Source organism: Yersinia massiliensis CCUG 53443, assembly GCF_000312485.1.
In the GTDB taxonomy this organism is placed as follows: domain Bacteria; phylum Pseudomonadota; class Gammaproteobacteria; order Enterobacterales; family Enterobacteriaceae; genus Yersinia; species Yersinia massiliensis.
On record NZ_HE997646.1, the window covers coordinates 218567 to 276237 of the forward strand.

A 57671-nucleotide genomic window follows, 5' to 3' on the forward strand; every position below is an offset into this window, starting at 1 on the left:
GGGGCGGAATTGCGCCAGCCATTAGGGATCACCATTGTCGGTGGTTTGGTCATGAGTCAATTGCTGACCCTGTATACCACGCCGGTGGTTTATCTCTATTTTGATCGGCTGCGCAGTCGCTTTAGCAAACAGCCACTCGCCAGGTTGGAGTAACCGTCATGGCAAGCAATATCCGCTGGCAGCTCTGGATAGTCGCCTTCGGCTTCTTCATGCAAACACTCGACACCACCATCGTCAACACCGCCTTACCTTCAATGGCGGCCAGTTTGGGCGAAAACCCGCTGCGGATGCAGTCGGTGATTGTCTCTTACGTGTTGACGGTAGCAGTGATGTTGCCTGCCAGTGGCTGGTTAGCGGATCGTGTCGGGGTTAAATGGGTGTTTTTCTCGGCGATTATTCTGTTCACGCTCGGATCCTTGATGTGCGCGCAAGCCGACACGCTGAACCAACTGATCGCCTCTCGCGTCGTTCAAGGGGTGGGCGGCGCAATGATGGTGCCTGTTGGTCGCCTGACCGTGATGAAAATCGTGCCGCGCGAGCAATATATGTCGGCGATGGCCTTTGTGACACTGCCCGGCCAAATTGGGCCACTGGTCGGCCCCGCATTAGGGGGTTTTTTGGTGGAATACGCCAGTTGGCACTGGATTTTCCTGATTAATCTGCCGGTCGGTGTGGTGGGTGCCATCGCGACTTTGGTGCTGATGCCAAATTACACGATGCGCACTCGGCGTTTTGATATCAGCGGATTTATCATGCTGGCTATCGGTATGGCCACGCTGACACTCGCCCTCGATGGGCATAAAGGGCTCGGTTTACCGCCACTGGCCATTGTGGGCTTGGTACTGTGCGGAATACTGGCGCTGCTGGGTTACTGGTGGCACGCGCAGGGCAATTCTTCCGCGCTATTTTCGCTGCGATTGTTCAACAATAAATCTTACGCCCTTGGCCTGATGGCCAGTATGAGCGCCCGTATCGGCAGCGGCATGTTGCCGTTTATGACGCCGATCTTCTTGCAAATCGGGTTAGGCTTTAGCCCGTTCCACGCGGGACTAATGATGATCCCGATGATTATTGGCAGCATGGGCATGAAGCGGATTATCGTACAGGTGGTTAACCGCTTTGGTTATCGGAAAGTCTTGGTCAGCGCCACGCTGCTATTGGCGATGGTGACCTTTAGTTTCCCCGTGGTGGCATTGATGGGGTGGACATTGCTGCTGCCGGTGGTGCTCTTTTTCCAAGGTATGCTGAATGCACTGCGTTTCTCCACCATGAATACGTTAACCCTGAAAGATTTACCCAACCGCCTAGCCAGCAGCGGCAATAGCTTGTTATCGATGGTGATGCAGCTTTCCATGAGCTTAGGGGTCAGCACGGCGGGGATCTTATTGGGCGTATTTGCCCATAATCAGGTCGTCACGAACACGCCGGCAACACACAGTGCGTTCTTATACAGCTATCTGTGCATGGCAATCATTATTGCCCTGCCAGCGTTGATATTTAATCGCGTACCACCGGATACGGAAACCAATCGTCATCTGGCCCGTTCCGCGAAAAATCAGTAAACCGATAGAGACAGGTGAAAAAATGAGGATCGGCATTACCGGAAAACTGTTTATGGCAATATTTGCCACCTGCATGTTGGTGCTGATTACCATGCATTGGGGGGTGAGAGCCAGCTTTGAGCGTGGTTTTATTGATTACATCAAGCAGAGTAACGAGCAGCGTATCAATATGCTGGGCGATGCGCTTGAGGTGCAATATCAACGCTACGGTAACTGGGAGTTCCTGCGCAATAATGATCAAGTGGTCTATCAGATCATGCGCTCTTTCGAACAAAGTGGTGATAGCAGTCGCAGCATGCCTCCAAGGGGCTGGCGCGCGCAATTCTGGGTGGTCGATAATCAAAATAATTTGCTGGTTGGGCATACCGGTCAGGTGCCGAAAGAGGCCAGCCGCAGGGCTATCACGGTACATAAAGAAGTCGTCGGCTGGGTGATGTCTACCCCACCGGAAAAACTGACCCGCAATGCCGATATCAACTTTGATCTGCAACAGCGCCGCACCAGTTGGATCATTGTTGCTCTCTCGACGCTGCTCGCCGCCGCCGTCACTTGGGTGTTATCTCGCGGTATGCTGGCCCCCGTGAAACGCTTGGTGGAAGGTACCCATCGGCTGGCTGCTGGGGACTTCAGCACTCGCGTGGCGGTCAGTAGCCGTGATGAATTAGGCCGTCTGGCACAGGACTTTAACCAGCTTGCCAGTTCGCTAGAGAAAAATGAGCAAATGCGGCGTGATTTTATGGCCGATGTCTCCCACGAATTACGCACCCCGCTGGCGGTATTACGCGGTGAGTTGGAGGCATTGCAAGATGGCGTGCGACAACCGACGCCGGAATCGTTGATTTCACTGCAAGCGGAAGTGGGTATCCTCACCAAGCTGGTCAATGACTTACATCAGTTGTCACTGTCAGATCATGGCGCATTGGCCTATCGTAAAACGCAGTTGGATGCCATTCGGTTACTGCAAATCGCCATTGCCAGCTTCCACGGGCGCTTTCAAAGTAAAAATATCACTGTGGTGGCCACCTTGCCGGAGCAAGCGATTATTTTTGGCGATCCCGACCGTTTGAATCAGCTATTTCACAATTTGCTAGAAAACAGTCTGCGGTATACCAACGAGGGTGGGCGATTAGAAATCCAAGCGCAGCTAGATGATGATGCCTTGACGCTGCGCTGGCAGGACACGAAACCCGGCCTGAGTGATGAACAGCTACAGCGTATTTTTGAGCGTTTTTATCGCACCGAAAGCTCACGCAACCGCGCCAGTGGCGGCTCGGGGTTAGGGTTGGCGATCTGCCATAATATTGTCGAGGCCCACGGCGGTAAAATCAGTGCATCACATTCAACTTTGGGTGGACTGCGGATTACGGTAGTATTTCCCCTCTTCCATTCCATAGGGTAATTCATTGTGACGCACGAGCCACTTCAGTCTGCCAGCCAGTCTGGCTCTGTAATGATTGTTGAAGATGAGCCCAAACTCGGCCAATTATTGGTCGACTATCTGCAAGCTGCGGGCTATAGCACCCAGTGGATCACCAACGGCGCAGAGGTGGTATCCGCCGTGCGCCAAGCCCCACCGGCCATTATCTTGCTGGACTTAATGCTGCCGGGCAGTGATGGCATCACCATTTGCCGAGAGATTCGCCGTTTCTCCGATGTACCCATCATGATGGTGACCGCGAAAACCGAAGAAATAGACCGTCTGTTGGGGCTAGAGATCGGTGCCGATGACTATATTTGTAAGCCCTACAGCCCACGGGAAGTGGTCGCGCGGGTCAAAACCATTCTGCGCCGCTGCCATCCGCAACACGAACAACCCAGTGAGACCGCACCACTACTGATCGACGAATCTCGCTTTCAAGCCAGTTATCAGGGTCACTTATTGGAGCTGACCCCTGCGGAGTTCCGCCTGCTAAAAATACTGGCAACGCAACCGGGCCACGTATTTAGCCGTGAACAACTGCTGAATAACCTGTATGACGATTACCGTGTGGTGACAGACCGGACCATCGACAGCCATATCAAAAATCTGCGGCGCAAGCTGGAATCCCTCGATGGCGAGAAGCCTTTCATCCGTGCGGTGTATGGTATGGGGTATCGCTGGGAAGCAGAGATCTGTCGTTTACTGTAATTTCGTCTTTAGCCAATCTGCTTTATGTTGGGCGTGCTGGACGTATTGACCTGACTTTCGGTCAACGTTGACTACACTCATTAGAGTCATCACAACCAACAGGAGTAGCGACTATGGCCATTGGTCATTATGAGATTAAAAAAGCAAAGAACGGGCAATACCATTTCAATCTGAAAGCCAGTAATGGCGAAATTATTCTCACCAGTGAGATGTATGCCAGTAAAGCCTCAGCGGAAAACGGCATTGCATCAGTGCAGAGTAACTCCCCATTAGAAAGCCAATACGAGTTTAAGCATAACGCCAAAAACGAGCCTTATTTCGTTTTGAAAGCAAAGAACCATCAGGTTATTGGTGTTAGCGAATCCTACAGTTCCGATACGGCCGCCAAAAATGGCATGGCCTCTGTGATGAAAAACGGCCCGACCACCACCATTAAAGATCTGACACTGTAATTTTTATTTTCGATAGTTTTTTCCGATACTTGTCCCTAAATCTGTTGCTTAAATCTTTTACGCAACACAATGCGCGGGGCGAATGACCGCGCATTTTATTTCAAGCTCTGATCCTCTGACGAAAGTGCTGAAAACTCATTCTCCAGCATTTTCTTTAATACCTGCTGATTACGCGGTAACAAACCTATTTTCAAACCAAATGGCCGGAAGACTTTCCCAAGAACAGACAACGTCTGGCTCCCTTTATCTGTTTCAATATCAGATAAAGTACGCCGGCTAATCTTAACGAGAGTTGAGAACTCATCCTGAGTCATATTCAGCATATCTTTTCTCAACCGGCGCAGTAACTCACCTGCTGATATTTGCTCACCAAAGAATTGACCTAGCAATTCCAGCAACAAGGCTTCACGTTCTAAAGGCGAAAGTTTTACTTTCATAGCTGTGCCCACCGCTGTAATTTTTCATCCAAATAGTCAAATGCCATTCCGGGCATATTGAGAATGCTATCCGGCACACCTCGCATTTTTAAACGTGATTTTAAGCCCATTAGCTTTTGGGCTGTTTGTTGGAATTCATAAAAAACATGATTGGGATCTGCCAGATCAGATAATTCGGTAATAATCGCTTTCCAGTTAAAGTTCCCACCTTCTTCATAGGGTGAACCCCACTGAGTCACTCTAGCAATACCCTCAGGATCAGCTTTCATGGGGGCGAAATCATAAATGGGTGACAGCCACATACCTTCAGGCCGCTTAATTAATGCCGTATTGCGCCCGTGATTATCAGGGTTCCCAAAAGCAACATTCAATAAATCTCGTTGGACCATTTCAGTCACGAGCGCTTCTGTATTTAAAGGGTGACCTAATTCTTTAACTCGATATTGGGACGCTAATTTCCGAACCAAAGCTCGGATAACGTCGAAATGATTTAAGTGACTGCCTGGAGCAGCATTCATGACTGAGTAAATTGACTCAAGCCCATACTGCACCCGATTATTTTCAATAAAATCAATATCAAACCGAGGTAGCCATAAAGAAGGATATCGTTCTCCTTCAAGTAATCTCATCTTTTCAGTATCGATTGTATTAATACCGACACTGGCTAATTCCTGATAAAAATAATATTCGGCTCGTAAAATATCGCAATCAATAGAGGTCCGTTTTCCTCTCGGAAATTTAACCAAATAATGAGTATCTTGGTTATCGATGTCATTTTGAAACGTATCTATCCATATTTCATCCGATCTTGAACAGCATAACAGCAGTTTCGGTGCCTCTCCCCCCGCACCTGTCGCGCCACCAGCCGCAGCCCCCATTTGTTGCGCGTATTCTAGAAACGATGAGTCACGCTCTATCACATCTTGCAGCGTAAAACGGATATTTTTTAATTGGCTATTAGGGGGCAATTCAGGCAATGCTTCTTTTATTCGCATATTGCCTACAGGTGCAATAGTTCCATTTTTAAGCAAAATATAGTCTTGCTCACTGGCAGACATTGATTGCAACCCTAACTGATTAACCCAATAGCGGCGGCTTGCGCCAGCAGGCATAATGTCATCAATAAAGGTAAACCAATGCTTAGACGAATAAGTGTGAGCGAGTTCAATGGGTAAATTTATGCTGCAACTGAACTCATCATCACGATACATCCACTCAATAGCATAGTCACCGTCATAACCTAGTACCGCTGGCCCTTGTCTTCCACGCGCAAGGTCGGTAAAAATCAGTTCGGCGGCATCATGCCAGATGCCGTTATTAAAAATCTGTATCGTTAATTTCGCCACAAACACCTCATGAGCAAAATTTCGCTCAAATAAAAGGAAAAGGCACTACTATGTGCAAAATAATACTCATAAAAAGAGATTCAGTCAAAATATGAGCAATATTCTGCTCACAATGAAGATGGTACTCACACTTAATGCCGCTAAAATTTTGCCAAATTGATCTAAATCATTTAAACCTGACAAAAGTTGTGCGATGACTGATTTTCAGGGGCGGCAAGGTTACAATCCTCGGCTTTTAGCCACCCCTATGGGCGTGGTTCTGACTTGAACTCAGACTGAGAGCCAACTATGTCGTCATCTGCACCATTATCAAATAAGCCTTTTACACCCGAATTATTGTCCCCTGCCGGTACGCTCAAAAACATGCGCTATGCCTTTGCTTACGGGGCGGATGCTGTTTATGCCGGCCAGCCGCGTTATAGCCTGCGGGTACGCAATAATGAATTCAATCACGAAAATCTGGCATTAGGGATCCAAGAAGCACATGCGCTAGGCAAACGCTTCTACGTGGTGGTGAATATTGCCCCCCACAATTCCAAACTGAAAACTTTTTTACGTGATTTGAAACCCGTGATTGATATGGGACCAGATGCGCTGATTATGTCGGATCCCGGCTTGATTATGCTGGTGCGCGAAGCCTTCCCTGAGATGGACATTCATTTGTCCGTGCAGGCTAACGCCGTCAACTGGGCGACCGTCAAGTTCTGGCAACAGATGGGCCTGACTCGCGTGATCCTCTCCCGTGAGTTATCGCTGGAAGAGATCGCTGAAATCCGCGCGCAAGTCCCCGAAATGGAACTGGAAATCTTTGTCCACGGTGCGTTATGCATGGCCTATTCTGGCCGTTGCCTGCTATCGGGTTATATCAATAAGCGCGATCCGAATCAGGGAACATGCACCAATGCTTGCCGTTGGGAATATAACGTTCAAGAAGGCAAAGAAGACGAAATCGGTAACATCGTGCACATCCACCAGCCCATTGCGGTGAAGAATGTCGAACCTACATTGGGTATCGGCGCACCGACCGATAAAGTCTTTATGATAGAAGAGGCCCAGCGTCCCGGCGAGTATATGACGGCCTCAGAAGATGAGCACGGCACGTACATCATGAACTCAAAAGATTTGCGGGCGATTCAACATGTGGAACGCCTAACGCAATTAGGTGTGCATTCGCTGAAAATTGAGGGCCGGACTAAATCGTTCTACTATTGCGCCCGTACCGCGCAAGTTTACCGCCGCGCGATTGATGATGCTGTTGCGGGCAAACCTTTCGATCCAACATTATTGACCACGCTGGAAGGTCTGGCTCATCGAGGCTACACCGAAGGTTTCTTACGCCGCCACGTGCATGAAGATCAACAAACCTATGACTACGGCTATTCTGTTTCTGAAAGCCAACAGTTTGTCGGCGAGTTTACCGGTGTACGCCGTGATGGCTTGGCTGAAGTCGCCGTCAAAAACAAATTTTCGGTCGGTGACAGCGTTGAACTGATGACACCAAGCGGCAATATCCAGTTTATCCTCGACAGCATGCAGGATAAAAAAGGCCAGTCTGCGGAGATCGCGCCAGGTAATGGGCATATCATGTATTTGCCGATCCCCGCCGATATTAATGTGGAATATGGCTTGTTGATCCGGAATCTGAACGGAACAAATAGCCGTAATCCCCATGAAAAAGCGTAACGTAGACTAATAAAAAATAATGCCATCGCTAAGATGGCATTTTTAGCAAATATTAGAATCAGATCACATCAATTATAATATCATCGAGGTAGTATAGCTCGAGTACAATCAAGAACTAAAAAAGATTTAAAACAAGACTAGGAACCACCTCCTTGGCTAGCCCAATCTCCCTTGGGCTGGCCTTTTCTTTTTGTTTTCCATCCCGCTGATTCCAAACGACTTTATCGCTAACCTCATTATTAATCATCTGCGTTAAGCGATTAACTAATAATAAAAAATGGCGTTTACAAGAATAGTCTGACTTCAAATAATAATTATTCCAGTTAGCTAAATATTCTAGAAAGAATAAAACCCATTCATTTTAATCCTAACAATCATTAATATTTTCAATTATTCTTGAAATAATCGGATATAGCCATAGCGGTCAAAAGTAGACCGCTTGTACACGAGTCAGAGAAAAGTGATCACGGCTAACAAGCCCGAGACTTCATAGATGAAGGGTATATACTTTAGTGCGATAACAGAATTTAACGCGATAACAGAAATGATATGGAGCAAGTTATGACCTCAACACCCTGCGCCCTTCTCATCTTAAACGGTAAAGAATCAGGTAATCTTGATGTTCGGCAGGCAGTTAAAAACCTGCGTGAGGAAGGCGTAACGCTTCATGTGCGGGTCACTTGGGAGCAAGGTGATGCGAAACGTTATGTCAAAGAGGCCATAACACTGGAGGTTGATACCCTGATTGCCGGTGGTGGCGATGGGACGATTAATGAAGTCGCCACTGCATTGATGGCAATCCCCATCACCGATCGGCCTAATTTGGGGATTGTGCCGCTGGGCACCGCCAACGATTTTGCCACTAGCTGCAATATTCCGCTGCAAATCGACAACGCAATGCAATTGGCCGTCAAAGGCCGCGCCGTTGCTATTGATATCGCGCAAGTCAATGACGAACACTATTTCATCAATATGGCGACGGGAGGTTTTGGCACTCGTATCACCACGGAAACACCCGAGAAACTCAAAGCCGTGCTAGGCGGGGCTTCGTATTTTATCCATGGTCTGATGCGTATGGACGCCATAAAAGCCGATAGCTGCGAAATTCATGGGCCTGACTTCGATTGGGCGGGTGATGCATTGGTGATAGGGATAGGCAATGGTAGACAAGCGGGGGGTGGGCAGCCTCTTTGCCCCACAGCACTGATTAATGATGGCCAACTGCAATTACGCCTGCTGACGGCCGAAGAGTTACTGCCTGCTTTACTGACGAGTGTCTTTAGTGGTGAGAAAAACAAAAACATTGTTGAAGCCACCCTGCCGTGGTTAGAAATCACTGCACCTCACGACATTATCTTTAATTTGGATGGTGAACCCTTGTCAGGTAAGCATTTCCGCATCGAAATCCTTCCCAATGCTATTCAGTGCCGCCTTCCGCCAAATTGCGAACTGCTCGGCTAGTGATATCTTTGTGGGTTAACGCCGGTTAGCCCATGATTTATTTCAATTTTGCCTCCCCACACCGCCAACAAAACCTCACAATAACCTGATTTCATTTAGGTACATTTCGCGCATCCCTATCCAATACCTTTCATTTCAAATCAATTTTCTTTTATTTTTAATATTCACTTTGAAAGATTTATCTTTCAAAGTGTGATCTATATGCAATAAATAGATCTAAAAAATGATTAAGGTAGTTGCATGGCGATAGACAAGATTCTGAGGTTCGCTTTAATACTTCAGTATTTTGAAAACCATTCTAGCATGTGGTCTCTAAAATTTCTTTTCATAACAAAACCTTATAACAAAGGTTTATAAAAAACAGCCATAACCTCGATTACAGGAGAAATAGAATGATTGAACTTATAACCCATGGAGCCGAGTGGTTTATCGGACTCTTTCAGAAAGGGGGAGAAGTTTTTGTTGGTATGGTCACCGGGATTTTACCTTTACTGATCAGTTTGTTAGTCATCATGAATGCCCTGATCAAATTTGTTGGTCAGGATAGGATCGAACGTTTGGCACAGCGCTGCGCGGGGAATCCTATTTCTCGTTACCTGCTGTTGCCATTAATCGGGACTTTCGTTTTTTGTAACCCGATGACCTTAAGTCTCGGGCGCTTTATGCCAGAGAAATACAAACCAAGTTATTACGCAGCCGCTTCGTACAGTTGCCACTCTATGAATGGTCTGTTCCCACACATCAACCCAGGTGAGTTATTCGTCTTCTTAGGTATTGCCAGTGGCTTAACCACATTGGGCTTACCGCTGGGTCCACTAGCCGTGAGTTACTTCTTGGTCGGGTTGTTCACCAACTTCTTCCGTGGCTGGGTAACTGACCTGACGACCACCATTTTCGAACGCAAAATGGGCATCAGTCTGGACCGTAACGTACAACTTTAATATGTAAATTAAATACATACTGTGTGGAGCAGATCATGAGTGAATTTATCCGGATTGAAAAAGGCGAAGGCGGTTGGGGTGGCCCATTAGAGTTGGCCATCGTCCCCGGTAAAAAAATTGTTTATATCACCGCAGGGACTCGCCCAGCGATTATCGACCGTATTAGTGAACTGACCGGCTGGGAAGCGGTGGATGGATTCAAAGAAGGTGAACCGCCAGCGGAAGAAATTGCGGTTGCGATCATTGACTGTGGCGGCACTCTACGCTGCGGTTTGTATCCAAAACGCCGTATTCCAACAGTCAACATCCATTCAACCGGCCAATCCGGACCGATGGCGCAGTACATACTGGAAGATATTTATGTTTCCGGTGTCCGTGAAAAGAATATCCAGAAAATCAGTGGACAAGGCCAAGCATCACCCACTGTTGCGCCAGCAGAAACCATCACTGCACCAGCACCAAAAGCTGTAGATAACGCGGCAGCCAAAGCAGGACGTGATTACGACACCAGCAAAAAAATCACTGAACAAAGTGATGGTTTGTTGGCAAAAGTTGGGATGGGGATGGGGTCTGTTGTGGCGGTGTTCTTCCAGTCAGGTCGCGACACCATTGACACCGTATTGAAAACTATCCTGCCATTTATGGCCTTCGTATCGGCATTAATCGGCATCATTATGGCATCTGGTTTGGGTGATTTTATTGCCCACGGCCTCACGCCATTGGCCAGTAGTCCAATAGGGCTCGTGCTCTTGGCACTGATTTGTTCCTTCCCACTGTTGTCACCGTTCTTAGGCCCAGGGGCCGTTATTGCACAAGTTATCGGCGTATTGGTTGGGGTACAAATTGGTTTGGGGAATATCCCACCACAATTAGCCCTACCCGCGTTGTTTGCGATAAATGCTCAAGCGGCATGTGACTTCATCCCTGTGGGTCTGTCATTGGCTGAAGCGAAGCAAGATACGGTGCGGGTTGGTGTGCCATCCGTATTAGTTGGCCGCTTCCTGACCGGTGCACCAACAGTGTTAATTGCTTGGGCTGTGTCCGCCTTTATCTATCAGTAACAGGTGCTATGTCAGCCAGATTTATCGAATCGGTAAAACCGTAACGTAAAGATTTCTGTAAAAAATTCAACGGTTAAGGATGTACGTATGAATACTATTTATCAGACAACCATTACCAATATCGGCGACAGCGCCCGCGAGGCGCTGCTTGATGACATGCTCATCACCTTCCGCGAAGGGGCACCTAAAGATATTGAAGAGTTCTGTTTTATCCACCAGCACAGCACCACTGATGGGGAATTACAGGCAGGCAACATTATGGAACTGGCACAACAGCGCTATGTCATCACGGCGGTTGGCGAGGTTGCGACCCAAAATTTACGCGAATTGGGTCATGTCACCATCCGTTTCAACGGAGATGAACAACCTGAGTTTCCCGGTTCCATTCATGTGAACGGCCCGACACCCAGTGATATTCCTATCGGCAGCTCACTGAAATTTATTCGTTAATTGATTTATTAATTTATACCCAACGCCATTGACGCTGCGGCTAACACTGCTGCAGCGTCAAGAACCGCGGGTAAATGTGGAGGTGTATATGTCACAACAAGTAGCAGTAGTGATTGGTGGTGGACAAACTCTGGGCGCTTTTTTGTGCCACGGTCTTGCCGAAGCGGGTTATAAAGTCGCGGTGGCAGATTTAAATTCTGATAACGCTCAGTTGGTCGCCGAACAGATTAATGCAGAGTATGGTGCTGATAGCGCCCGTGGTTTTCAGGTTGATGCAACCAATGAAAGCAGCGTAGAGATGCTGGCAAAAGCGGTGGATCAAAGTTTCCATCGGAGCGATTTGTTAGTCTACAGTGCAGGTATCGCGAAAGCCGCGCCGATCACTGATTTCCCGCTGGGTGATTTCGACCGTTCATTGCAGGTGAATTTAGTGGGCTATTTCTTATGCGCTCGTGAATTCTCTCGGTTAATGATTCGTGATGGTCATGGAGGACGTATTATCCAAATCAATTCCAAATCAGGTAAAGTGGGCAGCAAACACAACTCCGGTTACAGTGCTGCGAAGTTCGGCGGTGTGGGTCTGACGCAATCTTTAGCATTAGATTTGGCTGATTACGGTATTACCGTGCATTCACTGATGTTAGGTAATTTGCTGAAATCGCCGATGTTCCAGTCACTTTTACCTCAGTACGCAGCCAAATTGGGCATTAAGCCAGAAGAAGTTGAGAAGTACTATACCGATAAAGTGCCACTAAAACGGGGTTGTGATTATCAAGATGTGTTGAATACCCTGCTGTTTTACGCCAGTGATAAGGCCAGCTATTGCACCGGTCAATCCATCAATATTACCGGTGGGCAGGTGATGTTTTAAGGTAGCAAAAGAGAAACCCGAATCACTGACTCGCACCGGTGATTCGGGAATTTCAAAATGTGATTCAGGTCAACAAGCGCAGCTAACACCGCTGCGGCGTCAAGGCAAAGGATTACTCAAAGCCATTGGCGTTGCAGCAAGGCAGCAAACGAATGAATCCCGATGAGCTGACATCAGTCAGTGATTCGGGTGAATGAGAGCAGCTAACACCGCTGCGGCGTCAAGGGCGAAGAGTAAAGAGAATATGACACCTACTTCAGCACTAATCAGCGTTGTCATCATCGCTTGGGTTCTACAAATTTTACTCGGTTGGTGGCAAATCACTCAGTTCAACCGCGCATTTGATCGCTTGTGCCAAAACAATCGCTCCGTTGGGGTAGGCCGCTCAGGTGGACGCTTTAAGCCGAGAGTGGTGATGGCTTTAGCTTTTGATGAAGATATGCGAGTGCGTGACAGCATGATCATGCGGGGTATCAGTGTTTTTGCTCGACCACGCCCACTAACGCATCTTCACGGATTGCATCAACAGGATTTAATCCCAAATGTGATCTTCCCTACGGATACCGCATGCCAAACTGCACTATCGTTAGCGATTAAACCGAAATCATGATATTTTCATAATGAAAGTTATTCTTTTTCATGTGAAAGTTGTGCCTGAAAAAGAGGCAATGGAAATACTTGAGCAGGAATCGCTATGAAACCAAAGCAGCGGCAAGTTGCAATACTGGAATATCTCCAGCAACACGGCAAGACGGCAGTCGATGAACTCGCCTCCCACTTTTCAACCACCGGCACGACCATCCGTAAGGATTTAACCAGCCTTGAAAAAGAAGGGGCGGTTATCCGTACCTATGGCGGGGTAGTGCTAAACCGCGATGATGTCGAACAACCGATTGATCGTAAAACCCATATTAATACCGACAAGAAAAAGCAAATCGCTCAAGCGGCCAGTAAGCTCATCAAAGATGGTGACAGTTTAGTTTTTGATGCGGGGAGCACCGTGTTACAAATGGTCCCGCACCTGACCAAATTCAACAATATTACGGTGATGACGAACAGCCTGCATATCGTCAATGAGTTGGTCGAGTTGAATAACGATCAAACTATTCTGATGCCCGGTGGCACGTATCGTAAAGGATCGGCGTCTTTTCATGGTAGTTTGGCCGAGTCTGCATTTGATAATTTTAGTTTCGATAAGCTCTTTATCGGTGCCGATGGCGTTGATTTAAAAGGCGGTGTGACCACCTTTAACGAGGTTTATCATGTCAGCACCGCAATGTGCCGCGCCGCCAGCCACATCATTCTACTGGTCGATTCCTCTAAATTTGGCCGTAAAAGCCCCAATGTCGTTTGCCCGCTCAGTGCCGTTGATACCCTGATTACCGATAAAGGGATCAGTGCTGAATATCTGCAGGCGCTGCAAGATATGGGCATCAATATCATTTTGGTGGATAAAAATGACTAACCCATTACTGACCTATGCCCGTGAAACACTGGAAATAGAGCTCACCGAAGCACAACGCCTGTTATCTCGCTTAGATGATAATTTTGTCCGTGCCTGTGAGCTATTACTGGCGTGTAGCGGTAAAGCCATCGTCTCGGGTATCGGTAAATCCGGTCATATTGGCAAAAAAATTGCCGCTTCATTGGCCAGTACCGGCACCCCCTCATTTTTCGTTCACCCCGCCGAAGCATTACACGGCGATTTAGGCATGATTGGCCCGCAAGATGTGCTGATTTTCATCTCCTATTCTGGCCGAGCTAAAGAGTTAGATTTGATTCTGCCGCTGCTGGCTGACAGCCACATTCCGGTGATCGCCATCACCGGCGGTAAAGCCTCGCCATTAGCGTTAAATGCTGCCTGTGTATTGGATATTAGTGTTGAGCACGAAGCCTGCCCGATGGGATTAGCGCCAACGTCCAGTGCGGTCAATACCCTGATGATGGGGGATGCGCTGGCGATGGCATTAATGCGTTATCGTGGCTTTAACGCAGAAGATTTTGCTCGCTCGCATCCTGGGGGCAGCTTGGGTGCGCGCTTACTCAACCGCGTCCATCATTTGATGCGGACGGGTGATCGCCTGCCGAGTGTTAATGAAACCGACAGCGTGATGGAGGCCATGTTAGAACTGAGCCGGACTGGGCTGGGGCTTGTGGCAGTTTGCGATGATAACCAACGGGTTGTCGGGGTGTTCACCGATGGTGACTTACGCCGCTGGCTAGTAAAAGGTGGCACCTTGCAACAACCGTTAGCCGGTGCCATTACTCGGCCCGGTTTCCGATTACCCGAGCAATGGCGTGCCGGTGAGGCTCTGGAAGCACTACATCAGCATCACATCAGTGCTGCGCCAGTGGTTAATCTGGAAGGAAAACTGGTCGGCGCGATTAATCTGCATGATTTACATCAGGCAGGCATTAGCTGATACCGACCCTTTTCAAGGTGCAGAGGGATAGCATTTACTTGCTATTCATCTGCAGTTAGTTTTTTTTCTGCGATTTGCTATTCACCTGCATCTTGTAATCTATTCTCGCCAACATCAGCGCCAATTAGGATCTTGCTGTAACTGATTCTTCAGCATGGCCTGAATCCCCTCATCAGGGTGTCCCAACCATTGATAAGTCGCGAACTGGCTGGGGTTGTCCATGGCTTGTGGTTTATTGTCCACCGTGATTCGCATCCCCCAAGCTTGCCAGACTTGCTTCTTATTCTGGCTAAATGCCACCCACATAAAATTGTTGCTACAGTCATGAGGTTTACAAATTCTGCCGACCTTATACTGCTTCCCTTCCCAATGGATGACCTCATAGGGCCCTGATGTTCCTACCCCTTTGCGCGCCCATGCTGGGAGATTTTTCTGGCTCTTGGTCATTTTCTGCCAGCTATTCTTATAAACAGGTTGCTGCAACAGATCTGCCGTCGTCGGCAGCGGTTTAGCTGGGGCTGGCGTAGTTGAATTAATCGCCGGTGGCACGGAAACATCAGGCTGAGTGGAAACAACAGGTGTTGCACTGACTGGCTGCGCGAAGGCCCAGGAATGGACACTGAGTATCGCCGCAGCAACAAGACAATGGCGGGTTTTACGACCTTTCATTATCGAAATCCTTATGATCTGATTATCTACTCGTCAGGGTATTGAATGCTCGCCCTGTGTTACTGATTTGCAGGTGTAGAGTGTGTTTGCCTGTCTATGACCACCAATGGAGGGAAAAGTTGATCCATAGCACGAATTTTCATCCTAATTCCAGTTATACCATAATCTGTATGACAGCTTGAGTTAAGCTATGAACCAGATGATTATTAGAAGGCCGCACCATGTTAACCTATGAGTTACCCGAAGCACCCAAGAAGCTCTATTACTCTGCTGCGGATGCCCATCCATTAAGCAAACTTGAGAGCGATAAAATCATCCAGATGGTCCTCGATCTGGATATCGCCAACTCGGACAATGAGCATTATATCTCTGGTTGGATGGGGCTAAACAACGTAGTGGTGGTGCGAAATTATCAGAATAAGCGCGGTACCTCCAACGGTTTTCTGGTGAATAAAAGCGATCGCTACCGGTTGAGTATTCAGTCGATTGAGTTTCGCATTCCTAAAGTGGTGTTGTGGATGAGTTTTCGTCGCAAACCACGCACCATGGAACTGATTACCTACGAAACATTGGGCGATGAGCCCAGCGGTATGCAGCAATACCGTAATATCCTCGATGAAACACTGCGCGAGCAATTAGATGCTGATTGGCGCGATCTGAATGATTATCTCGGGGCTGCCTGTTGGCAGCTAGAAAACGGTGCACCGCTTTGGCAGCAAGCGCAGCAGGAAATAACATCGGATGCGATTAGCCAGTTAGCTGCCGCAAAAATTTTCCGCACGAAATCTTTGCAGGCCGATGGGGATTATTCAGGTTTTTGGGCTGGCGAGTATTTCTTGGCTGTTAGGCAACCCACCACTGCTAATCCGTTGCCTGCAATACAGATTTCTTGGCGTGAAGATGAAAAAGACATCGGCAGTTATCAGTTTGATCTGATAAACGATGAAGCAGGTAATACAAAATTCTTGCTGTGTATCCGCCCGCGTAAAGGTGCAGACAGTTACCTGCTCAATCGTTTTGATGCACATCATCTACAACGCGCCATCGCGATGTTTGCAATGATGCAGCGTTATTTATTAGCGTAATCCATTGGCTGCCACCGGATGGCCAGCCAGCGAATAAGTCCCGATGAGCTGACTCCAGTCAGTGATTCGGGCGCATGAGCGCAGCTAACAACCCTGCGGCTTCTAAAACAAAATTATCCCCAAAGTCATTGGAGTCGCAGGTAGGCAGCCAGCGAATAAGTCCCGATGAGCTGACTCAAGTCAGTGATTCGGGCGCATGAGCGCAGCTAACAACCCTGCGGCTTCAAGGACGAAGGGGATCACCACCACTCATGAAAATGGTGAACCGGCCCCACCCCACTCCCCACCTCTAGAGAATCAGCCTGCTCCAATGCCCCTTGCAGATAACTTTTGGCTGCTTCGACAGTTTCAGCCCAATTCCCATACCGTGGACGTAATGCGGCGAGCGCTGCTGATAAGGTGCAGCCTGTGCCATGGGTATGGCGAGTGTTGACTCTACGGCTGACAAAGCGCTGTTCACCTTGTGCGGTAAATAGCCAATCGGGGCTATCTTCGCCACTTAGATGCCCCCCTTTCATTAATACGCTTTGGCAGCCCAACGCTAATAATGCCCGCCCTTGTTCACGCATCTGTTGTTCATCGCTCGCTGGCTGGCAGTTCAGTAATGCCGCGGCTTCCGGCAAGTTAGGCGTAATCAAGTCAACCTGTGGCAGCAATTGCTCGCGCAGTGCGGCCACCGCGTCGGGGGCCAGTAACGGATCACCACTCTTCGCCACCATAACGGTATCTAATACCACAAACGCAATCGGATATCGGCGTAACTGCGCAGCAACGATGTCGACGATTTCAGCATTGGCTAACATGCCGATCTTGGCGCTATCGATGCGAACATCGTTTAGTACTGAATCCAGTTGAGCCGCGACAAACGCCGGTTCGATAGGATAAACCGATTGCACGCCAGTGGTATTTTGCGCCACCAAAGCGGTGATGACACTGGTGCCATACGCTTGTAATGCCGAGAAGGTTTTTAGGTCAGCTTGAATACCCGCGCCGCCACTGGGATCTGTTCCAGCAATGGTCAGTGCATTAATGCGCTTCATGAATATGTCTCCATACTCAAGACGAACGACGACGGGTTAATAGCGGAGAGTGAAGCAAAAGCGGCAGGTTGAACGTTCATATTCCTCCTAACCGGCGGTCAAGAAGGCGGAACCTTAGGGTACCGTGACTTCCCTACGCTGGCATTATCCAGATCAGGTTATACGGGTATTTCTCAGCCAAGCCGCTTTTGCGGCAGGCACCCCGAGTCAAATAAAATCAAATAGTTGCGATTAACATCCGTTAATCCCTGATCAGAATAATGCCAGCGAGAAGTCCTACAAACAAGCTCTAAAGTCTGTACGAGTCCCACAATGCGCCCCAACTTGTATCCCATACCGCTCATGGGTACCTCTCTTTTAAGTCATCTTAAATAACGCAGAGGTATAAGTTAAATCCTTAGCGATTCAGTTCAGGGCTTTTGAAGAAACTATTGAGTAATGGCAAATAGCATTCCCATTGCACCAATAAAAATAAGTACAATGCCTAAAATCAGTTTACCTCTGGTGGCCGAATTAATAACTTTACATAAAAAACATCGTCTCACCTTCCTATCCATAATAATTTCGCTCATTGTTAGCGCCTCAATTTCCCGATATCTAAAACCTGATATAAATTTAATATCAATTGTTTTCAAAAGAAAGAAACATAGTCTTAACCAAACTTAATTAAGAGTTAATCTTTTGTTTTAATTGATTAAATCAACATTCATCAATGTGTAGAATCCAACTGAAATGCTGTTCCCAACACGCGTTCACTCCAGTTATTTGCTTATTTATCTATAAATTAGAATATTTTTAATACTGTAGATTAAATATAATAATATATGTTCACTAGAGTTATTCGACTATCAGTTAAAGATAATATCGGCAGTTGCCGAGGCAGTAACATTACCAACAGGTAATGTGTCGCCACCGGAACATAGTCGCCAAATGAGTTCATTTGAGAAAGTTTCACTAGATTCACCCGCATTGATTGAACCTAATTTCAATGGTTCACCATTAAACTTCAGACCTTGCGTGAGATTACATGTTCCAACGCCTGTCACTCCCGTTATTTCACCTGTGATATACCCTCCTCCCTCATTGAGAGACAAACGGGTTGCTTCACTGCCATAAAGCCCTGAATTAGCCTGAAATTTTATATTAATATTAGCGGCAGGATTCGCGCTATTTTGGGTGCATCCCACCACCAGATTATCCTTCACTAGTTCTAGTTCAGCCCCCAAAGTCGAATTATGTTCTACTTCGCCAAAGTTGATCGACTTATTAATACTGATCGAGCATTGCCGTGTGGAAACTTTAACCTGATGGCCAGTAAGAATACTATCCTTCGTAGCACTCGATAATGCACTGCTACTAAAATACATATCAGGAATGGGGTATATTCCATCTTGCTGGGTCCCATCGGTGATAATGACCCAATGGCCCGTTATTGTTCCATTGCGGACGCTATATTCCTCGAAAAAAGGTGATACCTCGGATCCCCGGGGTGATAAACACCAGGCAGAATTTCGCGGCGTTGCAGCCGCATTTCCAGATCCAGAAATTATCCCCTGAACGCCCGAATTACCAAAAGTTCCACTCATGGTTTCTGATGAGCCACCATTTAACTGATAAGTCATAGTGAAAGATGCCTGCGGTACCAAAAAAATTCCTTGGGCAATCTTATACCCTTGTATTCCACCAACATCACCTAGGGCGGAGTTATTAACGCAACCCAAGGTTTCAGGAATCCCTGCTCCCGTGATGGCAACAAAACCGTAATTTGGATTAAGCATAATAAGGTAGTCACCAACACTGGCGGAAATACTCTGATTAAAGGTTGGGCCTGCCCATTGTTGGCTACCACTACCAATCTCAATGATAGCTGCCTTTAATGGCATAATAACGCCCAATAACAGCAGACCAAGCCCTATTCGTAACCGCGTAAAACCAGTGGTGCTTATTTTATCTGTCACTGTGTTTACCCCTCTATTGGGTGAATTCTCGGTGCTCAACATGTTAAACCTCACAACGTAATGGCAAATGACGTATCGGATTAGCCGCTGATGGGGCAGGGGTGTTCGCCAAACTGAACGCTACATTGCATTGCTGGCTAGTATCCCCTCCCCACTTCACTTTTAGACGACCACTTTCTGGTAGCCCGCTGAGATAGACCTGCCCAGCATCACCAACAATGCTGGTATTCGGCTCTTCACCCGCGATCCCTTCGACGGAAACCACGGCACCAAAAGGTATTAATCCGCTACTTTTACTCAAAGTAACTAATACTTGATAACCGACGCGTGTTGCAAAGTTAGCCTTAACCACTGCACCTTTAGTTGGATAGAGATTTTGGCTTGACTGCGTTATGTCAACCCCCTCAGGTAGGGTTGCCGGATCCAAGCTAATATTATTGCGCTGATAATTTGAGAGATAAGGCACAACCGCATAACCACGACTGTCCACCTGATTATTACCGCTCATCAACTTACTTCCTCTGGCACCTGGCGCACTGACTAATGCAACGGTATCACCCAAAGGTTGGCTCAAAGTGACTCCGTCGGCATGTGCCACCACCCCGCCGCTAGCATTCATATTCACCGCGCGGTAGCCACTACCATAGCTATATCCCATATTCGCCATGCCCTTGCTGCCACGGTAACCAGTATTCACAGACCCCATGTCACTGCTGCCGTCGTTAGACCAGCCTTGTGTCACATTGTAAGAAAGACGGTCATCCATCGATGTTCCGTTAATACCCGCCTGATTCTGAACACTACCTTGGTTGTTATTTGTCATCTGATAACTGGCGAAGCTACGGTTAGCCAATGATGAGCCACTCAACAAACTTAATGGTACTTGAACGTTCATGGATAACTGCCTGTTTTCCGGCCAGCTATTGTCCCCTTTAATGCGGTCAATACTGTAATTCATGCCGTAAGTCACCCCGTGATAGCTGTTGCTATAGCCCGCAGTAAGGTTGTTATTGACCTTACCGTTGTCCCAATAGTTATCCCGCATCCCAGAGACATATAGCGACCCGAAGTCCCCCATATTCTGAGACAAACGTAACTGGTAACTATTGCGCTTACGGTCTTGTGACCAGGGCAACTGATCGTCGCGTAATTGGTAGCCATTGCTGTTAACATCGGAAAAACTGTAATAATTACGGGTTGAGTAACGCATTGTCGCGACATCAATTGATGTGCCGGTACTGGCAATATTTTTGGCATAGCGCAACCGATACGACTCCCCTTTTTGCCGATCATCCACGTCCTTCAGCTTAGCGTTCGACTGAGTGATATCCGCAGACAATGCGCCAAAGTTCCCTAAAGACAGCCCGCTCCCCACTACGCTTGAGAAGTAATCATCCGCAACCAGTCCACCACCGTACAGCGTGAGATTATAGGGCAAGCCATAAACCAGAGTGCCGAGTCCAAAGGTTGACTCCTGAGAACCGACAGTGGTACTGCCATTATATTTCCCACCGGTCAGCTCATACTTAAATGCTCCAGGACGTAACATTACCGGCAGTGTTGAATAGGCGACAGTCTGGGTGCGAACGGAGCCATCAGCTTCCGTTATCGTTACCGTCAAATCACCTGAAGAACCACTCTGCCCCAAGTCATTTAGCGTAAACGGGCCTGGTGCAACATAGGTTTGATACACAATGTTGCCATTCTGCCTCACGGTTACCCTCGCATTACTTTGTGCAACACCAGAGATAACCGGAGCAAAGCCACGCAGATTGTTGGGCAACATCTCTTCGGTTGAGTTAAGTTTGACGCCACGGAACGGAATGCTGTCAAAAACATCCCCGCCACTGCTGCTTTCACCTGCCAATATTTCAGAATGCCAGGGCTGGATATCCCGCTGCAGGTAACTATTGATGAACTGGGTGTCCTGCGTACTTTCACCCGCACGATTATCGCCATTCGTCGTATTCCGGCTATGGGTAATCAGGCTGCGTAAACGCCAGGCATCAAAGTTCAATCCCGCCCGTAAGTTGGCAAAGAGGCTTGTTTGCTCTGATGTTCCCAAGTCTGATTGAGAAGAACGTCGGCTGCGGCTGCCGTTCAAGTTATAATTCAGTAAAAATGCCGGAATACCTTGATTCCACAATGAGGGGTCAACCTGATTGCTACTATTTGGCTGCATTGCGACTTGGGGGATACTGATATCCAGCCGCAACTTAGCCAGCGAAAATTGCACCTGTGCATGAGGAATCAGGGCGGGCAAATCCTCCACAGGCTTATCCACTGGTAAATTTGAGAATGTCGGCAGTGCACTGGTATTCACACCTAACTCATTCAGTAACGCAGGTGTGAGGAGTGGCTCAACCTTATTCCGAGAGCCTTTTTGGAAAGTGATTGTTTGCTCACCGTGCTCAATCTGATTAATAAATATCGTCACCAGATAGGCCCCTTCAGGCACCTGATCGGCAGCCTCAAACTGAGTTAAATCCACTTTTTCAGACTGCTCTTGATCAAGCATTAGCAGCCCGGCATCAAAATAATCCCGGCCCCAAGCAGGCAGAACAGACGTAAGTAATATCGCACCCGTAAATATGGGTGAAATTTTTATCCCATTAACGTGCCGTTTCATAATATTTAGCTCAACCTGGTTTATCTGTTTTGCCAATACACAAAATTGGAATTAAAAACATATAATTAACCAGCAGTTAAAATAAGTTTGTCGGTAAACTGGCTATCAATATCGAGATGAGCCAGTAAGTGATTTTTGTTGTTGTAACGGCGTACTCCATGCTGACTCATCAAGCAATTGCCACTCAACTGGCCCCTTTGTACCCGCAGGCAAGTTATAGCGTTGCTGTCCTTTTGGTGGAACCATCAGACGCATAGCCGCGTTATCAAACAAATAGTTACCAACTTTTAACCGAGAAAATGTCAACCAAAACGGCGTTGGGTTTTCAGCAACCAGCGTATTACCTTCCAGATGGAAGCGTAATTGTGAGGCAGCACCTGCCACCCCACTGTCCGGCAGGCTGGACGGGCGGTAAAAGAGTTTAAGATTACTGACAACAGCTAACGTTAATTGACCGCCGTTTTGCGCCATATTCGCAGGTGTCGATGGGATAGCCTTGGTAGCAATATAAAATACTGACTCCCGATCCTGTGCTAGCTCCCCTCCGGTACGCCGAATACGCAAGGTCAAATCACTATTAGGCTCTAGTCGTTGCAGCGGCGGAGTGACAATAAAGGGCATCGGAGTAACAACTTTGCCCTGCGGTGCAACGCCGCCAGTTTGAGGATCCATATTCCGAATCCAAGATTGCATTAAAAAAGGCTGATCACTTTTGTTATAGACGGTTAATGCAACACCCTGACTGGCATTGTCTGGGTAAATAACCCGCATCACATAAAAGGAAATACCTTTAAGTTCAGCCTGATTTGCGCTCACCGATAAACTATTGAGCATCAGTAAGCTCCCGATCATTATTAATGACAGGCGAGTCCAGAAACTTTTCATTTACTCTCCAGAAATTATGGCGGTAAATATTCGCATTTCGACGAGAGGATCCCGTGATCGGTAATCATTCGCCAGTCAGCCATTACCAATGGTGAAATAGCTGGATAAACTTGATTACTGTGAGGGGCAATCATTGCTGGGTGCTTCTCGAAACTAACGGCGCGATGATTAATATTCAATTGCCCCAACGTTAAATAATAAGGTGTAGGATTTTCTACACGGATACCCTCAGCGACTTGGGTAAATTGTAATTTGCAATAAGCGTCTTCCGGGGTCATATTCAACCCATCGGGGCGATAGAACAGCTTAATCAAAAAACGAACTCCCATTGATAACTGAGCCTGCTCTGTTAACTCAGAGGCTTGAGCAGGAATCGCCAGAACAGATAAATAAAATACCGATTCATTTTGCTGCGATAATGTTCCTTCATTCTGGCGTATAATACGCAGCAAATTACGGCTATTAGGCTCCAGCCGAAATAATGGTGGTGTTACGATAAATGGTGCTGCTTGCTTATTATCTGGACCCAGTTGAACCAGAGACTGAATTAAATAAGTTTTATCGCCATCATTCTTAACCAGAACAGTGCGCGCTCGATCAGTTTCATTAAATACGACCCGCGTTTGTCCAAGGCTTATTCCGCCATCAGCAGCAAAAGCGATATTTCCCCAGAGGCTAAGGAGTAAGCAACTAATAAGTTGCAGGCCTCGGAAACGAAAGGCTCGAATCATAATGCGCTCTTAATCGTAAAGAAAATTGAAGGTAACTCGAGCAATGAGCTTACCGGTGGTTGGGTTACAGCCCCCCGAATCAATACAGGATACCCCTGCGGAAAATGCCATAGCGGCTCCTGTGGCTGGCGGAACTATTCCTTGAAATTGGAGCTTGTCACCATGGCTAACGGTATTCATGTTTTGAGTTAGCAGCACACCAACCCCTTGAGCGTCTGAGTCAGCGTCACGAAACAGCCATTTACCATCATTACCATCACCATTTCCAGTGACCTGGATAACAGGCTTTTGGCTACTAGGTGCCGTCCCGCTACAATTTTGTACTTCCAGAGAGAAAGTATTGGATGCAGCCACGGCTCCCGATAACAACGAGCTTGTTTGGACACTCCCCAAATGCAAAACCTCTTGATCTAGCTTAATTTCGCAAGTTCCAGGAACAATGGTGGCACGGAAATCCACTGTTTCAGCAGCTTGTACCGGCATAGCGACTACGCCGATGAAGAGGCTCGCAGAACCCGCATTACGGCACCACTTTAGTAAAGGCATCGATACCTCCAAGATCGTTGATCACCCGCCAACGGATCTCCCCTTGTTTAACTTTGGTCGGGAAGATATGACTACTGAAAGGGGCAATCATACTGGCTTCGGGGCTCGCCAAAGATAGCGCCTCTCCGGCAAAACTGATGCCAGCAAAGTTAATAAAATAGGGTGAGGCGTTATAAACCTGTAGTCCCTCTTTCACTGCGGTAAATTGTAAATTCTTATGGGCATTGGCGGCAGTCGGGGCTAATCCAGCAGGGCGATAAAATAGCTTGATGATGTTCGCAACGCCCAGTTTTATTTCACCGCCAACGCTTTGTTGCTGATCTTCTCCTGCTCCTGCAACGCTACCGGGTATAGCCCGAGCATTAATATAGAAAACCGATTCACGATCACTGGGCAAAGACCCGCCTTTAGCAGAAATCCGAATTTGGTTGCTACTATTTGGTTCGAGGCGAAATAACGGAGGAGTGACCAAAAAAGGGGCGACTCCGTTTCCATCAATAGAAGCGCTGACGGTGGTCTGTACCAAATAAGGAGCATCTGGTTGCGTATTACGCAAAGTCAGTGAAACACTCGATGCACCCTGTGGGTAAATCAACCGAGTGGCACTAATACCAAATCCGCCAGCCTGAGAGGTTTGACTGGCAGTCAAACCAACAAATATTAAAGACAGTGTGCGAAATAAAAATTTCATTACTCAAACTCCTCTTGCCTGATGGCAGGGAGTTATCATCACCTGCCATCAGAAATGGTTAGTTATAAACGAAGCTAAATGTAATTGGCGCACTAATCGTTGTATTTTCGATCTCTGCCTTATTAGTGGTATTGCTAGCTAACGCGGCACTTAAAGAAATCGATTTTTCGAAATCTCCAGCTCCCGGCGGGTCACCCGCAGTACCGACAAGAATAGACTCCCCACTTTGTAGGATATTGCCTGTACCGTTATGTTTGATCATGACACCAACATTAGAACTATTATCTCTGTTAAAGATATTGCTATCGCCGCCACTCAATGTGGAACCCGAAATAAGCAAGCTCGCAGTATCATTCTCCGCTAATGGTGTCCCACAATTCATCAGTCTCACATCAAAGTTTTGTGCTGTCGTATCAATAAAAGTATTAGCGGCAGTGAAAATGCCTGCGGAGTGGTTATTCAAATTCAATCGATCAGTGACCGAGACATCACAGGTAGCACTTACGATGCTAGCCTCTATCGTTATCATGGCATTACGACCAGATTCTGCTGCAAAGGCCGTCCCAGTCGAAGCCAACAATAACAAAGCGGCAGGTGATAAAGTTAACAGTGTTGTACGCATGTATTTATTCCTCTAGTGACACGTTGATTAAGGATTTGAGTGTGTCCTAGAGGGAGCTAAAAATTTAATGATTTAGTCTAATTAAGGTGGAGTTAAGACTCTTCAGGTTTACCTTCAATAAAAATAAACTTGTAACATATTGATTTATAATGCGCTTAACTTCTTTCTTAATTGTATTCTTCAATACAGACAATGCAGAATAACAGTCCGAATATGTTTGAAACATGACAGTTAATTCCATCAATTGGGGTTATGTGTTGAAGTCAGCTACCTGAGATAGCCCAGCTTTATGACTGATATCTTTTCAGGTTCTCTAACCCCAATAAACAGCATAAAGACAATTAACAGATAATGGAGCTTGCACATGGCGCTCTCCTCCAGAGGACATAATCAGTATGCCGGAATGCATGGTTCGCGTTGACGGGTTACTGGCAGGAGGCTGACCAGTAATAATATCCTCAGTATGCTAATAGGCCACTATTGCTAAAAGGCTAACTCTCGCGATCTCCTAAAACCTTAGAGCAGTACACATAGGGCATGGTTTTAGTCGAAATATAATAACTTCCGTTACGATTTTTAGTGAAGAAAGCAGCCATCGGATAGTCATCAACTAAATAAAACCTCGATAACATCAGATCTGAAAATAAGGATTCATTAACATTATTAGTTTCACTCACCCAGTTCCTCTTCGATGTTAATAACAAATCATCATTAATCGCTGTTACATCAAAAAAGGTTCTACGACTTATCGTGCCTATTTTTTCATTATTTTTATAAACAACGCCATCAATATAGATAATTCCATTTTTATTATTCATAGAAAATTCGACCATAAGTTTTGTTATTAGTCCTAATTCTTTCCTATGAATGGTCAGATTCGCATTACAATTAATAACATCATTTTTATAGTATCTAATTTTTAGCAAAAAAAATGAAATGAAATAGACAAACAAGATAGACAGTATCATTTCAGTATGAAATAAATTTTATTCACAAGAGCAATATCGTTCATCAAAGCAAAACCTTATCATCTTAAATTAATTTATTTTTACGTCTATTTAAAAATAGTGAATTTTATTTTTTTCAATCCAAAGATATAGCCCTTGATTATTAATGACGTTTATCTTCCTCATGACATTTCGTTTATGAGTACTAATGGTTTTCTCACTTAGATTCAGCAAAAGAGAAGCCGTCTTAGTGGTAATACCATTATAAAAAAATTCGCAAATTTTTATTTGAGTTGACGTTAATTTAATAACTCCACGATCATTACAGATAACATCATGCCCGTGACCATGCTTTAGCATATTAGCGATTGTATATTCAACTTTACGAATTAATTGATTAACACTGTCATTTCTAAAAATGACAACTTCCGAAGACAGCTCTTTTGCCATATGTTTTTTGTCTCTAATTTCAAGAGTAACGCTGACATTCTCACAAAGGGATATAGTGATAAAGCCATCATCACTTTCATTACCAAGGCTCGTAGTCTTAACCAATAAGCATACTTTAAGGCGGCTCTTAAACAAATGATACAACCCATATGAAAAAAAATTATCATGGTCAGATATCGTTATCATGCAGCGCATAGAAATGTACTCTTAACTTGAATTAAAAAATTAGGGCAGCAATTAAAACATAAGCAAAAAAATAATATAAATCATAAGGTCTTAATAAAAATTAATTAATGAAGTTATGCAGAGAGGTTCATATCAAAGTGTCACAAGAAAAAACATAACTCATTGAAATATAAAATAATTATTTAATTTTTTTGTGTGGGGATTTCACTAAAACTGTGGGAGAAAGATGGTTTTTTGTTGAGCAGAATTTAACCCAGTTAAGACTAGGTTAATATTCAAAGTAACGAACATGACCATGAAAACAAATAATAATGATATAGGTTGTAATAAAAAACCCTTAAATATCTCTAAGTTAAATTGTCGAAGCCATGCCGCCATTTAAGCAGAAAACCCAATAAACTAATCCTTATTACATAGAAAACTTGCCACATTATTAGACTCGATAATATAATTATTATTGTTAATTCTATAAATAGAAATCAAGAGATTACTCCCTACTTGAGACATAAAACTAGGTAGCATCTGCTCAAGGTCAGTTCGGCTCACTTCGTCTGAAAGACTAATCTCAATGCCAGTAAAAGTCAGAACCGTTTTATTATCAATATCAGAGATATTAAATAGTGTCTTCCTAGTTAATTGATAGGGTATGTTATTGTTAGTAACAATTCCATTTATTATCATATAACCAGTTTTACTATATAGATTTATTTCAACATTGGACTTGATGTTGAAATTTTTACTGTACGTATAATGCACACCATGGCAATTTAGTTTTTTATTGTTATTATCCGCTAAAAAATAAGCATAGGCAATAGCGGAAACAATCATGATGACTGATATGAAAATCAGCAATATATATTTAGTATTTAATTTCATTAAAACCACCATGATTGACGAATATTTCAGTTCTACAATTATTCTTCTTACTATAATTAACTTCAAACTCGCAAGAAATGACTGATATTGTAGGATGTCTTATTGTATAGTTTAAGTAAATATAAGGGTAAGTATTACATTCTAATGATTGCTCACTTAGAAACGTATTAATTTTTCCTGACTTTCCAAGTTATGTAAATCAGTGCTGGTGAATATACTGCACCCATCAATTTTTGATAAAAATGTGAAGTTTTTAGGGTAGTCGATTATACGCTTAGGAATACTTTTATGGATAAAATAAAATACAGCACCAAATAAAATCAAAACAGATGCGGATAGCAATACTATATTATATTTATTTTTGGTTGCTATTTTTTTATCTTGTTGCTGAGGAGCAATATTCTCGACAATAACTTCATCTTCTTCAGGGGCAGGGTCAATCTCAACTTCGCATTCTGCAACTTTAGTGACGGTAAAGATAAACCCTTTTCCTCTTACAGTCGTGATGGTTTCACCAGACAACCCGATATCTTGCAATGCTTTACGTAATAATGAAATGTTTTGATACAGAGTATTCGGTGTGACATTCACACCATTATCACCCCAAGCAATTAAATACAAATCACTTTGCGATATTATCACTCCAACTCTATTAACAAACGCCTCTAGTAATTGTGCTGTTGGCACGTTGAGTTTAATGCGAGCACCACCCAAAGAGGATAAGAGGGTACCACTTTCTGGGTAAAATGAAATATTATCATTTATAGTATAACATTTACTCATGCCAATTATTTCCAATGATACGTATCAAAAATTTATTATAGATAGCCAGCAATAATAATCAATAAAAGAGAACATTGCGATGGCAAATCTACCAAGGGTTAATTTTGTAGATATTCCATAATAGCCTTTCTCTTTTTTCGAGAACGTAATTTGCTTTTTCCGTCCGTGAAGATCAATGATGCATTCATACAACCGCAAAGCAGGACCGCTAACAGGCTGTGTCTTAGAGGTATAATCGAAGTATGAGCATTAAGATTCGTCCATATCAGGAAAGTGACCGCCCTTTTCTGCGCACCTTATTTCTGGCATCACGGCGAGCTGCCTTTAGTTGGCTGGATAGTGAGCAGTTTCGTTTGGAAGATTTTGACCGTTCTACGCTAGGTGAAACAATTTTGGTCGCCATTGAGGGTGATAGGCTCGTGGGTTTCGCTTCAATTTTTATGCAGGAAAGCTTTCTGCATAACCTCTTTATTGATCCGCAGGCTCAGCATTTCGGGGCAGGCAAAGCCCTATTACAAGCAGCACAAGCACTATTTACCAGCCACGGTTCACTCAAATGTCTGGCGAAAAACCAGCGAGCACTGGCGTTTTATCAAAAACAGGGATGGGTGGCAATCGCTACCGGCAGGAGTAACGACGGCGACTACGTTTTAATGCATTGGCATAATGAAAAGCTCAAATAAGCTTAAGGGATTTACCGTCAAACGTGGTCGGTATGCAGGTATTGCACGATCTGTTCCTGACTACAACTGCCGCCCCCACGTGTGGATCAGACGTCATATTAAATCCCGTCCAACCGTCAATCTCCGCCCGTCGCATAGGATTTGCTGTCTTTCATTCCATGGTGATATTGCGTAGCGTATGGCATTCACCACAGTGACCTAACGCCTCAACAAAGCAAGCCCCTTGATTCCATTGCGCATCTTTACTGCTATCAGGTTCGAAATGCTGCCCCTCAAATTCCAGAGCCATAAACTCCAGCGCTGATTGAATAGAGTAGCAAAGGTGATTTGGTGACGTGGCAAATTAGGTGTGGATGATGCAATTAAGGGGAAATCCTCTGCGAGAGCAGAGGTTGCGGTAACTAACAATTCTACATTGACGCACCAAAACTGTGGGTCGATATTAAGGAGTTAATGGCAGACTTGCATCAATTCGTTTTCACTCAGGCCTGTTGTTTTCATAACGATAGAGCGATCAACACCATTAGCCAGCAGAGAGTTGGCAATTTTCACTGCCATTTCTTTTGCACCTTCTAGGTGACCTTCTTGAATGCCTTCTTGTCTCAATTTTTGTGCAATCGTCATGAGTAGCTCCTTGTGCTGTGGCGAACGACAGGCCAGTTCCCAGATAAACGTTTTCGGGGCCGAATCCTCACCATTTTGTAGCATGTAATTTATCAATGAGATTAGCTGATCTTTTGTAGTGTAACTGCTTGAGAGTAGCGTGACCAGTGGGTCCATCAGTTCAGAGATATCACGCTGACGTATGTGTTTTTGCAACAGTTCGAGCATGGCGATACTCCGATGAGTCATGATTTCATCATCAGGGATCACAGTCACATCAACTAATGGAAAGTCACCACCATACAACTTCCTCGCCAGAGTTGGTGTGTTAAACGCTTGCAGCCAGTTCATTGGATATGGATACGGCGTTGCCTGACCATGGTAAAACAAAATGGGAATAACCAGCGGTAGTTTGTCATTGCCAGCTTCAAGATGACGTTGCATAGCTGCGATGGCATAACGCATCAACCGAAAAGCCATATGCTTATCAGGTGAACTTTGATGTTCGATTAGGGCATAAATATATCCGTCCTGTGCCTGCGTTCTTAGCGAATAGAGGACGTCAGAGTAATAGGCACGTAAGTCATTTTCGATAAAACTGCTCGATTCTAATTGTAGAGTGTTTAAGTCACAAATTTTCCGTAATTCAAGGGGTAAGTGAATCTCCAAAAAATCACGAGCAGTTTGTTGATGGGTCATAAATTGTTTAAAAATTGCATCATGAGGTGTCGGTGTCGTTTTCATGAGCGCATAGTAGCACGATCAATTTATCACATTGAATATTAAAGATTATTTTCAGATTATCACTACAAATGGCCACTAAGACGTGTATGTTACTCTAATGAAGTCGCTAAAAAATTCTGCTATTAGAAATGTGTACGTCTAACGAATTTCCTGCGGATACCAATTATTTGGCTAAGAAACAAAAAAACCCGCAGTTACGCGGGTTTAGAGGTATTTTACTGCTTTTCCGTGCAGGCTGAAATCATTCCCACTCGATGGTCGCAGGGGGTTTTCCACTGATATCGTAAACGACACGTGAGATGCCATTCACTTCATTGATGATACGGTTCGAAACGCGGCCTAAGAAGTCATAAGGCAGGTGCGCCCAATGAGCTGTCATAAAATCAATGGTTTCAACCGCGCGCAGCGAGACAACCCAATCATATTTGCGGCCATCACCCATCACGCCGACAGAACGAACAGGTAGGAACACGGTAAAGGCTTGGCTGACTTTATTGTACAGATCCGCTTTGTGCAGCTCTTCGATAAAGATGGCGTCAGCGCGGCGCAGTAAATCACAATACTCTTTTTTCACTTCGCCAAGGACACGGACACCTAAGCCAGGACCTGGGAATGGATGACGGTACAGCATGTCATACGGCAAGCCCAATTCCAGACCGATTTTGCGCACTTCATCTTTAAACAATTCTTTCAGTGGCTCTACCAGCCCAAGTTTCATTTCTTTCGGCAAGCCGCCCACATTGTGGTGCGATTTGATCACATGTGCTTTACCGGTAGCGGATGCAGCTGATTCAATCACGTCTGGATAAATCGTCCCCTGCGCCAACCACTTAACTTGATCTTGCTTGCAAGCTTCTTCGTCGAAAAGCTCAACAAATACGCGACCAATAATTTTGCGTTTTGCTTCAGGCTCGTCCACACCCGCCAGGGCGGCAAGGAAACGATCTTCTGCTGCAACATGGACAATATTTAGGCCGAATTTATCGCCGAACATTTCCAGCACTTGATCCGCTTCGTTTAAGCGCAGCAAGCCGTTATCGACAAACACACAAGTCAGACGCTTACCAATCGCGCGATGCAGCAGCATTGCGGTCACGGATGAATCAACACCGCCGGACAAGCCGAGGATCACGTGATCTTCACCGATTTGTTCACGCAAGCGGACAATCGCATCTTCGATAATCGTTGCCGGCGTCCACAGTGCTTCGCAGGCACAGATATCGAGAACAAAGCGCTCAAGCAGACGTTGACCTTGCTTGGTGTGCGTCACTTCTGGGTGGAACTGCACGCCATAAAAATGCTTTTCTTCGTTGGCCATAATGGCAAACGGACAAGTATCAGTACTGGCAACTGTCACGAAATCGGATGGAATAGCAGTGACTTTATCGCCATGGCTCATCCACACATCGAGAACAGCTTCACCGGCCGGATTGATGGCATCTTTAATATCACGGATAAGTGCACTATCCGTTTTAATTTCAACCTGCGCATAACCAAATTCACGCTGATTTGACCCTTCAACTTTACCACCCAACTGCATGGCCATGGTTTGCATGCCGTAACACACACCCAATACTGGCACACCCGCAGTGAACACATAATCAGGCGCTCGTGGGCTGTCATGCTCTGTGGTGCTTTCAGGGCCGCCGGAAAGGATAATACCGCTTGGATTAAAGTCACGGATTTGGGCTTCGGTCACGTCCCACGCCCATAATTCACAATAGACACCAATTTCACGAACGCGGCGCGCCACCAGTTGGGTGTATTGCGAGCCGAAATCAAGAATAAGAATGCGATGTTTATGGATATTTTTTGTCATGTGCGGCGTATTCCAAGGGTTTTTAATAAAAATAAATAACTAAAAGCATTCCCGTCGGCGGGACCAAGAAGTGAATTGACGACCGCTGTATAGCATGCACAGCGGACGAAAATCAAACTCACCGGTTCCACCTAAGGCATTAGCCCATGCGGTAGTTCGGTGACTCTTTGGTAATGGTCACATCATGCACATGGCTTTCTTGAATACCTGCGCCACTGATACGAACAAACTCAGCTTTGGTACGCAATTCATTGATGGTGCCACAGCCAGTCAGCCCCATACATGAACGCAGGCCACCCATTTGTTGATGCACAATCTCTTTAAGCAGACCTTTGTAAGCCACACGCCCTTCAATGCCTTCTGGCACTAATTTATCGGCAGCATTATCGGTCTGGAAGTAACGGTCTGAAGAGCCTTTGGACATCGCGCCCAGTGACCCCATACCACGGTAAGATTTAAACGAGCGGCCTTGATACAGTTCGATTTCGCCTGGAGACTCTTCTGTGCCCGCCAACATAGATCCGACCATGACACATGCCGCGCCAGCCGCGATGGCTTTCGCAATATCACCAGAGAAACGAATGCCGCCATCAGCGATCACCGGAATACCGGTGCCTTCCAAAGCTTCAACTGCATCGGCAATCGCTGTGATCTGCGGCACACCAACACCGGTAACAATACGAGTAGTACAGATAGAACCAGGGCCGATACCCACTTTAACAGCACTCACGCCAGCATCAGCCAGAGCCTTCGCACCGGCACCTGTTGCAACGTTACCGCCGACGATTTGCAGATTTGGATATTTAGCTCGCGTTTCACGAATGCGCTGTAACACGCCTTCAGAGTGACCATGAGATGAGTCAATCAGCAAGACATCCACACCCGCAGCCACTAAAGCATCTACACGCTCTTCGTTACCTGCACCAGCCCCGACAGCAGCGCCAACACGTAAGCGGCCATGTTCGTCTTTACAGGCGTTTGGCTTGCGTTCTGCTTTTTGGAAGTCTTTCACGGTGATCATGCCGCGCAAGTGGAAGCTATCATCAACTACCAACGCTTTTTCTACACGTTTTTCATGCATTTTTTGCAGCACAACTTCGCGCGCTTCGCCTTCCTTGACGGTAACCAGCCGCTCTTTTGGTGTCATCACCGCTGTCACGGGTTGATCCAAATCGGTGACGAAACGAACGTCACGGCCAGTGATGATCCCAACCAACTCATAATCTTCGGTCACGACCGGATAACCGGCGAAGCCATTACGGGCTGTCAGTTCCTTAACTTGGCGTAGAGTCGTCGTTGGTGTCACTGTCTGTGGTTCGGTCACAACACCACTTTCGTGCTTTTTGACCCGGCTAACTTCTTCAGCTTGGCGCTCAATGGACATATTTTTGTGGATGAAACCTAAACCGCCTTCTTGTGCCAATGCAATGGCCAAACGAGCTTCGGTAACGGTATCCATGGCTGCAGAGAGCATAGGAATATTTAGGCGGATAGTTGCAGTCAGTTGAGTGCCAAGTTCCGCCGTATTAGGCAGTACTGTGGAGTGGGCTGGAACCAAGAGGACGTCGTCAAACGTTAGAGCTTCTTTCGCGATACGTAGCATGGGCAATATCTCACCAAGGTGAATGTGAAAAGATAAAATATTGCCGTGGCATTCTACAGAGCGTAACCGTTTGCCTCCAGTACTTTTTCAGAATATTTCTTGCCAACCGGTTTCAGGTAGGTAATATCGATCAATTAAGTGCTTGTTTTAAAATTTGATCTAGGTCACATGTCACAATCTTCTGCCTCAACAATTTTTACCGTCAGCCGCCTAAATCAGACGGTGCGACAACTGCTGGAAATGGAAATGGGCCAGATTTGGCTCACCGCTGAGATTTCTAATTTCTCTCAGCCCTCTTCCGGCCACTGGTATTTCACCCTAAAAGATGATCGGGCGCAGGTGCGTTGTGCGATGTTTCGCAATACCAACCGCCGTACCACTTTTCGGCCACAGAATGGTCAACAAGTTTTGGTCAGGGCATCGATTACGCTTTATGAACCCCGTGGTGACTATCAGTTAATTGCCGAAAGCATGCAGCCTGCCGGTGACGGATTGCTGCAACAACAATTTGAGCAGTTGAAGCAAAAATTGGCCGCAGAAGGGCTATTTGAACCAAGCACTAAGCAACCCCTTCCCAGCCCCGCCAAACAAGTCGGGGTCATTACCTCATCCAGTGGCGCGGCGTTACACGACGTGTTGCAAGTGTTGCAACGCCGTGACCCTTCGCTACCGGTGATTATTTACCCAACGGCGGTACAAGGTGCTGATGCGCCAATGCAGATAGTCCGCGCCATTCAACTCGCTAACCTGCGGGCCGAATGCGATGTATTGATTGTCGGGCGTGGCGGTGGTTCGTTGGAAGATTTATGGAGTTTTAACGACGAGCGAGTTGCTCGCGCCATTTTTAGCAGCCGAATTCCCATTGTCAGCGCAGTCGGCCATGAAACCGATGTCACTATCGCTGATTTTGTTGCCGACTTACGCGCCCCAACCCCTTCTGCCGCAGCAGAGTTAGTCAGCCGTAACCAGCTGGAACTGGTCAGGCAAATACAGGGGCAGCAACAAAGAATGGAAATGGCGATGGATTACTATCTGGCACAACGTAGCCAGCAATTCACTCGACTTGAACATCGCTTGCAGCAGCAACATCCACATTTGCGTCTGGCACGCCAGCAAACCCTGCTGTTGAAACTACAACGTCGTTTAGCAGAGAGTGCGCAGACACAAATTCGCGTATTGGGGAAGCGTACCGAACGGCTCCAGCAACGTTTGGTTCAAGCTCAACCGCAAGGGCAAATTCACCGTTATAGCCAGCGAGTACAACAACAGGAATACCGTTTGCGTCAAGCATTGGAGCGCCAACTCAATGACTACCGCCAGCGCTTTGGTATCGCCTGTTCGCAACTGGAAACGGTCAGCCCATTGGCGACGTTGGCTCGTGGCTACAGCGTGACACAAACCCCTGCGGGCGCACTTCTCAAGACCACCAAGCAAGTTCATGCCGGCGATAAGCTAACCACCCGTCTACAGGATGGTTGGGTGGAAAGTGAAATCACTCAAATCAAGGTGGCGAAGAAGCCCCGCCAGCGTAAAACAACTGAAAATTAGCGCCGTTCATTAACTTATCGCTATGCCATTAGGCCGTTGGCAGATAACTAAATCGCACGCGGCTTTTCGAAACCAGCCCATGGCCCTGCTGGCAAAAATAATCTACTGCACCGCAGGCTTTCAGCACTTGCAGAGGCTTGCCGCATTCAGGGCACTCGGCCTGCTGCTGATAGTTGCCCTGGCAGTGACTGCAATGGAAGTGACCACTGACTTCACCCATCACTTTTTGGCAAACCGGACATAACGCTTCCATCATTTCGCTCCTGCACTTGCATTAAAAAATCACATCACACCCATCGACCGTAAGAAATAAATCCCCAGTGCCGTGGTGAAGAAAGATCCGACAGTCGTCAGCGCAATGATATTCGCGGCTAAGGTGGCGTTGCCTCCCATTGCACGCGTCATAACATAACTACCCGCGGCGGTTGGCGTGGCAGAAAAGAGGAAAATAATCCCAAGCGTCGCCCCGCGAAAGCCCATCAGTATGCCGCCAAACGTCATCAAAAAAGGGACTACGAATAATTTGGCTACCGAAGATAATGCCGCCACGTTAGACGAACGGAACATTGCCTGCCAATCGAGGCTCGCCCCTGTACATAACAGAGCCAATGGGAGGGCTAATGCAGAAATATAGCCACCTGTCTGCACAATCACTGTTGGGATCGGTAATCGAGTCTGAGCATAGGCCAAGCCGCATAATAGCCCAATGATCAAAGGATTAGTGACGATGCTACGCAGCAAGGATAGTTTGCTAATTTTGCCACCCTGCCCCGACTGTAGGCTGCGGGTGAGCGTTATCACCGATAACATATTAAACAATATCACCGTGACCGTGAGATACATTGACCCCAGAGCAACACCTTCGGCGCCATAGGCTGTCATCGCGAAAGCCAAGCCGACAATGGCAGTATTCGCCCGAAAACCACCCTGCACGAAAACCCCGCGCTCTTTTGGGTCTTTGACTAACCATTTGGCCGAGAATTCAAGCAGTAGGAAGGTCAGCAGGGTTCCAATTGCGCCGTAGATAACCAATGGCAGGTTATCCATCAGGCTGACATTATTGGTGGCGATACTGAAAAACAGCAGGCAAGGGAGGGCGAGATTGAAAACCAAACGCGTTGCGCCATCACAGAAACGGTCATCCAACAGACCACCGCGCCGCAACAGCATACCGAGTAACATCATCAGTAGGTTCGGCACTGTGACACCGAATGCAAAACTCCACGTTTCCCAAGACATCGTTGGCTCTCAACTCCTTTTGCTTACCGTGACACAATCTAAGTTTGGGACTAGCCCATGCTGATGATAAAAGGCATAACGCTAAATAGACAAAAAGCGCGGAACATCCGCGCTTTACTGTCGTTACTTGCCTTTTTTCAGGTGCGACATTAACCGTTTACGCTTACGCATTTGATTCGGCGTTAAGGTATTGCGCTTGCCCGCAAACGGGTTCTCACCCTCTTTAAACTGAATACGAATTGGCGTACCCATCACTTTCAGTGAACGGCGGAAGTAATTCATCAGGTAGCGTTTGTAAGAATCAGCCAGATCCGTCACCTGATTACCGTGGATAACCACTATCGGTGGGTTATAACCCCCCGCATGAGCATATTTCAGCTTAACGCGGCGACCACGAACCAAAGGTGGCTGATGGTCTTCTTCCGCCATTTGCATAATACGGGTCAGTAATGAAGTCCCGACTCGCTTAGTCGAACAGTCATAAGCTTCTTGGATGGATTCAAACAGGTTGCCAACGCCGCTGCCGTGTAATGCAGAAATAAAGTGAATACGGGCAAAGTCAACAAAGCCAAGACGCAGGTCCAGCATATCTTTCACTTGCGTACGCGCTTCTTCTGTCATGCCATCCCATTTATTGACCGCAATAACAAGTGAGCGCCCACTATTGAGAATGAAACCTAGCAACGACAGATCCTGATCTGAAATACCATCACGGGCATCAATAACCAGCAACACTACGTTGGAATCTTCGATGGCCTGCAAGGTTTTGATAACCGAGAATTTCTCAACAGTTTCAGTGACTTTACCGCGTTTGCGCACGCCAGCAGTATCAATCAAGACATATTCACGTTCATCACGTGTCATCGGGATGTAAATACTGTCACGGGTGGTACCCGGCAAGTCATACACCACCACACGGTCTTCACCGAGGATACGGTTAGTTAGTGTGGACTTACCTACATTAGGGCGCCCAACAATAGCCAGTTTGATTGGCAGACTGCGCGGATCGAAATCATCCTCTTCGTCGTCTTCAGGAATTTCGTCTTCATCCGCTTCCTGCGCAGCCCAATAAGCCGCGTTTGCCTCTTCATCGGTCAACTCAACTTCAGGCTCTTCGGCGTCAATGTATGGCGCCATGACATCTTCAATCAGTTGAGTCACGCCACGGCCATGGGAAGCTGCAATCGCATGCACTTCACCCAAGCCTAATGAATAGAAATCAGCGGTGGCTGTATCTGGGTCAATACCATCAGTCTTGTTAGCAACCAGAAAAGTGGCTTTCTCACGGCTACGCAAATGCTGGACGATACCCTGATCCGCAGGCATCAGCCCTGCACGAGCATCAACCATAAACAGCACAATATCAGCCTCTTCAATCGCTAATAACGATTGGCCGGCCATTTTGGTTTCTACACCGTCTTCTGTGCCATCAATACCACCGGTATCGATAACAATAAATTCATGCCCTTCGACTTCGGCACGACCATATTTGCGGTCACGCGTGAGTCCGGGAAAGTCCGCAACTAACGCATCACGGGTGTGCGTTAAGCGGTTAAATAAAGTGGATTTACCCACATTCGGGCGCCCGACCAGCGCGATGATAGGTATCATTGTTGAAGCCTCATTACTTAATTTTCAAAGCGTTACCGCGCTGAACAAAACCTTCAACAGCACAGTTTATAGAATACAAACGGCCCCTGATCATCAGGAGCCGCTTTGAATCCTTCGTCCTCGACGTTACAACGGTTTAGCGGCATTCATTCATTTGCTGCTTTGCTGTAACGCCAATGAATTCGGGTATTGGCCTGTTAAACAGGCTCTGAATCATAATTAACGGGTGAACGCGTAAACCGTGCCGCCTCTAGCCTGAACCAGCAGCTTATCGCTGGCAACCACTGGCGCACTTAAGAAACCAGAGCTGTCCACACTTTGCTGAGCGACGAAACGGCCATCATCCGTATTCACCCAGTGCAGATAACCTTCAGCATCACCGACCACCAGATAACCATTATACATTACTGGAGCAGTCAAGTTACGATGTAATAAATCGCTTTGGCTCCAAAGGGTTATGCCACCATCAGTCTTCAGTGCAACAATTCGGTCATTCTGATCGACCAGATAAATACGGCCGCCATCAACAATAATGTCGTTGACTGACCCCATTTCGCGTTTCCATATAATCTGGCCAGAACGCAGATCCAGTGCAGTCAGGTTACCGTTATAAGCCAGTGCATAGACCACACCATCAACCACAACAGGTGTCGTATCGACATCATTTAGGCGGTCAATTTCAGTGGTGCCGGTCACTTGAGAAATACGCTGCTGCCAAATCAATTGGCCTTGTTCCATCATCACTGCACTGACGCGGCCGTTATCACCACCAACAATCGCTGCACCGAATGCCACTGCCGGTGCAGATTCGCCCCGCAGAGACAATGCTGGCGTGTCTAGATTGAGTGTCCACTTAATCGCACCGTCAGATTCATTTAGCGCTTGCAGCATACCATTTGAAGTGTGAATCAGTACCACACCATCGCTGACGACTGGGCGAGATAAGGCTTCACCCGCGACCACGGTTTGCCAAGCAACTTGGCCGTCGTCAGAATTAAGGGCATAAACCACCGCTTTCTCACTACCGACGTACACATGTGCACCAGAGGCTGTTACACCACCTGAGAGCATTGCTGATCGATTACTGGTGAGGAAGTTGGTTTTCTCCGACAGATCGGTTTGCCAGATTTGTTTCCCCGTGTCTGCGTCCATGGCTTTCACCAAGCCTTTACGGTCAGCGGCAAAGACGGTTGTCCCCTGCCAAGCTGGGCGCAAATGAGAGTAATAATCACCAACACCACCACCCACAGACGTACTCCATACTTTAGTTGGCGTGAATTGGTTCTCAACTTTTGGCAGTGGCGACATGGTCACCACATCTTCTTCACTGTTAAACAGCGAACAACCGCTCAATAGGGCAACAGAGACGAGTCCTACTAAGAGTGTTTTACGCAATTGCATGGGAATACCCCTTAGCTGGACAAATTATTCAATTTCATGCGCAGCAAAGCTTGCAGCGCCTGAGAAGCATTGGATTCGACGCCTTTAGTGTAAGCAGCCCGAGCACCAGGGATGTCACCTTTACTTAATAACGCATCGCCACGAACATCTTGAGCCATTGCAGACCAGCCATCACCTTGGACTGCATCCAAAGTTTTCAGCGCTTCGTCTGGTTTTTTCAGTTGCAGTTGCAAACGAGCAAGACGCAAATTGATCAGTGACAGCAGGTTTTCATCTTTGGTCTGACCCAGTGCTTGAGTCAATTGCTGTGCCGCTTTATCAAATTGATTTTGCTCAACGAAATGGTGCGCCAGTTCGAGTCCGGCAAGTACGCCATAGTTATTGGTATTGCTCTGTACAAACTTTTCAGCAAGTGCAACACCATCAGCGCTATTGGCTGACAACGCATCACTGGCTTGCTGATAGGCAGAGGCAGCGTCAGCCATGGCAGTCGTCTCATGACCCTGCCAGTAACGCCAACCTACTAATGCACCAATCCCGAGCACTACACCCACAGCCAGCGCTTTACCGTTCTCAATAAAGAAACGGCGCACTGCATCAACCTGCTCATTTTCAGTGGTATAGACTTCCACGGTGTCTCTCTCCTTAACCCAGCATCAAAGCCAGACGCGCAGCTACATCTGCTTGCGCCAGCGTTTCTTGTTCACCATTCCGCAAATCTTTTACCACTACTTTCTGTGCGGCCACTTCGCTTTCGCCAAGCATTAATGCAACACGGGCTCCCCACTTATCAGCACGGGTAAATTGCTTTTTGACATTACCACCGCCGTAATTGGTCATTAACTTCAGCGTTGGCATAGCATCACGCAAATCTTCAGCAAGTAGCATCGCGGCACTTTGCGTATTTTGACCCGACGAGATGACATAGACGTCAACCGTTGCTGGTACTTGGAAATCAGCGTTGACGGCCTGCACCAGTAGGACTAATCGCTCTAGCCCCATAGCAAACCCTACAGCAGGCGTAGCACGACCACCTAATTGTTCAACCAAACCATCGTAACGCCCACCCGCACAAACTGTGCCTTGTGCGCCTAAGCTGCTCGTTACCCACTCAAACACTGTGCGGTTGTAATAATCCAAGCCACGCACTAAACGTTCATTAACGGTATATGGGATGCTGGCCTTGTCTAAAAGTTCACACAAACCGGCAAAATGTTGTTTTGACTCTTCATCTAAATAGTCAGATAGCTTAGGCGCGTCATTGAGCAGTTGTTGCACGTCAGGATTTTTGGAGTCCAATACGCGCAATGGGTTGCTGTACATACGGCGCTTGCAATCTTCGTCCAACACCTCAATGTGTTGCTCCAAAAACGTCACTAATGCTTCGCGGTAATCTGCCCGTGCATCTAAGGAACCAATCGAGTTCAGTTCAAGCTGTACATGTTCTGATATACCCAACGCACGCCACCAACGGGCGGTCAGCAAAATCAATTCTGCATCAATGTCCGGCCCTTGTAGACCAAAAACTTCAGCGCCTAATTGATGGAACTGGCGGTAGCGGCCTTTTTGCGGGCGCTCGTAGCGGAACATTGGGCCGATGTACCACAAACGTTGTTCCTGATTGTACAGCAGACCATGTTCAATCCCAGCACGCACACACCCTGCCGTGCCTTCCGGACGCAGAGTCAGACTTTCGCCATTGCGATCGTCAAAGGTATACATCTCTTTTTCAACCACGTCGGTGACTTCACCAATGGCGCGTTTGAATAACGGGGTCTGCTCTACAATCGGCATGCGAATTTCGCTGTAACCGTAGCCTGCAAGCACTTGTTTCAAGATGCTTTCAATGCGCTGCCATATCGCTGTGTCGGCAGGCAGGTAGTCGTTCATACCACGAATGGCTTGAATGTTCTTTGCCACGTCTGTTCTCTGTAGTTTTATCCCTATCTAGCATGAAGTGGCTGCATCATCAGCAGCAACCCCAGTAAGACTGGGCATAGTGCAAAAAATAAGGTCGATTATAGAGGCTTGCTACCTATTTATTCAATGGCGACAATTTGTTGCCTCTACCGGCGCAATAATAAAGTGGGGCTAGCCCACTTTTACTGACTGGCTAATATTGCATAGCTTATAACGCTTATTTATCATCTAGTTGATTGATAGCAATACGATTATTAGCATCAAGTATTGAAGCTTTGGCGCGAATTTTTGCTTCCAACTGGTCAATCATCTCTTTGTTATCAAAACGTTCTCTTTGCCGAACACCGTCTTCGTAGAAACCACTTTGATTACGGGCACCGGTCACACCAATGGTCGATACTAATGCCTCACCCGGCCCATTGACGACACAGCCAATGATAGAAACGTCCATAGGAGTAATCAGGTCTTCCAATCGTTGTTCCAGCGCATTCACCGTGCCGATAACATCGAACTCTTGACGAGAGCAGGTTGGACAAGCAATAAAATTAATCCCCCGAGCACGAATACGCAGTGATTTCAGAATATCGAAACCTACTTTGACTTCCTCGACAGGATCCGCCGCCAATGAGATACGCAGTGTATCGCCAATCCCTTCTGACAGCAGCAAGCCTAATCCAATCGCCGATTTCACCGAACCACTACGCGCACCACCAGCTTCAGTGATCCCTAAATGCAGCGGGTTATTAATTTGCTTCGCTAACAGGCGATAGGAGTTTACGGCTAAGAAAACATCGGAGGCTTTTACACTGACCTTAAACTGATCGAAATTAAGACGATCGAGAATATCGACATGGCGCATCGCGGACTCAAGCAATGCTTCCGGTGTGGGTTCACCGTATTTCTCCTGAATATCTTTCTCCAGCGAGCCACCATTGATACCAATACGAATAGGGATATTGTGATCGCGGGCGCTAGCGACCACCTCCCGAATACGGGATTCGTTACCAATATTTCCGGGGTTAATTCGTAGGCAATCAACACCATATTCAGCGACTTTAAGGGCAATACGGTAGTCAAAATGAATATCGGCAACCAGCGGCACATTAGACTGCTGTTTGATTAACTTAAATGCTTCCGCCGCATCCATCGTCGGGACTGAGACACGCACGATATCCACACCAACACGTTCCAAGGCTCTGATTTGGGCAACAGTTGCGTCAACATCCGTGGTTTTGGTATTGGTCATCGATTGCACAGCAATCGGCGCACCATCGCCAATCGGCACTTTACCGACGTAAATCCGAGTCGATTTACGTCGAATAATTGGGGATTCGTTATGCATTACACACTCTCCTTTACAGTCGTGTAGTTTATACAACAGAGCAGTCTTGCAAAACTACAGAGGTTGTCTATTTGAACCACCCTGTAGTTTGTCAAGACCACAATATTACTCTACACCGACAGTCAGGCGGGCTACGCGATTAGCCTTAATAAATTTACTTAAATCTACTGGATTACCCTGATAAGTAATCGTCAGCGCACCTGGTGCACCGATGGTCAGTTTATAAGGCGATTTACCCGATAGATTGAGGGTAGCCCCTCCTTTCTGGATACCGCTAAACAACGTTTTCCCACTGGCATCAACAACCTGTAGCCAGCAGTCAGCGGTAAAGTTCATGACTAATGAACCCGCAGATGATGCGGCACCATTTACGCCAGCATCTGCTGTTGGTAATGGCGATTGCGCAGTAGAAGAAACATCAGGCAGCGGAGCCTGACTTGGGGAAACAACAACGGAATCTGCTGGTGCGGCCCCCTGAGGGGCAGTCTCGACACGGCTATTGGCCATATCGGTTGGTGCCGCACTGTTTGTCGCTGGCGCTGAACTCGTTGCGGTAGAAGTTGGTTCGCTGCTAATAGGTGCCTGTGCATCCGAGGATGCTGCAGGATCACTATTATCATCAGTCAACGGCACACTTTGCGCACCATTTTGCGACAGTTGGGCAGAAGACTGATCCGCCATTGTCGCAATTTCAGCTTGTTGCGCCTGATGATTTTGCCACCACCATGCGCCAGTCAGCCCTAACACAACCAACACAATTAGCCAGGTGAACGTCATCAACCAGCCATCACGTTTTTTATGCTTTTTACCCAATGAAAAACTCTGCATTGGGGCAACTTTCGTCGCTCTGACCGGAGCCTGTTTTTCTAGCATTGGCAACAGTTCATCTTCAGGAAGATGAACCAGCTTGGCGTAAGAACGAATGTAACCACGGTGGAATGTCGAGGCGAGATTAGCTTGTGCTTTATCCTCCTCAATATCACGAATTGTGGATACTTTCAGACACAGACGTTCTGCAACTGTCTGCTGAGTGAACCCGAGTGCTTCACGGGCTTGACGCAGGCGCACACCTGTCGTCTCTGGAACAGTTTGATCTTGGGAGGCTTCAGTATTCATTAGCTAGAAAATGCTGGTACTGTTTGGATTGTGGAAAACTTCGCGCAAGCTGCTTGCCATAGCGTTGAACACTATCTTGACGGCCTGCTAGCGCGGCGAAACGAATTTGTAACCATAAACTTTCAGCACTGGCTGGTAGCGTATGTTGGTAAACATCCAGTAATAGTTGCGCCTGAGCGCGATTCCCTTCTCCAAAATGCCTTTCAGCTTCGGCAAGCAGCGACTCACCTTTATCTGGGTCATACTTCAATGCTCGGCTCAACAATACTTTTGCCTGATCATTTTGGTTGGCCCGTAAAAAACAATATCCGGCGTTTTCCAGACTATCAGCAACCTGCCCGTAATCTGGTAACAGCGCTGCTGCGCTAAACTGTTGTTGGGCCGGTACATACTGCCCTAAACTACACAGAAACGCACCGTAATTATTCAGTACAGTGCCATTTCCAGGTGCCAGTTTCATCGCATGCTGATAACGCTGCTCTGCCGCATTGTTTTCGCCAATACGCTGCTCATAAAATGCCATGCCCAATTGAGCGCGATAATCCTGCGGATCCGCCTCTACAGCCTTCTCAAGATTCAGCCGCGCAGCATTAAGATCACCTTGCGCCAAATACTCTAAACCCAGTTGTAAACGCGTCTGCCCTGCCGCTGGCTGGCTGATTTTTTCCGGCGATGAACCGGAACACCCAGCCAATACCATTGCTAGCAGGCAAACTCTCCACAGTCTTATCAGCTTCATGCTTTCTCAATTGTCCTTATTTGTGAAGATGAGCGCTAAATTCAGACACTCATTTTAGTCCTATTACTGGCATTTGAATAACTTTTTCATTGTCGAGAAACTTACAAATTATAAGTTAAATAACAATTAGTTATCCTAGCCAATCCAATCTTATGAATCAGACTGTCTTAATGGCAATAGGTTCACCCGCCATTTTCTTTTTCAACGTGCGTTTAGTGCGGTCAATCACTTCACCGGCCAACTGACCACATGCGGCATCGATATCATCACCACGAGTCTTACGAACAATGGTGGTAAAACCGTAATCCATCAGTACCTTAGAAAAACGATCTACGCGACTGTTAGAGCTACGACCATATGGTGCACCAGGGAACGGGTTCCATGGAATCAAGTTAATCTTGCATGGCGTATCTTTTAAGCACTCAGCTAATTGATGCGCTTGATCGGTACTGTCATTGATGTGATCCAGCATAACGTATTCAACCGTAACCCGCCCACCATTAGCGTTGGATTTTGCCAAATAGCGACGAACCCCAGCGAGGAAGGTTTCAATATTGTATTTACGGTTAATAGGGACGATTTCATCGCGAATATCGTCAGTCGGTGCATGCAAGGAAATGGCCAGTGCCACATCAATCATATCGCCCAATTTATCCAGCGCCGGAACAACGCCAGAAGTGGACAGCGTCACTCGGCGCTTGGACAGACCAAAACCAAAGTCATCCATCATGATATCCATGGCGGGTACGACGTTATTCAGGTTCAGTAAGGGTTCGCCCATGCCCATCATCACCACGTTTGTGATAGGACGAGTACCCGTTGACTTCAGTGAGCCGATAACCTGCGCTGCGCGCCATACTTGACCAATGATTTCAGATACGCGTAAGTTGCGGTTAAAGCCTTGCTGCGCTGTTGAGCAGAACTTGCACTCTAACGCACAGCCTACCTGCGATGAAACACACAAAGTGGCGCGATCGCCTTCCGGGATATACACGGTTTCGACTTGCTGATCACCCACTTTGATGGCCCATTTAATGGTGCCATCGGTAGAACGTTGCTCTTCCGCTACTTCAGGTGCGCGAATTTCTGCCACACGTTGTAACTTCGCGCGTAGCACTTTATTGATGTCGGTCATTTGCTCGAAATCGTCGTAGCAATAGTGATACATCCACTTCATGACCTGATCTGCTCGGAAAGGTTTTTCGCCCATATTGGCGAAAAACTCACGCATCTGTTGGCGATTTAAATCGAGCAGATTGATTTTGCCAGTGACGGGGGTTGAGGTTTCAACCGCATTGTCAGGCTGAAGGGCAGCATCAATTGACGCTGATGCAGTTAATAATTGTTCGGACATGAGTTGTCGTGGCCTCGTTGTTACACTTTACGGCGCTGCGCTATAAACCAGGTATGGCTTCAGAAACGGCGATATATGAATAAATATAAATAATAAAACGCCCCAGAAGAGATAACTCTACCGAGGCGCGGCATTGTACGAATTTTAAGGCATGGATTCCATGATTGGAAAGGCGCCGGAACAACTTTATTGTTTCTGTTGGTTAAATACCGGTCATTTCCAAACTGAATCAATTAATTAGCTGCGAGAAAAAATCTCATCAGCGGCAAAGAAATAAGCGATTTCACGCTGAGCAGATTCAACAGCATCCGAACCGTGTACCGCGTTAGCAGTGAAGCTATCGGCAAAATCAGCGCGCAAAGTCCCGGCCAAAGCGTTATCTGGGTTAGTTGCACCCATAATATCACGGTGGCGCTGAACAGCATTTTCGCCTTCCAACACTTGAACCATGATTGGGCCTGATGTCATAAATTCGACCAAACCATCAAAGAATGGGCGGCCTTTATGTTCGGCGTAAAAACCTTCGGCTTGTTCTTTAGACAGGTGCAGCATTTTTGCCGCGATAATTTTGAAACCAGCGCTTTCAAAACGTGCGTAGATAGCACCAATATCATTATTAGCAACAGCATTGGGTTTGATGATGGAGAAAGTACGTTCTAAAGCCATGATAACCTCTATTGGATTTCTAATATTGACCAGACTCGGAACCACCCTCAACTTGATCAATCAACCGATAAGTGTGGCGGGCAGACAGTTCCTTTTACGACAAAATGATGCCGACCTGTACAGTGGCCGCAGATTATAGGGGTGTGATAAGCGCTTGCATATGGGAATCACAACATTTTATTAAAAAATATTTATCTTAATTGCTCAAATTTATGCACAAATCACATTTATCTGGCCCCATTTACAATTCTTCAATAAATCTAAACCCAACTTTCTTTTTTACAATCGCTGAGGGTTGGCTAATCACATCTGAAACTAAAGCCCGTTTACCTTTTTTAGCGGCAAACTGAGCAAGTGCTTTGATAGCTGCGGTGCCAGCACCTCTAACCGTCCCCACATTTAACGGGTGCAGCACATACGCAGGATCTGACAGTGACCCCCCAATCCCCATATCTGTTTCGTTAATATCAACAGCCAATGTGATACTCACTATCTTCCCTGATAGCCGCACGATGACATAAATATAATCTTCGCGACTGGTTCTTAACCAACTCTGAATAACATCACTGACAATACGCGAGGCTGGAATAACCGAGTCTCTGGCACGACGTACGCTGGGTTCAATATCATCAGAATCTTCACTACTATTTATCATCAGTGGAAGAGGCTGGCGGTATATCCGGTGCCATTCATCTACCGTAGGACTCACATTTTGTCGAGCGGACAACGTTTCAGTGGGTGGACCTGTAATGATTTCAATCTCAAAATTCAGTTCAGGATGCTCAACCCACTGCCCTGCCTCTCTTATTCTGGGAATAGTTTCTGTATAGCTGAAGTTTTCTAGTACCAACTCATAACGGCCAAGCAGTAACTCCTGTGAGCGCTGTGGTGGGAGTACTGGGGATTCAGTATTATTATGACTAAGATAATTGGCATAACTGAGTTGAGAGAAGTCGAATGCTGTTTTTAAGCGAATCAAATCCTCATCGACATTCGCGGCAATAAAAGCCCCGACGCTACGGACCAGGCGTGTCTCGGCTTCAATATCTGATACGGCATACCCAGTATCCTGATGATGAAGAATACGATCAATGACTCGTCCAAAATTTTCTGCATTCCAGCCTGCTAGGCTGCCGCCAAATAACAGAGTAAAGCTCGTTAGGATATCCAATGTCCAATCAATACATGCAGGAGAGTCTTCACGCCGAGTCCGTATATGTGGGAGTAATTGTTCCTTCATCGAAACTTTACAAGCTAAGGCGGTTGCAAGCAGCGTTAGTGATTCCTTATTCAATCCAGCCTTAATATGGGTGAGTGTGCCGTAGGGCGTTGATGAAAGAATCAAATGATTTCGAAAAATATTTTCATTATTGGAATCAACTTTAGGTAAGGGTTTTGATGTACCTGAAATTTGCAATATTTTATCGCTACTGCCATCAAAGAAATCAGATACATTACCCACGAAACGATCAACCTGATTGCATTTCCCTTGAACAATATAGTTATAAATATTGAGTATTGGCATTAACCAACAAGACGCCACACTTGGGATACTACGTTCAACTCTTCGCTTAGCTTTTTCAACGGTCATCACAATTTTATCTATGATAACTGATTTATTTTCATTTAAGTTGAAATTCAAAATAGAAAAGTGAATATCATCTTTACTGGGATTAAATAAATATCCAATTATGGGTGATAAATAGCGCATTTCATAGTCAAAAGATTCTATAAATTGCGATTCAAAATACCCGCCATTGAAACGTGTCAATATTGACAACCGATTACTATCACTACTCATTTCATAATAAGCAGCATTACTAATGTAATCATGAATATAATATATAACTCTATCTTTAACTCTGATAAGCCCATTATCAGACAACCAAATTAAATAATCATCATTACCTGTCAGCTTAAGACTGATTAATACTTGCTTTGCACCTATCCGTTCATCATTCCAATATTGACCAAAAACACTCTTTATCGGGATAACCATCTTGTTATTGACAACACAAGAACGATCACAAACAAAATTATCTATTTGCGATGCCGTAATACTCGAAATATTAAAAGCCATGCCCAGTTCTTTTAAAGCATCTAACAAAAAGTTCTCGGTTAACACGAATCTATCGCCATTGTAACGGTCATCTTTGTAGAGAGTCACTTGCATAGCTGAAGGGACACTAATCGAGCTGATCCTATCATTCAATGAGTCCGAAATATTATGTTGCTTTTCATTATATAAGTCAGTTTGTTCATCATCAGAGAGGCAAATGGCCTTACCATCGAACCGGTCATACTCATAAAAACAAGCAGAATACTTTATTTTGAAAGAACTAATAATATCGTTAAAATATCTTAAATCTGGATGAGATAAAAAATCAATATTACTTTTTAATGTCATTGAACGACCAGAAAAGTTATTACCCTCATAGATTAAAACAGTCATACCCTTCGGAACACTAATGGATGATATCCTGTCATTCCAGTTCTTCATTATACTTTTAACTTCATTGCCTTCTGCAGCACAGATAGATTCTCCTGTATAATTAGAGTCTGCATAAAAGCAAATTTCATTTCTTTCTGCTAACACCTTAGAGCTTAAAACCATTAGCATTAAAAAAAATAATAGTAGACACTTATTCTTCATCATTAAAACCCACCCTATCGTTAGTTAAGGGAAATGTCTTTATGGCGATATAGGTTGCCAGCAACCAAGTGAGTCTAGCGAATAAGTGAATGTTATTTACATCTCATTTTTTATTACAAGAAGTCTAATTTTAAAATTATTGATGCAAATACTGTAATTTCTTTATTAAAGAAAAAACTACTCTACACGAAACCCCAAATTACTGACTAATCCACTTTCGTCCAATAGACTAAGTTGATAGTGTCCTGGGGTAGACAATGTTTGTACCCATGACTGATTATTTTCAGTTACTGCAACTTGCTCCCCATTGAGAAACCACCAGTGTTGTCCACTGCCACCTTGGGTTGCAAGACGCAGATCAAGACTGTTATGACCGGGTAAACGTTTAACAACAGCGCCATCACGCAGTCCTAAAATCAGCAAGGGGGCTGGGTCAATACGACCTTGTGGTGGGCATTGCGGATTCATTGCTGGCAAACGTTGTTTGCGGCGCTCTACGACCGGTAACCAAGGTTCAAGTGGCAGCGGCCATAACGCGATTTGATGTGGCGTGGCCTGCGGGCAGTCAGCCGCCACTCGCAAGCCCTGAGCATCGAGCCACACACTGAGTTGGCTACCTTGTACATTCTCCTGACCTGCTGCCACCAATGTGGGTGGCAGTGTGCCATCAAGCACCCAGCTCTGGCGACGTTGTCGGCAGTTACTGTCCCCCGCCGCCAGCGGCTGTCCATTTGGCCAACAGATCTCTGCTCGACTAACTGATGCAGGCCGCGGATCCCTCGGTAACTGGCGGCCATTTTGTTGCATTCCCACTAGCAGCAAGTTATTGACTTGATTGAGAATAGGGATAGCCGTGGCATAACCAAACTGCCCAGCGACAGGGGTCCCGTCGGGCCGCCCGACCCACACGCCGATGGTATAACGGGCATTGACTCCGATTGCCCACGCATCACGATAACCGTAACTGGTGCCGGTTTTCCAAGCCAAGGGTACTGTTACCGGCAAGCTATCATCCGGCAATGGTCTGCTTTCGCCGGCTAATATCCGCCGGATAATCCATGCCGCACCCGCTGAAAACAGCCGACGCTCCTGCACCTGCTGCTGGGGTTCAAAGCGCAATGTCGCCGCCATACCACCACGAGCAAACGCACTATAGGCGGCAACTAACTGGTCCAATCGTGAGCCCGTCCCGCCAAGAATGACTGCCAGACTCGGTTCACTGTGAGGTGGAAAGCGCAAGTTCAGGCCGCCATTGCGTAAATTCGCAGTAAAGCGTTTAGGGCCGTAGGCTTCCAACAATTGCACTGCCGGTAAGTTCAGTGAACGGACCAAGGCTTCGCTGGCACTGACTGGGCCATGAAATCCGGTATCGAAATTACCGGGGCGATAATCACCGAAGCGGCGCGGAACATCCTGCAACAAGGATTCAGCATGGATCAGACCGTCATCCAATGCCATCGCATAGAGAAATGGCTTCAGTGTCGAACCCGGTGAACGCCAAGCGCTAACCATATCCACATGGCCGAAGCGGCTGTTATCCTGAAAATCAACCGACCCCAGATAAGCCCGTACATTCATGGTGGTATGATCAACCACCAGCAGCCCCAGCGATGTTTTCTCTGGTAATTGCCGACGCCAACCGGCAGCCATATCTTCCAGTTGGCGCTGCAATGGTGCATCTAACGTGGTCTGAATCACTTCCCGCTGATTGCCTGTACTCAAACGCCGCGCCAACAGTGGGGCTAGTTGTGGCACCTGACGCGGTGCTAACCAGATATCTTCTTGTTTAATCTCAGCCACCTGTTCTGCCGACCACACATGATAATCAGCTAAACGAGTGAGGACTTTATCGCGCGCCGCTTTGGCAAGCAGTGGATAACGATCAGGGCGCAAGCGGCTAGGGGCTTGCGGCAATACCGCTAACAATGCAGCTTCTGCAGGGGTTAATTGGGAAGGCGGTTTCCCTAGATAGGTCCAGCTGGCGGCCCCAATCCCTTGTAGCGTGCCACCAAAAGGGGCGCGATTCAGGTAGAGTTCGAGAATTTGATCTTTGGAGAAATGCCACTCAAGTTGAAAGGTTCGCCAAACTTGCCGCAACTTGCCGGTAAACGTGCGTGGATGTGGGTCGATAAGGCGTGCAACTTGCATCGATAACGTACTGCCACCAGACAGTATTTTACCTGCGCGCAGATCTTGCCAAACAGCACGGGCCAACGCCAATGGATTGACGCCTGGGTGAGTGTAAAACCAGCGATCTTCGAATGTGAGCAGCGCTTGCAGGTAGTATGGCGAAACGTCTTGCAGTTTGACCGGATAGCGCCATACACCTTCGGCATCCGCAAAACGCCATAAGGGCGTGCCGTCTTCAGCCACCACCACGCGGGCGACCTGAACTTGCGTCAATGGCAATGGCCATAACCTATCTGCCAGCCACAACGCGGCCGGTAGTAACAAGGCTATTATCACCAACGCCCACCACAGGCGACGATAACGAGAAAACGGCGCGATTCGCATAATGTGGTCCCCCCTTCAGTGCAGCGCGTCGCCAGCCATCAAGGGGGAAAACTTATTTAACGATTTCAAGTTGCATCGGCGTGACACCTAATGCTCGCCAATCCGGCACATACATGGATTCTACTTGTGGCGCGGGCACTTGGTAGATACCCGGTGTGACCGCGCGCGCCAGATACAGCAAGGTCGTGTGGCGGTAACCATCAACGCTAACCGCCGCAACATAGCGGTCATCACGGAATTCCTGATGCTTAATATCTGACTGCTGCATATCCTGCAATAGCTCGGTCACACTGTTGGCGCTCTCACCCAAACTGGCGCTGCTGTCTCCCAGATTTTGGTTTTCCAGCTCCAAGCCCGCAGGCAGTAAATCTACCACCAGTGCATCCGGTACGCGCTGATCAGCCCACACATCGAGATGCACCAGCACTAGTTCACCACTTTTCAGTTGCGATAGCTGTAACGGCTTGCCATCAAGCCCGATATAACTGCGGTTGATATGGAGGTTGCGACTAAACGGGACTGGTGTTTGCTGCGGATAACCCACGACATCGACGCGGCTGTACAATGGAGTTTCACCTCGGTTTTGCAGTTGCATCCCTTCAGCCAGTTGTTGCGCCGACCAGTTTTGGTTCAATGCACTACTCTGCGTCAGCGTGGTACTGTTCTCGAGTGATGCCGTCTGCGATGCTATCGCCAGTTGCCATGGTGTCTCAGCTCCACTCATGAGTGTGCGGCCCGCTAAAAACAACGCATTACTTTCTTGGGTGGAGAGATAATTACGGCCTACCAGTGTATCGGATAGCGCCAACAAACGCGTATCTCGCGCTTCTGGCAGTAAATTGTTGTCGGTTAATAGTGCCAAAATCAACGCATCATCGCGCACTGAACTGCCGTAATCTTCCAGCCAATAATCCTTATCGCTACGCTGGGTATTCAGCCCTTGTGTGATGGCTTCTTTGGCTCGTGGCATATCGCCCATCAACTTCAGTGCGACCCCCAACTGTACCAGTGGCAGACCTGAACGAGCGTCATTGCTGCGGGTATACAATTGGCGCAATGCTCCCAGTGATGCCTGCTGCTGCTGCGCGAGCACTAAACCGGCATAGGCTTGCACGGCAAAGCGGGTGTGCTTGGTTTGCTCACTGTAACGAATTTCAATCTGGTTAGGATCTTGCAAATAGCGCTGCAAGCGTGCATTGGCGGCGGTTAATGCGGCCGCCGGCACACTGTAACCCTGTTGGCTTGCGCGATACAGGAAGTCAGTGGCATAAGCCGTCAGCCAAAACTCTTCAGGGCTGTCATTGCTCCACAAACCAAAACCGCCGTTATATCGCTGCATACTGAGCAGATGCTCAATACCCACATCGATCGTTTGGCGTCGTTTTTCATCGCTATCCGCCTTAATCCCTAGCGCAGTAAGTTGCGCGTGGTTGCTGTACAGCGAAGGATATAATCCGCTCACCGTTTGTTCCAGACAGCCATACGGATAAGCGTATAACTCGCTGATATAACGCGCCAAATTGAGCGGCGGACGGCTGGTTACCAACAGTTGCCCTTGCAGAGTTTCTGGCGCTAATCCCGCTAGGGCTTCCGCTGGCAGGCTCCAACTTTCGCCACTGCGCAGTACATTGGCGAAATGACGAGTTTGAGCAGGATAGGCTGGACGCACACCAATTTTCCAATGATGTTGATAGTCAGCCAGTTTCTCATTAGGTAACACCATACCCTTGATGGTCAAGCCAATATCACCCTGCCCAAAACCATTCAACGCTCGAACCGGAATCAATACCGTTTTACGTTCACCATTGGCCAGCGTGACCGTTTGAGTGGGTTCGCCTTTTAACGCCAATAAATCGCTGGCGACGAGATTAAGAGAAAGAGTTTGCGGCTGGCCGGATAAGTTACTGAGATCTAACGCCAACTCTGTGCTATCACCGCCAGCTAAGAAACGCGGAGTAGCCAATTGAGCAATCAATGGCGCGGCAACCACCACTTTAGACTCCGCCTTACCGAAGTCCTCCTGACTCCAAGCTTGCGCCATCAAGCGCAGTTCACCGTTGAAATCAGGGATCGCCAATTCGACCGTGCCTTCACCTTGCGCATTCAGTGTGACAGGTTGAGCTTGCTGCGCCACGATGGTCACTTCAGTGATCGGCTTTTTGCCCCCACGAGATAGTGCATCTTCGTCATCACCATCACCACCAAACCGTAAGCTGGCTAAACGGCCCTGCCCTTCAATGAGCTGCCCGTAAACATCGTATTGATCGGCGCTGTAACGTTTACGACCAAAGAAAGCATCGTAAGGGTCCGGCGTTGTGTAATCGGTAATATTTAAAATCCCGCTATCAACAGCAGACACCAGCACTTGTACTTTTTCAGGCAACGGTGCCCCCGTACGTTCCGCTTTCACTTTCACCGTTAAGGTTTGATTCGGCCGAATACGTGCAGGCGCGTCTAATTGCAGTGCTAACTTACGAGTTTCATCCACTAACGGCAGATGCAGCAAACCAATAGCCCGTTTAGGGGTCGATTGCTGAGCTTTGTCACCGGGGCGGATCACCGTTGCACTGAGATATAAATCATGGCGATTCCAGCCGTGGTTAATCGGCACTTCAACCTCAGAGCCCCCTTCTGGAATAGTCACTTCTTGCCACCAAAGTGGGCCGTCGCTGGACTCCACCAATAGGTAGCCATTCCCAGCGGCAGGCGCTTGAATGTGCAATTTCACTTTTTCGCCTGGGCGATAAGCCGGTTTATCCAGCGTCAGTTTCACTTGGTCCGGTCGTACAGCACCACTACCCGAGGTATTATCTTGCCAACTGTAACCGGCCCAGAAGCGCGAACTGCTGACCAGCTCATTATCAGGATTGCTCACCTCAATACGGTAGGCGCCCCATTCCACTGGGAAGCTCACTTTCGCGCTGCCGTTGGCAGCGATATTGACGGTTTGCTCCGCCAGTTGGAGATCTTTTTTATCAAACAGTGACTGCCAGCCATCGCTTTCTGACCACTGCCAGTAATAATCGCGGCGTTCACGCACCAACTTAACTTTCAAGCCATCAACCGCGAGCTTTTCACCGTCGGCATTGGCATAAACGATTTCAAAATCAGCCTGCGTGTCTTGATCGACCATCGCTTGCGACTTATAGCTGTCACTGCGGTAATCATATACCTGCTGTTTATTGAACAGTGGGCGAATACCGGCCAGCGCTTCGGCAGGCCACACGGCTTGTTCCGCGCGGCGAGTGACCGGTCGGCCGCCTGATTCCAACAAACTGGCCTGTAAAATCACTTTTAGTGGCGACTGGGCATTTTGCCAGTTGTTCTCTACTTCAACATCCGTTTGGCCGTCACTGTCGAGCGTGGTATCAAACTCATCCAAAGTCCGTGACAGGTTTTCTTCGATAATCGAACCAAATTCAAAACCGGGTAATGACGCAACAGCTTCACGTTGCGGGCGTAAGAACAGTTGGCCTTGCAAGCGGTTGCCAGAAGCCGGAGCACCGTATAAATAGCGGCCCGTGACGGCAAAACTCGCTTCACTGTCGGTGGCGATAGGCTCTTTACTGGCGCTAATGTCCAACGCCATACGTTCAGGCAGGAAATCTTCCACTTTGAATTTGTACAAACGCGGCTGGTTATCACCCAAGTCGAAACGCAGCGACCACTCCCCCGTCGGGCCAGCCTCAGGAATAGCGTATTGGTATTGATAGAGCCCCTCTTGCGGCTGCCAGACAAAACTGCGCACCACTTGGCTATCGGGTTTGAGGATATCGACTTTCACCGGTTGCGTGGTTAACGGTTTCCCGTCTGCATCGCGCAGTAACCCATTGACGATTAAGGTTTCACCGGGGCGATACAAATCACGGGGACCGAAGGCAAAGAACTGCTTCTGGAAACCTTCCGGCCCCGCGATATCAAATTCAGCCAGATCCAGCGCGGGTGCATTGAGGTCAATCAGGCTGGTTTGCCCGTTCTGCGACGCCAATAACAACTTCGCTTTGGTATTTTTGTCCAGTTGCGCATGGCCTTGCCCATCCGTCTCGGCCTGCGCCAGCACTTGGCCTTTATCATCTAATAGCTGCAATGACACGCCTTTCATGGCGGCACCACCTGCCAGCGCTTGCGTGAAGACATCCATCCGGTTGTGGTAGCTGTGCAGTGAAACACCAATATCACTGAGGGTAAATAAGGTGGCCGCATTGGTATAGCTGTAATGCCCGGCTTGTTGCATCACTGCCAGATAAACACCAGATTCTTGCAGCGGCTTAATATCCGCCAGTGGTAGCAGCAGTTTTTCACGGGTATTGACGGCAGGATTGAGGTCAAAACGGCCGGTATAGACCAAATCAGCCATTTTCAGCAGATCGTCTGACTCCCAGTTAGAGAGTGAACTGCGATACTGCCAAGTGGCGAGGAAGTTAGCCAAGCTATCTTGCTTAATGCGGAAGAAGTTCACATCAACATTATCCACATTCAGTGCCATCACCGGCAGGCCTTGTGCCAGTTTAGCGGGCAGCAAAGAACCACGACTGGCAAAACCAACACTCGGTTTGATATCACGAGTGGTGATTTGCTGCTGTTGTTGCGCACCAAGCTGAGCGCCGCCCACTCCTTTTAGCGTGCTATCAACGGTCAACAGCAATTTGCGCTCAGGTTTGAGGTGGCGTAAACGCAGCTCCATCGAATTGTCTGATAGCTCCCAGCCACCATCAATTTTGCCACTGACAGTATCCACTAGATGCACTTGTGAAGCGAAATCCTGATTTGGGTCCAGCGGTTGCGAGAAGGTCAGCACCATAGCACTGGCCCCATCCAGTTGCAGCTCCGAAGCATCCAGTAAGGTCAACGGCTGATCGGCATGGCGTTTGGCTAATTCTGCCAATGTTGCCGCATCTTTTGCTTTGCTCACCGGAGTGTCGGGAGTAGAAACTGTCGCTTGCGTCGCGACCGGCGCAGGTGCGACGACAGTTTCATCTTTACTTTTACTGTCATCGCAACCCGTTAAAAGTAATGTGGTACTTAATAACACACCACTGACGAATGTCGCTGTCCGATGCCCTTTCATGAATGAGATTAACCGCTGCAAACCGATGTGATTCATATCTTGCTCCCTGGCTGATAGCAGGATTATAGCATTCGTCTGAAGGGTAATATAGATAAGCACTCATGAGAGTTTTCTCAGCACAAATGAACGTAAATT

The 57671-nt window shown here is 47.0% G+C and carries 50 protein-coding genes and 1 riboswitch (1 of these 51 cut by a window edge); of the genes, 17 read left to right on the forward strand and 33 right to left on the reverse strand.

Features of this window, described 5'->3' with window-relative positions; translation table 11 throughout:
• The 5 genes from mdtC to BN68_RS15750 all read left to right on the forward strand — a co-directional run.
• Nucleotides 1-153, forward strand: the 3' portion of a protein-coding gene (gene mdtC / locus BN68_RS15730) for a multidrug efflux RND transporter permease subunit MdtC (protein WP_019212124.1). The gene continues 2922 nt to the left of window position 1, outside the view; only the last 153 of its 3075 coding nucleotides appear in the window; its start codon lies off the left edge, out of view; it ends in the stop codon at nucleotides 151-153.
• Between the two features lie 5 nt (nucleotides 154-158).
• Complete coding sequence (mdtD, locus tag BN68_RS15735; protein ID WP_019212125.1) at nucleotides 159-1562, forward strand: MFS transporter; 1404 nt, start codon at nucleotides 159-161, stop codon at nucleotides 1560-1562.
• Between the two features lie 22 nt (nucleotides 1563-1584).
• Complete coding sequence (gene baeS, locus BN68_RS15740) at nucleotides 1585-2961, forward strand: envelope stress sensor histidine kinase BaeS (protein ID WP_019212126.1); 1377 nt, start codon at nucleotides 1585-1587, stop codon at nucleotides 2959-2961.
• Between the two features lie 3 nt (nucleotides 2962-2964).
• Complete coding sequence (gene baeR, locus BN68_RS15745) at nucleotides 2965-3690, forward strand: envelope stress response regulator BaeR (protein WP_042806859.1); 726 nt, start codon at nucleotides 2965-2967, stop codon at nucleotides 3688-3690.
• Between the two features lie 113 nt (nucleotides 3691-3803).
• A complete protein-coding gene (locus tag BN68_RS15750; protein ID WP_019212128.1) occupies nucleotides 3804-4142 on the forward strand; it encodes a YegP family protein in 339 nt (112 codons plus the stop codon).
• A 95-nt stretch (nucleotides 4143-4237) separates the two neighbouring features.
• On the opposite strand, the gene BN68_RS15755 is transcribed toward BN68_RS15750, so the two are convergent.
• Both BN68_RS15755 and BN68_RS15760 read right to left on the reverse strand, forming a co-directional pair.
• Nucleotides 4238-4579, reverse strand: coding sequence for a helix-turn-helix transcriptional regulator (locus tag BN68_RS15755; protein WP_019212129.1), 342 nt, complete (start codon nucleotides 4577-4579; stop codon nucleotides 4238-4240).
• Nucleotides 4576-5925, reverse strand: a complete 1350-nt coding sequence (locus BN68_RS15760; protein WP_019212130.1) for a type II toxin-antitoxin system HipA family toxin — start codon at nucleotides 5923-5925, stop codon at nucleotides 4576-4578. The genes BN68_RS15755 and BN68_RS15760 overlap by 4 nt, the downstream gene beginning before the upstream one ends.
• A 288-nt stretch (nucleotides 5926-6213) precedes the next feature.
• Here BN68_RS15760 and trhP point away from each other — a divergent pair, with 288 nt between their 5' ends.
• The 9 genes from trhP to gutQ all read left to right on the forward strand — a co-directional run bounded on the left by trhP (nucleotide 6214) and on the right by gutQ (nucleotide 14815).
• Nucleotides 6214-7608 (forward strand): prephenate-dependent tRNA uridine(34) hydroxylase TrhP, encoded by a 1395-nt coding sequence (gene trhP / locus BN68_RS15765; protein WP_019212131.1) that lies wholly within the window; start codon nucleotides 6214-6216, stop codon nucleotides 7606-7608.
• Nucleotides 7609-8169: 561 nt separating this feature from the next.
• Complete coding sequence (gene yegS / locus BN68_RS15770; RefSeq protein ID WP_042806861.1) at nucleotides 8170-9069, forward strand: lipid kinase YegS; 900 nt, start codon at nucleotides 8170-8172, stop codon at nucleotides 9067-9069.
• 392 nt (nucleotides 9070-9461) lie between these two features.
• Complete coding sequence (gene srlA, locus BN68_RS15775; RefSeq protein WP_019212133.1) at nucleotides 9462-10010, forward strand: PTS glucitol/sorbitol transporter subunit IIC; 549 nt, start codon at nucleotides 9462-9464, stop codon at nucleotides 10008-10010.
• Nucleotides 10011-10045: 35 nt separating this feature from the next.
• Complete coding sequence (srlE, locus tag BN68_RS15780) at nucleotides 10046-11071, forward strand: PTS glucitol/sorbitol transporter subunit IIB (RefSeq protein WP_019212134.1); 1026 nt, start codon at nucleotides 10046-10048, stop codon at nucleotides 11069-11071.
• Between the two features lie 87 nt (nucleotides 11072-11158).
• Nucleotides 11159-11521 carry a PTS glucitol/sorbitol transporter subunit IIA gene (gene srlB / locus BN68_RS15785; RefSeq protein ID WP_019212135.1) on the forward strand — a complete coding sequence of 121 codons (363 nt, stop codon included), beginning with the start codon at nucleotides 11159-11161 and terminating at the stop codon, nucleotides 11519-11521.
• An 88-nt stretch (nucleotides 11522-11609) separates the two neighbouring features.
• Nucleotides 11610-12392, forward strand: a complete 783-nt coding sequence (gene srlD, locus BN68_RS15790) for a sorbitol-6-phosphate dehydrogenase (protein ID WP_019212136.1) — start codon at nucleotides 11610-11612, stop codon at nucleotides 12390-12392.
• Between the two features lie 244 nt (nucleotides 12393-12636).
• The gene (gene gutM, locus BN68_RS15795) at nucleotides 12637-13002 is read left to right on the forward strand and encodes a transcriptional regulator GutM (protein WP_019212137.1); all 366 of its coding nucleotides are present in this window, start codon (nucleotides 12637-12639) and stop codon (nucleotides 13000-13002) included.
• Between the two features lie 84 nt (nucleotides 13003-13086).
• A complete protein-coding gene (srlR, locus tag BN68_RS15800) occupies nucleotides 13087-13857 on the forward strand; it encodes a glucitol operon DNA-binding transcriptional repressor SrlR (protein ID WP_019212138.1) in 771 nt (256 codons plus the stop codon).
• A complete protein-coding gene (gene gutQ / locus BN68_RS15805; protein ID WP_019212139.1) occupies nucleotides 13850-14815 on the forward strand; it encodes an arabinose-5-phosphate isomerase GutQ in 966 nt (321 codons plus the stop codon). Before srlR ends, gutQ begins: the two co-directional genes overlap by 8 nt.
• 114 nt (nucleotides 14816-14929) lie before the next feature.
• On the opposite strand, the gene BN68_RS15810 is transcribed toward gutQ, so the two are convergent.
• The gene (locus tag BN68_RS15810) at nucleotides 14930-15484 is read right to left on the reverse strand and encodes an inhibitor of vertebrate lysozyme family protein (RefSeq protein ID WP_019212140.1); all 555 of its coding nucleotides are present in this window, start codon (nucleotides 15482-15484) and stop codon (nucleotides 14930-14932) included.
• Between the two features lie 221 nt (nucleotides 15485-15705).
• Here BN68_RS15810 and BN68_RS15815 point away from each other — a divergent pair, with 221 nt between their 5' ends.
• Nucleotides 15706-16569 carry a hypothetical protein gene (locus tag BN68_RS15815; protein ID WP_019212141.1) on the forward strand — a complete coding sequence of 288 codons (864 nt, stop codon included), beginning with the start codon at nucleotides 15706-15708 and terminating at the stop codon, nucleotides 16567-16569.
• 239 nt (nucleotides 16570-16808) lie between these two features.
• Here BN68_RS15815 and thiD read toward each other — a convergent pair whose 3' ends face one another.
• From thiD to BN68_RS23010, 12 genes are all read right to left on the reverse strand, one after another.
• Nucleotides 16809-17609: a bifunctional hydroxymethylpyrimidine kinase/phosphomethylpyrimidine kinase gene (thiD, locus tag BN68_RS15820; RefSeq protein ID WP_019212142.1), complete on the reverse strand. Its 801-nt coding sequence runs from the start codon at nucleotides 17607-17609 to the stop codon at nucleotides 16809-16811.
• A 113-nt stretch (nucleotides 17610-17722) separates the two neighbouring features.
• Nucleotides 17723-17824: riboswitch (TPP riboswitch) on the reverse strand.
• 633 nt (nucleotides 17825-18457) lie between these two features.
• Nucleotides 18458-19567, reverse strand: coding sequence for a hypothetical protein (locus tag BN68_RS15825; RefSeq protein ID WP_019212144.1), 1110 nt, complete (start codon nucleotides 19565-19567; stop codon nucleotides 18458-18460).
• A 43-nt stretch (nucleotides 19568-19610) separates the two neighbouring features.
• Nucleotides 19611-22196: a fimbria/pilus outer membrane usher protein gene (locus tag BN68_RS15830; RefSeq protein WP_019212145.1), complete on the reverse strand. Its 2586-nt coding sequence runs from the start codon at nucleotides 22194-22196 to the stop codon at nucleotides 19611-19613.
• A 105-nt stretch (nucleotides 22197-22301) separates the two neighbouring features.
• Nucleotides 22302-23081, reverse strand: a complete 780-nt coding sequence (locus BN68_RS15835) for a fimbrial biogenesis chaperone (RefSeq protein WP_019212146.1) — start codon at nucleotides 23079-23081, stop codon at nucleotides 22302-22304.
• A gap of 14 nt (nucleotides 23082-23095) precedes the next feature.
• Nucleotides 23096-23812 (reverse strand): fimbrial biogenesis chaperone, encoded by a 717-nt coding sequence (locus tag BN68_RS15840; protein ID WP_019212147.1) that lies wholly within the window; start codon nucleotides 23810-23812, stop codon nucleotides 23096-23098.
• Nucleotides 23813-23821: 9 nt separating this feature from the next.
• Nucleotides 23822-24358, reverse strand: a complete 537-nt coding sequence (locus tag BN68_RS15845; RefSeq protein WP_019212148.1) for a fimbrial protein — start codon at nucleotides 24356-24358, stop codon at nucleotides 23822-23824.
• On the reverse strand, nucleotides 24333-25049 hold the full coding sequence (locus BN68_RS15850) for a fimbrial biogenesis chaperone (protein WP_019212149.1): 717 nt from the start codon (nucleotides 25047-25049) through the stop codon (nucleotides 24333-24335). The genes BN68_RS15845 and BN68_RS15850 overlap by 26 nt, the downstream gene beginning before the upstream one ends.
• A 58-nt stretch (nucleotides 25050-25107) precedes the next feature.
• Nucleotides 25108-25671 carry a type 1 fimbrial protein gene (locus BN68_RS15855; RefSeq protein ID WP_019212150.1) on the reverse strand — a complete coding sequence of 188 codons (564 nt, stop codon included), beginning with the start codon at nucleotides 25669-25671 and terminating at the stop codon, nucleotides 25108-25110.
• A 491-nt stretch (nucleotides 25672-26162) separates the two neighbouring features.
• Nucleotides 26163-26489, reverse strand: coding sequence for a hypothetical protein (locus tag BN68_RS15860; protein ID WP_145494149.1), 327 nt, complete (start codon nucleotides 26487-26489; stop codon nucleotides 26163-26165).
• 240 nt (nucleotides 26490-26729) lie between these two features.
• Nucleotides 26730-27263: a helix-turn-helix transcriptional regulator gene (locus tag BN68_RS15865; protein ID WP_019212153.1), complete on the reverse strand. Its 534-nt coding sequence runs from the start codon at nucleotides 27261-27263 to the stop codon at nucleotides 26730-26732.
• A 390-nt stretch (nucleotides 27264-27653) separates the two neighbouring features.
• Nucleotides 27654-28130: a hypothetical protein gene (locus BN68_RS15870; RefSeq protein ID WP_019212155.1), complete on the reverse strand. Its 477-nt coding sequence runs from the start codon at nucleotides 28128-28130 to the stop codon at nucleotides 27654-27656.
• Between the two features lie 156 nt (nucleotides 28131-28286).
• A complete protein-coding gene (locus BN68_RS23010) occupies nucleotides 28287-28913 on the reverse strand; it encodes a winged helix-turn-helix domain-containing protein (RefSeq protein WP_019212156.1) in 627 nt (208 codons plus the stop codon).
• A gap of 242 nt (nucleotides 28914-29155) precedes the next feature.
• Between BN68_RS23010 and BN68_RS15880 the strand changes: the two genes are divergently transcribed.
• Complete coding sequence (locus BN68_RS15880; RefSeq protein ID WP_019212157.1) at nucleotides 29156-29596, forward strand: GNAT family N-acetyltransferase; 441 nt, start codon at nucleotides 29156-29158, stop codon at nucleotides 29594-29596.
• Nucleotides 29597-29747: 151 nt separating this feature from the next.
• Here the strand turns inward: BN68_RS15880 and BN68_RS24365 are convergent, their stop codons facing one another.
• From BN68_RS24365 to guaB, 4 genes are all read right to left on the reverse strand, one after another.
• Nucleotides 29748-29885, reverse strand: coding sequence for a hypothetical protein (locus tag BN68_RS24365; protein ID WP_019212158.1), 138 nt, complete (start codon nucleotides 29883-29885; stop codon nucleotides 29748-29750).
• A 161-nt stretch (nucleotides 29886-30046) separates the two neighbouring features.
• Nucleotides 30047-30943 (reverse strand): Rpn family recombination-promoting nuclease/putative transposase, encoded by an 897-nt coding sequence (locus BN68_RS15885; RefSeq protein ID WP_019212159.1) that lies wholly within the window; start codon nucleotides 30941-30943, stop codon nucleotides 30047-30049.
• A gap of 241 nt (nucleotides 30944-31184) precedes the next feature.
• Nucleotides 31185-32762, reverse strand: a complete 1578-nt coding sequence (gene guaA / locus BN68_RS15890; RefSeq protein ID WP_019212160.1) for a glutamine-hydrolyzing GMP synthase — start codon at nucleotides 32760-32762, stop codon at nucleotides 31185-31187.
• 139 nt (nucleotides 32763-32901) lie between these two features.
• On the reverse strand, nucleotides 32902-34365 hold the full coding sequence (gene guaB, locus BN68_RS15895) for an IMP dehydrogenase (RefSeq protein WP_019212161.1): 1464 nt from the start codon (nucleotides 34363-34365) through the stop codon (nucleotides 32902-32904).
• 168 nt (nucleotides 34366-34533) lie between these two features.
• On the opposite strand from guaB, the gene xseA reads away from it, so the two are divergent.
• The gene (xseA, locus tag BN68_RS15900) at nucleotides 34534-35913 is read left to right on the forward strand and encodes an exodeoxyribonuclease VII large subunit (RefSeq protein WP_019212162.1); all 1380 of its coding nucleotides are present in this window, start codon (nucleotides 34534-34536) and stop codon (nucleotides 35911-35913) included.
• A 28-nt stretch (nucleotides 35914-35941) separates the two neighbouring features.
• On the opposite strand, the gene BN68_RS15905 is transcribed toward xseA, so the two are convergent.
• The 14 genes from BN68_RS15905 to BN68_RS15970 all read right to left on the reverse strand — a co-directional run bounded on the left by BN68_RS15905 (nucleotide 35942) and on the right by BN68_RS15970 (nucleotide 57572).
• The gene (locus BN68_RS15905; protein ID WP_019212163.1) at nucleotides 35942-36166 is read right to left on the reverse strand and encodes a zinc ribbon domain-containing protein; all 225 of its coding nucleotides are present in this window, start codon (nucleotides 36164-36166) and stop codon (nucleotides 35942-35944) included.
• A 29-nt stretch (nucleotides 36167-36195) separates the two neighbouring features.
• Complete coding sequence (locus BN68_RS15910) at nucleotides 36196-37152, reverse strand: AEC family transporter (RefSeq protein ID WP_019212164.1); 957 nt, start codon at nucleotides 37150-37152, stop codon at nucleotides 36196-36198.
• A 123-nt stretch (nucleotides 37153-37275) separates the two neighbouring features.
• Entirely contained in the window at nucleotides 37276-38763 is a 1488-nt protein-coding gene (gene der, locus BN68_RS15915) for a ribosome biogenesis GTPase Der (protein WP_019212165.1), read from the reverse strand.
• A gap of 219 nt (nucleotides 38764-38982) precedes the next feature.
• Complete coding sequence (gene bamB, locus BN68_RS15920) at nucleotides 38983-40164, reverse strand: outer membrane protein assembly factor BamB (protein ID WP_019212166.1); 1182 nt, start codon at nucleotides 40162-40164, stop codon at nucleotides 38983-38985.
• Nucleotides 40165-40175: 11 nt separating this feature from the next.
• Nucleotides 40176-40796, reverse strand: a complete 621-nt coding sequence (locus BN68_RS15925; protein ID WP_019212167.1) for a YfgM family protein — start codon at nucleotides 40794-40796, stop codon at nucleotides 40176-40178.
• 13 nt (nucleotides 40797-40809) lie between these two features.
• Nucleotides 40810-42084: a histidine--tRNA ligase gene (gene hisS, locus BN68_RS15930; RefSeq protein ID WP_042806862.1), complete on the reverse strand. Its 1275-nt coding sequence runs from the start codon at nucleotides 42082-42084 to the stop codon at nucleotides 40810-40812.
• Nucleotides 42085-42301: 217 nt separating this feature from the next.
• Complete coding sequence (gene ispG / locus BN68_RS15935; protein WP_019212168.1) at nucleotides 42302-43426, reverse strand: flavodoxin-dependent (E)-4-hydroxy-3-methylbut-2-enyl-diphosphate synthase; 1125 nt, start codon at nucleotides 43424-43426, stop codon at nucleotides 42302-42304.
• 105 nt (nucleotides 43427-43531) lie between these two features.
• Nucleotides 43532-44542 (reverse strand): cytoskeleton protein RodZ, encoded by a 1011-nt coding sequence (rodZ, locus tag BN68_RS15940; RefSeq protein WP_019212169.1) that lies wholly within the window; start codon nucleotides 44540-44542, stop codon nucleotides 43532-43534.
• Entirely contained in the window at nucleotides 44532-45281 is a 750-nt protein-coding gene (gene pilW, locus BN68_RS15945) for a type IV pilus biogenesis/stability protein PilW (protein WP_019212170.1), read from the reverse strand. Before pilW ends, rodZ begins: the two co-directional genes overlap by 11 nt.
• 157 nt (nucleotides 45282-45438) lie before the next feature.
• Nucleotides 45439-46635: a bifunctional tRNA (adenosine(37)-C2)-methyltransferase TrmG/ribosomal RNA large subunit methyltransferase RlmN gene (locus BN68_RS15950; protein WP_019212171.1), complete on the reverse strand. Its 1197-nt coding sequence runs from the start codon at nucleotides 46633-46635 to the stop codon at nucleotides 45439-45441.
• 237 nt (nucleotides 46636-46872) lie between these two features.
• The gene (ndk, locus tag BN68_RS15955; protein WP_019212172.1) at nucleotides 46873-47301 is read right to left on the reverse strand and encodes a nucleoside-diphosphate kinase; all 429 of its coding nucleotides are present in this window, start codon (nucleotides 47299-47301) and stop codon (nucleotides 46873-46875) included.
• A gap of 241 nt (nucleotides 47302-47542) precedes the next feature.
• Nucleotides 47543-49957 carry a peptidase inhibitor family I36 protein gene (locus BN68_RS15960; RefSeq protein ID WP_019212173.1) on the reverse strand — a complete coding sequence of 805 codons (2415 nt, stop codon included), beginning with the start codon at nucleotides 49955-49957 and terminating at the stop codon, nucleotides 47543-47545.
• Between the two features lie 174 nt (nucleotides 49958-50131).
• Nucleotides 50132-52468: a peptidoglycan glycosyltransferase PbpC gene (gene pbpC / locus BN68_RS15965; protein ID WP_019212174.1), complete on the reverse strand. Its 2337-nt coding sequence runs from the start codon at nucleotides 52466-52468 to the stop codon at nucleotides 50132-50134.
• A gap of 52 nt (nucleotides 52469-52520) precedes the next feature.
• A complete protein-coding gene (locus BN68_RS15970; RefSeq protein ID WP_019212175.1) occupies nucleotides 52521-57572 on the reverse strand; it encodes an alpha-2-macroglobulin family protein in 5052 nt (1683 codons plus the stop codon).
• Between the last annotated feature and the right edge of the window lie 99 nt (nucleotides 57573-57671).

Bases quoted from the DNA above. Each gene is read 5' to 3' on its own strand.
- BN68_RS15830 (WP_019212145.1), bottom strand. From the start codon at position 22,196: ATGAAACGGCACGTTAATGGGATAAAAATTTCACCCATATTTACGGGT.
- thiD (WP_019212142.1), bottom strand. From the start codon at position 17,609: ATGAAGCGCATTAATGCACTGACCATTGCTGGAACAGATCCCAGTGGC.
- BN68_RS15960 (WP_019212173.1), bottom strand. From the start codon at position 49,957: ATGATGAAGAATAAGTGTCTACTATTATTTTTTTTAATGCTAATGGTT.
- BN68_RS24365 (WP_019212158.1), bottom strand. From the start codon at position 29,885: ATGGCTCTGGAATTTGAGGGGCAGCATTTCGAACCTGATAGCAGTAAA.
- BN68_RS15815 (WP_019212141.1), top strand. From the start codon at position 15,706: ATGTTAACCTATGAGTTACCCGAAGCACCCAAGAAGCTCTATTACTCT.
- yegS (WP_042806861.1), top strand. From the start codon at position 8,170: ATGACCTCAACACCCTGCGCCCTTCTCATCTTAAACGGTAAAGAATCA.
- BN68_RS15845 (WP_019212148.1), bottom strand. From the start codon at position 24,358: ATGCCTTTACTAAAGTGGTGCCGTAATGCGGGTTCTGCGAGCCTCTTC.
- BN68_RS15910 (WP_019212164.1), bottom strand. From the start codon at position 37,152: ATGTCTTGGGAAACGTGGAGTTTTGCATTCGGTGTCACAGTGCCGAAC.
- baeS (WP_019212126.1), top strand. From the start codon at position 1,585: ATGAGGATCGGCATTACCGGAAAACTGTTTATGGCAATATTTGCCACC.
- gutM (WP_019212137.1), top strand. From the start codon at position 12,637: ATGACACCTACTTCAGCACTAATCAGCGTTGTCATCATCGCTTGGGTT.
- BN68_RS15905 (WP_019212163.1), bottom strand. From the start codon at position 36,166: ATGGAAGCGTTATGTCCGGTTTGCCAAAAAGTGATGGGTGAAGTCAGT.
- BN68_RS15860 (WP_145494149.1), bottom strand. From the start codon at position 26,489: ATGAATAATAAAAATGGAATTATCTATATTGATGGCGTTGTTTATAAA.
- guaA (WP_019212160.1), bottom strand. From the start codon at position 32,762: ATGACAAAAAATATCCATAAACATCGCATTCTTATTCTTGATTTCGGC.
- BN68_RS23010 (WP_019212156.1), bottom strand. From the start codon at position 28,913: ATGAGTAAATGTTATACTATAAATGATAATATTTCATTTTACCCAGAA.
- mdtD (WP_019212125.1), top strand. From the start codon at position 159: ATGGCAAGCAATATCCGCTGGCAGCTCTGGATAGTCGCCTTCGGCTTC.
- pilW (WP_019212170.1), bottom strand. From the start codon at position 45,281: ATGAAGCTGATAAGACTGTGGAGAGTTTGCCTGCTAGCAATGGTATTG.
- guaB (WP_019212161.1), bottom strand. From the start codon at position 34,365: ATGCTACGTATCGCGAAAGAAGCTCTAACGTTTGACGACGTCCTCTTG.
- xseA (WP_019212162.1), top strand. From the start codon at position 34,534: ATGTCACAATCTTCTGCCTCAACAATTTTTACCGTCAGCCGCCTAAAT.
- srlE (WP_019212134.1), top strand. From the start codon at position 10,046: ATGAGTGAATTTATCCGGATTGAAAAAGGCGAAGGCGGTTGGGGTGGC.
- srlB (WP_019212135.1), top strand. From the start codon at position 11,159: ATGAATACTATTTATCAGACAACCATTACCAATATCGGCGACAGCGCC.
- BN68_RS15880 (WP_019212157.1), top strand. From the start codon at position 29,156: ATGAGCATTAAGATTCGTCCATATCAGGAAAGTGACCGCCCTTTTCTG.
- der (WP_019212165.1), bottom strand. From the start codon at position 38,763: ATGATACCTATCATCGCGCTGGTCGGGCGCCCGAATGTGGGTAAATCC.
- ndk (WP_019212172.1), bottom strand. From the start codon at position 47,301: ATGGCTTTAGAACGTACTTTCTCCATCATCAAACCCAATGCTGTTGCT.
- srlA (WP_019212133.1), top strand. From the start codon at position 9,462: ATGATTGAACTTATAACCCATGGAGCCGAGTGGTTTATCGGACTCTTT.
- BN68_RS15865 (WP_019212153.1), bottom strand. From the start codon at position 27,263: ATGCGCTGCATGATAACGATATCTGACCATGATAATTTTTTTTCATAT.
- BN68_RS15850 (WP_019212149.1), bottom strand. From the start codon at position 25,049: ATGAAATTTTTATTTCGCACACTGTCTTTAATATTTGTTGGTTTGACT.
- pbpC (WP_019212174.1), bottom strand. From the start codon at position 52,468: ATGCGAATCGCGCCGTTTTCTCGTTATCGTCGCCTGTGGTGGGCGTTG.
- BN68_RS15835 (WP_019212146.1), bottom strand. From the start codon at position 23,081: ATGAAAAGTTTCTGGACTCGCCTGTCATTAATAATGATCGGGAGCTTA.
- trhP (WP_019212131.1), top strand. From the start codon at position 6,214: ATGTCGTCATCTGCACCATTATCAAATAAGCCTTTTACACCCGAATTA.
- BN68_RS15970 (WP_019212175.1), bottom strand. From the start codon at position 57,572: ATGAATCACATCGGTTTGCAGCGGTTAATCTCATTCATGAAAGGGCAT.
- srlD (WP_019212136.1), top strand. From the start codon at position 11,610: ATGTCACAACAAGTAGCAGTAGTGATTGGTGGTGGACAAACTCTGGGC.
- BN68_RS15755 (WP_019212129.1), bottom strand. From the start codon at position 4,579: ATGAAAGTAAAACTTTCGCCTTTAGAACGTGAAGCCTTGTTGCTGGAA.
- gutQ (WP_019212139.1), top strand. From the start codon at position 13,850: ATGACTAACCCATTACTGACCTATGCCCGTGAAACACTGGAAATAGAG.
- BN68_RS15750 (WP_019212128.1), top strand. From the start codon at position 3,804: ATGGCCATTGGTCATTATGAGATTAAAAAAGCAAAGAACGGGCAATAC.
- BN68_RS15855 (WP_019212150.1), bottom strand. From the start codon at position 25,671: ATGCGTACAACACTGTTAACTTTATCACCTGCCGCTTTGTTATTGTTG.
- BN68_RS15810 (WP_019212140.1), bottom strand. From the start codon at position 15,484: ATGAAAGGTCGTAAAACCCGCCATTGTCTTGTTGCTGCGGCGATACTC.
- BN68_RS15840 (WP_019212147.1), bottom strand. From the start codon at position 23,812: ATGATTCGAGCCTTTCGTTTCCGAGGCCTGCAACTTATTAGTTGCTTA.
- BN68_RS15885 (WP_019212159.1), bottom strand. From the start codon at position 30,943: ATGAAAACGACACCGACACCTCATGATGCAATTTTTAAACAATTTATG.
- rodZ (WP_019212169.1), bottom strand. From the start codon at position 44,542: ATGAATACTGAAGCCTCCCAAGATCAAACTGTTCCAGAGACGACAGGT.
- BN68_RS15950 (WP_019212171.1), bottom strand. From the start codon at position 46,635: ATGTCCGAACAATTATTAACTGCATCAGCGTCAATTGATGCTGCCCTT.
- BN68_RS15870 (WP_019212155.1), bottom strand. From the start codon at position 28,130: ATGAAATTAAATACTAAATATATATTGCTGATTTTCATATCAGTCATC.
- srlR (WP_019212138.1), top strand. From the start codon at position 13,087: ATGAAACCAAAGCAGCGGCAAGTTGCAATACTGGAATATCTCCAGCAA.
- bamB (WP_019212166.1), bottom strand. From the start codon at position 40,164: ATGCAATTGCGTAAAACACTCTTAGTAGGACTCGTCTCTGTTGCCCTA.
- ispG (WP_019212168.1), bottom strand. From the start codon at position 43,426: ATGCATAACGAATCCCCAATTATTCGACGTAAATCGACTCGGATTTAC.